Genomic DNA, 52,528 nt, shown 5'->3' on the forward strand with positions numbered 1-52,528 from the left:
CGCGTACTGGGCGTACGCGGGCGATCCCGACAACGCGGCGAGGCGCCGTGCCAGGCGTCGCGGGGCAGGCGGGACTTTCGAAACACGCCCTAGCCTGATCAGCATCAGCAGGGGCTGCCCGCCCGAGGCGCGCCTCTCTCCCTCCTCTGCACGCCATCACTCAAGGGACAGCGCGGCATGGCCAACATCGACATCCAGAACATCGTGGACGGGGTCGCCACCGCCCTCGGCAAGGGCGTATCCGTCGACGACCTCAGCGGCCGCCTGGTCACTTACAGTGCCCAGCAAGGCCGTGCCGATGAGGCCCGCATCCGCTCCCTGCTCACCCGCGCCGTCCCCGAGGACATCCGCGCCTGGCAGGACAAGCACGGCGTCGCCACCGCCACCGAGCCTGTGGAAGTGCCCCCCAACCCCGATCTGGGCATGCGAGCCCGCCTCTGTGTCCCACTCATGCACCACGGAGTGAAGACCGGCACCCTGTGGATCCTCCAGTCCGACGACACCTGGTCCGCCCCGGCCCTCCTCGACCAACTCGCCTGTCTCGGCGACCAGATCGACACCCTGGCCGCCCTCCAGTACGACAAGGCCAACCCGCAGCTGGAGGAACGCCGCAACCGCGAAGCCACCTTCCAGCACGCCTGCCAAGCCGACCCCACCGCCCTCGACAACCTCAGAACCTGGCCCGCGCTGTACGCGCTGGACACCGTGCACGTCCTGGTGTGCCTGCCCACCCCCACCCACAACCCGGCCCTCCGCAGCGACACCGAGGCCACCCAGCTGCGCGTGGCCCTGCACCAGACCCTGGCCGCCTACAGCCACGTACTGGCCACATCCGTGCAGGACACCCACACCACCGTCCTGGTCCGCTCCAGCCACGGCGCCGACACCCCGCTCCGGCTGCACCACGACCTCACCGCCGCCGTGGCGACCACCGCAGCCCGTACCGACACGCCACCTCCGGTGTTCGCTGGCGTCAGCAGCCCTCTCAAGACGATCGACCGCCTCCCCGACGCTTACCGGCAGGCCGCCACCGCCGCCCAGGCCGCCGCCGTGGACCCCGAGCTCAGCCCCCTTTCCTCGTGGGACGACATCGGCCCGTACCGCTTCCTTGCGAGAAACCTCCGACGGGACAACCTCCACCAGTCCGAGCTCTACGACCGCCTGTACTCAGCCGACGACAGCGGTGACCTCCTGCACACCCTGGAGGTCTACTACGACAGCGCCAGCGTCAATCAGGTCGCCAGGCGCCTCCACCTGCACCGCACCAGCCTTTACTACCGCCTTGGCCGTATCAAGGACGCGATCGGCACCGACCCCCTCGAGGGACCGGCACGCCTGGAACTCCACATGGCCATCAAGACCGCCCGCTGGGCGCGCCGTCCCCGCATCCAGCTGGTGTCCTGAGCCGGGAATTCGCTGCGTAAGTTGGTGTTTGCTCGGCATGATGGTCGGACGGCGAGGACGGGACGGCCGAAGGCCGAGCTGGCGCCGACCGACGATGAGCGCGAGACGCTGTCCCGCTGGGCCAGGCGGCTGGACCTCCTCACAGGCGCTGGCCCTGCGGTGCCGGATCGTGCTGGAGTGCGCAACCGGCGCCTCGAACAAGGACGTTGCCGCCAGGCTGGGTATCGAGGATGAGAAGCGGGTCGCCCGGGTGATGCGGAAGTACGCGATCACGGTATCCGTCTGCGCAGACGGCTGCGCACCACCGTCCCAGAACCGGCCGCCGTTCTGGTCCCGGACTGTTCCGCAGGAACTTCACCGCCTCCGAGTCCGGGCAGTAGTGGGAATCGGTTGCGTGCCAGAGATCCGTACGGCGCTTCGGCGTGTGCTCGTTGCAGGGGAGCGCGATAGTGAGGCCGTGGTGTTGTGGATGACGTGGGACCTGGAAGGGGTCGGTACGGCAGCACAGGCTGTGGAGAGCGTGGAAGACGCTGCTCTTTGGCTGGTCGGCTCTGTGGAGCGTTCACGGCGGGCTTTCGACTCTGAGTTGTCCTGGCGGCTGCTCATGGAATCAGCGCTTCGTGTGCGCGCACGGATGCTCGACGAGGGGCCTCGGACCGTGGAACGCGGTGTGCCATGGAGCTCGGAAGACGAGGGTGTGAAGGTACGGCTCTCCCCACGGCGTCATGCAGCCTGAGCACAGCGCCATCCGCGGACGCCTGGCCGTGCTGTCCTGCGGTTCCCTCACGACAGTCAGCTGGCGTGGACCTCTTCGTCCAGATGTCGATGCGGAGGCCTTTGCGGGTTGGGAGCCTGGTCATCAGGATGATGAACGCCCATGGGCTTCCGAGTGCTGGGGCAGGCGTTCATAGTCGCGGTCGTTGCGGCGGGCCTTCATCAGCCAGCCGATCGACCGCTCGACTCTCCAGCATTCCGGGTGCTGGGGGCGGCCCTGGCGCGTGGCCGGCACGGTTCGAGGCGACGGCGCTGGTCGTCGGCGGCTCGATCGCCGCGTCGTGGGATCTCATCGAGGGACCGCTCAAGGCCGGACTGTACGCCGGTCCGGACACCGTCGTCACGGGGAAACCGGTGCTCCGCACGCTGGGCAGGGGCCGGACGCGTCGGCGGGCCCGGCGCGCCGGACGGTGGCGCCGACATCGGTGGTCCGCTACGGCGCGTAGCACGGCCGGGCAGCGGGAAGCGGCGCCGGCACGCCATTCCCAGCCCGGTCACACGCACCGGGCGTCGGCCCAGCAGAGGAGGCGTGCCGGGAGGGAGACGGTGCCGCCTCCACACCGGGCCTCGATGGCGTCGGCGAGGCTGCTACGGGGCATACGCCACCGTGTGTGGTCTGCTCGGCCACGCACGGGATGTGCTTTGCGCGGGCGCGCTCGGTGTTGGGGAGGAGCGAGGGGCCGCTCGGTTGCGACCGTGTTTGAGGCGAGGATCTGCTGAGCGTGCCGCTGGCCGCGGAGTGGTGGCCCTTCGCTTGGGTGATTTGATCTCTCTGTCATCTTTCGGCGCTCGCCGGCACCGAGAGGCGGAATCGGGCACGGGGCAGCTCATCGGGCCCCGCCCCGGATCTGAGGAATCGGTCAGCCCTTTGTTGCCCCACCGGTGAGGCCCTTGACAAAGTGCTTCTGGAAGGCCAGATAGAAGACGAGAATGGGCAGCGTGGCCAGGAACATCAGCGCGAAGACTGTGCCGAAGTCCGCCTGGTGCTCGCCGATGGCGCGATAGATGCCGACGGTCACCGTGGTGCCGGTGGCCGGCCCCAAGATGATCAGCGGATTGAGGAAGTCGTTCCAGATCCAGACGCCGAGGAAGATGAGAACGCTTGCCGATGCCGGCCGCATCAGGGGGAAGACCACCTGCCAGAAGACGCGGAACGGGCCCGCGCCGTCGAGTTCGGCTGCTTCTTCGAGTTCCCGCGGGATCGTCTTCACGAATCCGGCGAAGACGAGGACTCCGAACGGCACGTAGTAGCCGACGTATGCCACGATCAGGCCTGGCACGGTGCTCATGAGGCCGAGGGCACGGAGCACCTCCGTAATGGGGGTGAGGATGACCGCCGGTGGGACCATGAGGCCGCACAGCAGCGTCACCATGGTGATCTTGGCTGAGAGGCCGGTCGACCGTGCGAGGTAGTGGCCGAGCATGGCTGAGACCGTGGTGACGAGGATCATGGAGATCGCAGTGACCTCCGCGCTGTTGATCAATCCGTACCAGAAGAGATGGTCTGGGCGGGACAGTACGCTGTGAATGTTGTCCCAGGTCGGTGGGATTGGGAGCCCCACCGGGTTCGATACGATCGCAGAGCCGTGCTTGAAGACGTTGACCAGCACGAGGTAGATCGGCAGGAAGAACAGGGAGCTTGCGAGGAGCGCGACCAACGGTCGCAGCCAGGCTCGGGGTCCGGTCATGATCAGGAAGACACCTCGCGTTTCTGCAGAAGCCTGAGCGCGATCACCGATATGGTCGCGACCATGGCGAGCATCACCGCGGCCATCGCGGCGGCGTATCCGATGTGGTTGCCGGTGAACGCGGTCTGAATCACCTGGAAGGCGAGGGTGGACGTGGTTCCGGGACCGGGACCGCCGTTGGTGAGCACCTGGACCTGGTCGTACGCCTTGAATCCGCCGATCAGGGACATCACGGTGTTGATCGTGACGGCAGGCGCCAGCATCGGCCAGGTGACGTGACAGAACCGCATCACTGGTCCGCAGCCGTCGATGGCCGCCGCCTCGTACAGCTCTTTGGGAATGCTTTGCAGTCCGGCCAGGTAGACCACGACGCAGAACCCGAGCCCTTGCCAGGCGACGACCCAGGAGACCGTGTAGAGGGCGAGACTCGGGTCGGAGAGCCATCCCGGCGGATTGCTCATGCCCAGCTGCCGCAACATGGAGTTGAGCAGGCCGTCGTCGACGAGGATCGTCTGCCAGATGACGCTGACCACCACCGCGCTCAGGACGACCGGGATGAAGAAGACGCTCCGCAGTGCGTTGTAAAACCAGCCGCGTCGATCGAGGAGCACGGCGAGGGCCAGACCGCCTGCGTTGGTTACGAGAGTCACGATCCCCGTGATGACGGCGGTGTTCTTCAGCGCTTGGAGGAACTCGTCGTCGGAGGGCAGGCTGGTCAGGTTGTCCAGCCCCACCCATCGGGTCGGCGGATTGAAGGGGTCCTTGTTGGTCAGGCTGTAGAGAATCGCAATGGCGATCGGCACCAGCACCAGAGCGAAGTAGACCAGGAGACCGGGCGCTGCGAATACAGCGAAGCGACTCAGCTTGTCCCGTACCCGCGCCCGCCGGGGCGGGCGCGGGTACGGTTTTGGGCCCATGACCGGCCGCCTTCCTCCTGCCGCGCCTGGACGACCAGGCGCGGCAGGAGGACGATCCGGTTGAGAGCGGGTAGCCATCCGCACTACCGGGTTGCCTTGTCCCATTGCGCGTCCATGTAGGCGCCGAATTCCGAGGCTGTCATGCGGCCGCTGAGCAGCTTCTGGACACCCGCCGCAGCCTTGTCGGCCAAGCCCGGTGGCAAGGAGCCGTCGCCGGTTTCCTGGGAGAAGGAGTTGACGACCCCGCCCGCGCTCAGCGCTTCTTGGTACGCGGCCACGGTAGCGTTGTAGACGGGACCCATATTGCTGGGGGGACGGTAGCCCTTGATGGCGATGATGAGTCCGTCAGCCTTGACGGCGGCGTCGAGGTTCTTCTGGTCCTCCATGAACGCCTGTGCCCATTTCTTGGCCAGACCCACGTCCGGCGCCTTGGAGCTGACTGTCATTCCGCCGCCCGTGACGCTCGGGAGGGCCAGCGAGCCATCATCGGTGGGCCAGGCGAACACACCTGTGTCGAAGCTCGGTTTCTTCGCGTCCGCGGAGGCGGAGAACCAACTGCCCATCGGGTACATGGCGCCCTTGCCGTCGCGGAACGCCTGCTCGGTATCGGCGTAGGAGCGCGAGAGCCCCGCCGGGTCGATGTAGCCCTTGTGGGCCACATCAGCGACCTTCTGAGAAGCGTTGACGAAAGCCGGATCGGTGAACTTGACCTTGTCGGCGCTGCGTTGCGACAGCCAGTCCGGCGACTCCTTGTAGACGTCAGTGGCCACCGCGCAGATCAAGGGGAACATGTCGGCCCAGGTGTCCTTGCCGCCGCCACCGACCACGAACGGATTGATCCCCTTCGCCTTCAGCTTGGCACTGTCCGCGAGCAGTTCGCGGTACGTACGCGGTGGCGCATCGATGCCTGCCTTGGCGAAGTCGCTCTTGTTGTAGTAGACGAGCGTCGCCTGGGTGGCATACGGCAGTTGGTAGACTTTGCCGCCGTACGGGTTGGCATGCGGATCGACATAGTTCGCCAGCTCGCGGTCCGACCAGGGAGCCAGCTTGCCCGCCTCGGCGAATCCAGCCGGGTTCAAGCCGATCACGATGTCCGGGAACTGACCGGTGCTGTCGAGCTGCTTCGCGTATCCGGTGCGGTCGGCGCTGGGTGACACGAGCTTTCTGATGGTCACGCCGGGCACCTTCGCCGAAGCACGGGCGATCGCCGCATCCCAGTACTTCGCGTCGAGGTTGGGTGTCTCGAAGGTGAGGAAGGTCAGGGTGACCTTGTCGCCCTTGGAAGCGCTCTCGCCGGTGCCGCCTGCCGTACATCCGGTCAGCACCAGAGCACCGGCGAGAGCGGCCGTTTTCAGGACCATCGGATTTCGCGTCATGCGTATCATTCCCCTACCCGTCAGCGCCGGGGCCGGTGGTGGTGTCACTGCCTAGTCGTGCCATGACGAGCTGGGAGATCCCCTGCTCCCATCTGCCCTCCGATGCCGTCATATAGTTCAGATTCTTTTGGGGAACGCGCGCACTCCGGAGAGCGACCGCTCTTCCTGAGCGTTCAGCCATCAAGAGCGCTCAGAGTATGGAGCCCCATTCTCAGCGGCGTCAAGACATTAGCCGGAGCTATTGCCCTCTGTCAGCGGGCAGATAGATGTGATACATGTTTACCTGCCGTGCGAGGTCCACACCAGCCTCCGACGTGGAACGGGACACGACGACAGGTCTTCGGTCAGGCACAAGGTGTCATCTCCCTTTGCCGGCATGCGGGCCCGAACGGAGGCCGGGTCTGCCGAGGGGCTGCTGGCGGGAACCGCAAGCCGCAGTGAGCTACATCCGACGGCCTGAGGCGCGAGATACGTATCACCGACGTGACCGTTGAACTGGTCGATCTGCCGGCCCAGCCTGTCTTCCGGTGGCGCCGGGGTCTGCCCGGCTCGGAAGGCCCGGTTGTGGGCGGCATCCTGCGCATCCACACCGATCAAGGCCTGTGCGGGGAAGCGCACACGCGGCGTGGGACCATCCTCAACGACCTGGTGGAGCGGCGCATTCGGCAGGATCTGCTGGGCCGTGATCCCTCCCATCGCGAGCTCCTGTGGCACCGTCTGTGGGAGCTGGACCGCATCGAGGAGTTCCCGATCTACGTCCTCGGGCTCGTCGACATCGCCCTGTGGGATCTCGCGGGAGGGGCGGCTGGGCTCCCCGTCCACCAGTTGCTCGGCACGTACCGCGAAGCCATCCCGGCCTATGCCAGTACGGCGACCTTTTCCAGCATTGAGGAATACCTCGATGTCGCTGACCAGTGTCTCGCGTCCGGCTTCGCCGCGATCAAGCTGCACGCCGGGAAGGGGGGACGTGCCAAGTGGGCGTCGGGCCTATGGGCTATGGACCGCTGAACTCAATCGCGACCACGTCGAACGAGTTGTCCTGGGGCGATGTGAAGCGCAGATACAGCCGATGGGTTCCTTGCAGCGCCTGCACCGCGACCGCCGCCGTGGACTGGTAGTTGTCCCAGCCTCCGGTGTTCGCACCGGTGTCGTCGCCAGCAGTGGCCCGTCAGGGGCGCCCGCGCGCAGCTCGATCGCGCCGACCCCGTACGGGGAGGACAGTGTGTAGCTGACCTGGTTCACTCCCTCGACCCACATTGGCTCCAAGGCGTTCCAGCCCCGTTGCTGATGTCCCCGGGTGGTGGCGCGGCCGCGGGCCGATCAAGAGCATCAAGAGGATGAGACCACTCTCACCTTGTAGGTGACTGCCGCGTCGGGAAGGGTGTCGCCGTTGCGGGCTGTGATCGTGAAATCGCTGGTGCCGGAGGTGGTGGGGATTCCGGTGATGGCGCCGGTGTCGTTGTTGAGGGTGAGTCCGGCCGGGAGGCTGCCGGAGATGATGTCGTAGCGGATCGTCTGGGGGGTGGTGGAGGTGACCTTGAACGCGTAGAGGTGTCCGACTCGGGGGCTCGGGGGTTCCGGATTGGTGAAGCCCGGCTCTGGAGCCTTGACCATCTGGGGCTCTCCGACGGCCTTTCCGCTGGAGTCGAGTTGCTGCAGCTCCCATTCAGTGTCGGGGGTGACGACGCTGAGGTGCCAGTTGGTGGCCGGATCGGCGAGCAGTTTCTTCTGGGCGGGGGTGAAGGCGCCACTGTTGCGCGCGGACTCCCATGTCTGGACGGCGTCCAAGATCGCGGCGGTGTTCGCTCCGGAGGCGAGATCCCGTACGCTCGTCTCGAAGTTGATGCCCGCGTCGAGGGATGCCGCACGCGCCATGGTGGCTTCGATCGTCCGAAGGCCGGAGTTCCCGGAGAGCGCCTGCTGGCCCATCATTCCGGGCAGATAGTTGGCGCGGTAGAAGGTGTTGCTCCGAATGATCTGAGCGTAGTCCGTGACTCCGATCTCGCCCCAACTGGCTCGTGACTGGGCGTCCCAGGTGTTGGAGGAGAGGTTGCTGCATTCGGTGACGAGGTCGTCCTTGGAATCGAGTTGCCGGTAGACGCCGTTGACCAGACGCGCGAAGCCGTAGCCACCCCAGCCGGTGTAGCCCGCCGACTCCAGCCCGTCGTAGGACGTGGCCCGGATGCCGGTGGTGTTGTACGCGGTGGCCAGCCGGGTCGCGATCTCGTCGATGATCGGCAGATCGCCGATCGCGCCGCCGTAGCCGTTCACGTTGATCCGGGCCGCGCTGGTTCCTGCCGGGTACGACTGCGCCACGGAGCCCCATTGCGCCCGCCCCAAGCCGCTGACCTGCCACTCGGTGTCGCCGATCTTCGTGACGGTGTTGTAGGTGATGAACTCGTCATCGACACGCAGCCGTTTTCCGTCGAGACCAGGTCCGAGTGGGCGGTCGGCGTCCACATACAGAGTGCTGTCCGACGCGCCGAGCGGACGGGTCAGCTTGACCGTTCCGCCCGTGGCGAGCCGGGGGTCAGCCGGCCGTGGCGAGACATACGGGTCCGATGGATCGATGAAGTCGGACAGCGTGTGCACGCCGACGTCGATGCCGTGCTTCGCGGCCGTGGCCACCAACTGGGCCGCGGCCTCGTCCGAGCCGCCGAACGCGCTGTTGAACTGATAATGCCCGTGCGACTTCCACGGCCCGTTTCCGGCGATCGCATAGATGTTCTTGATCCCGGCCTGCTGCGCGTACTGGCTGGCGGCGGTGACGTTGCTCGTGTTGAGATCGAAGAGCCAGAAATGGGATTGTGAGGTGCGCTGGGCCGCCTTCTGCCACTGGCCGTCCAGGGTCGGGTAGGGCAGGCCTTGGCCCTGGGCGATCTGACTGAGTACGGTAAGCGCAAGGTCTGGAGCACTGCCGAACAGCGCGATCTTCGACCCGACGATCCGGCCTTCCGGTCCCGGCAGCGGGCCGAGCGGGATCTGGTATCCGGTGGTCCGTTCCCGGAGCCGGACACGGCTGTAGTCATAGGTGGAGGCGCGCAGAATACTGCCCCACGTCGTCTTCGCCGCGACGTTACTGGCCAGCCACTCATCCTTCGGGCCGGTCTGCAGACCGTAGGGGTTCCAGGTGATGTCCGGGCCGAACCCGTAGGGAAGGTGTTCGTTCGGCCAGCCACCCACGGTTTTGTCGTTGAGTGGCCGCACCCCGATCGTGAAGGTGTCGTTGCGGACGACCCCGGCGGTCTCCCCCACGGTCTGGGTGACACTCGTGGGCAGTGGACCCCACAACAGCGTCTGGACATCCACCCCGGGAGCGGCGTTCAGACCCACGACCTCGAGGGTGATGTAGGTGGGGAACTTGACGATCTTCACATCGATCGTCACCTTCTCGCCGCTGAACACCAACACCCGTCCATCCCGCGGCGACCTCCGCACCCCGGTAGGGGCTTCCTGCCTCCCGTCGGCCACCACACTGACCAGCGGCACCGATCGACCCGCGGACAGATAGTCAGTGCCATCACGCTGATCCACCAGCCCGGTGACCAAGCCGGTTTCGCTCAGATCCACCGACAGGAAACCCGCGTTGATCCGCAAGGACTTGGACGCCTGAGCCGCGTGTGCGGGGGCGGCTGTAATGGCAGTCGTCGTGAGCGACGTCAGGGCACTGGCGATCAGGAAACTGCGTCTGTCCACAGTTCCTCCCAAGGTGAAATAAATGGACCGGGCGATGAGTGGCGACTCACATAGTTCATACTCTTCTGGCGATGAGCAGGACTGAGATCGTTGGTGGCGATGGTCTCGCGGCTGCGCCGCATCGACGAATGACTCCGGTGTGATCACAAGGGGGGCGGGGGTGCTGGGGGCGTACCCGGCCCAGCCGGCGGGTTTGGAGTGCTGAGCGGTCAGGGGCGACGGTGACGCCCCGCGCAGCACTGGAGGGGAAGGTTGTCGAGCCATGCGTCGCTGTCGTGCGCGAGCTCGCGGATTGCGCGTTTGACCGGGGGAAGCGCCGAGTGGTGGTGCTTTCGTGGTCCGATTGCTTGGGTAGGTGCGAGAAGATGTCGAACAGGCGCTTGCCGACGAAGCGCCGACAAGCAGGCCTCATCCGTCGTGTTCCTCTGATCACGTCGTCCGCTCACCACATGGAGTGCGGTCAAAAGGGTCTCGAGGTCTGTCGTCACAACCGGATCATTCAGGTCCTCGGTACTGTCATGGGACGGTGTTTGGGGCTTGCTCGTATCGACGCATGACTCAGGTCCGATTCAGCGTGCACGCCGGCGCCTGACGCGTCAAGACATAGATCCGATCTATCTGGTGGCCAGGCCTCCGTCCACGGCATGTCAGGTCGTCACACGACGCTCCATCCATGCATCGACCGGCGCACCCTGTTCCTCGCAGCAGGCGCGGGCGCACTCGCCACGGCCTTGCGCGGGCGAAGGGCCGCCGACCGCGTTGTGGGCTGCGGAGGAGACCCGGCCTGGTCTGCGATAGCTGAGGGGACGGACGCTCCGAGGATGAGTGCCGTCACGGCGGGCACGGCATACCGACACCGATCTACGACAAGCGCACCGCCGGATACACCAACGCCCCTCCGGACGCGGTCTACCGCAGAAGGGCCCAACCGAGTGGCCAGATCGCCCCGTTGACGCCTTCTCGCGCCGCGTGCTTGCATCCCGCCATGCCGCCGCTGGAGCCTCTGGCGCGCCGCCGCGCCGCCGCGCTGTGGACCTCGGCCGCCTTCCCGGCGCGCCGCCCAGTGCGCCGGCTCGCACTGTCCTCTCCCATGTCCGTCTGCTGTGTCTCGACGACAAGGAAATGTCATGCCTTCACCCGTCTCCGCCGCCCGTCACGACGAATCCGCGTACGACCGCCGCAGACTGAGCCAGTGGCTCTCCGGGGAGGCCAGGGCGGACGGGGTCACCCGCCGCCGGCTGCTGACCCTGCTCGCCGCGACCGCCGCCGGGGCCGCGCTCCCCCCGCCGTACCTCGCCCACGCCGCCGATCCCACGATTGTCAAGCCGCTGCCGCCCGAGTGGTTCATCCGGCGCGACACCAACGCCGAGACCCGCTGGGAGGCGCTGCGCGGAACCGGCCACCACACCCCCAACGAACTGTTCTTCGTGCGCAACCACACCGCCACCCCTGTCCTGGACGCCGCCGACTGGCGGCTGAGGCTGTGGGGCAGCGGGCTGCGTGGTACGCCCCGTGAGGACAGGCCGGTGGAGTTCGGGTACGACGATCTGCGCGCCTTGCCCGCCGTGACCCGTACAGCGTTCGTCGAGTGCGCCGGAAACGGCCGCAGCTACTTCACGACGCAGCAGGGCGAGACGGTCACAGGCACCCCGTGGACGCTGGGGGCGATCGGCGTCGCGCGCTGGCGCGGGGTGCGCCTGGCCGACGTCCTGCGCAAGGCCGGGCTGTCCTCGTACGCCGTGGATGTGCAGCCCCGCGGTCTGGACACCGAGTTCTTCAGCGGCGGCGAGAACCTCGGGCGGGTACGCCGTCCGCTGCCGCTGGCCAAGGCGCTGGACGATGTGCTGCTGGCGTACGAGATGAACGGCGAGCCGCTTCCGTACGACCACGGGTATCCGGTGCGGGTGCTGGTGCCGTGGTGGGTGGGGATCGCGTCGATCAAGTGGGTCGGCGACATCGAGGTGTCCACGCAGCCGCTCTACTCGCCCTGGAACACCATCTTCTACCGCCTGTTCGGCCCCGCTTACCCGGAGGAGGGCAGCGCGCCGCTGAGCCGGCAGGTGGTCAGGAGTGCCTTCGAGCTTGCGAGCGGGGCGAGGTTCACGGTGGGGGAGGGGCAGGTGCTGCACGGCCGGTCGTGGTCGGGCGCGGGGGCCATCGCGCGGGTCGATGTCAGCACGGACGGCGGGGCCAGCTGGCGGCCCGCCCGCCTCCACGACCGGCCCCGTGCCGGCACCTGGACCCGCTGGTCCCTCACCTGGAAGCCCGACACAGTTGGCGACACTCACCTCCTGGCCCGCGCCACCGACACGGCCGGCCACACCCAGCCGGACACCGCCGTGGCCAACACGCAGGGCTTTCTCTTCGACGCAGTGGTACGTCACCCGGTGACCGTGATCTGACCACCATCGCCGCGGGCAGTTCACTCCCGGCCGGGCGTAGGCCTGCGGCCGCTACACGGCCGGCTGGTAGTGGCCCCGGGCGATGACCAGCAGCCGCGAGGTCCGCGCCTCGGTCAGGCCATCGGTGAGAACGGGCTCGTCCTCACCCTGCCGATTCTCCGACAGCGGCCCGCTGAGTCCCTCTCGGAGGAGAGTCACGAACTCCAGGGTGAAGACGCTCCCCTCGGGTACAGGCAACGACTTCTGCGTCTTTGCCGCCGAGGTTGACCTCGGACTTTCGCGCGCCAGCAGACTGGAGGTCTTGATGACGTAGGTGATCTCCGGTCGTGAGCTCACGGTCGCCTGCCAGTGGAAGTCGGTTCGGGTAGCTGCCAGGAGGCCTGGTAGCAGACTGGCGGTGTCGGGGCGAAAGGCCCGGCGTCGAAGCCCAGTGTCGAAAGCCCTGCAGGGGAGCAAAAAGCAGCGGTCCGTAGCACCACGCGAAGCCTGCGGCGTCGTCAGCGGCCCGCCCCTCGGGGCATCTTGTCCCGTCTGGCGGGAGGCGCCGCGCTTCTTGCAGGACCGCGAAGGACATAACGGGGCCGACACTGACGTCCGGGCTCACCCGCGCCCTCATGTGGCCATCAGCACCACCCGGCCGCATCAATCAGGGGCTTCTCTGGTGCGCGAACCATCCGGGACATGAAGATCGCGTCCGTCGTCGCCGCTGTGCTCACCCCGGCGCTCGCATTCACTGCCTTGGCCGCACCGCTCCCGCGGCCTCCGCAGATTCCGCCCCCGCCTCCGCACCCGCCGCGCATCCCGTACACCGAAGCCACGGTCAGGGCCGGCGACGACGGCTCGTACAGGATCGCCTGGAAGGCACCTGGTGCGCATGCAGTCTCCATCCGCGCGAACGGCAGCGTGGTCGCTCGCCCAGCCCATGCCGACAGCGCAGTGGTCTACACCTCGTGGCGAACCTCGGGTATATGTTGTTCAATCCCGCTCGAAAGTAGGTTGGAGTGCGCATGAATGGACATGCACCTCGACTGATCAGAGGGTTGGCGCTCGGGATATCCGTGTTCCTCCTGGCAGTGCCGTCCTCGGTGGCCGCACCCGGACCCGGCCCCGCGAAGACCGATCTCAACCCGCGGCCCGCCGTGGTGCCCGCTCTTCAGCAGTGGAAGGGTGGAACAGGCTCGTTCGAACTGCGCAAGCACAGCCGGATCGTGCTGGCCAAGAACCAGGTCGACGAACTCGACGACCAGGGCACGCAACTCTCCACCGACGTCGCACAGGTGACGGGGCACAAGCTGGACGTGTCTCCCCGGATCCCGCAGGACGGCGACATCGTCCTGTCGATCGATCCCTCCCTCGCCGACGCGGCGGGTGGCACCCGGTACGCCGAGGAGGGCTACAACCTCACGGTCACCGATCGCAACGTGACGATCGCCGCGCCGACTGCGAAGGGTGTCTACTACGGCACCCGCAGCCTCCTGCAGATCCTGCTGCTCGACGACGGTCGCGACTCCGTCCCCGTGGGAACGGCCGTGGACTGGCCCAACTACAAAGTCCGCGGGTTCATGCTGGACGTCGGACGGCGGTTCTTCACCGCCGACTACATCCGCGACTACCTGCGGCTGATGGGCTGGTTCAAACTCAACCAGCTGCAGTTGCACCTCAACGACAACGGTTTCAAGGGCGACAAGCTCTGGAGCGAGGTCCAGGCCGGCTTCCGGCTCAAGACCGACGACCCCGAGCTGGCCGGGTTGGCGTCCAAGGACGGGGCCTATGACCGCGCCGACTGGGACTCCTTCGAGGACACCGCCGCCGCGAACGGCGTCACGATCGTCCCCGAGATCGACGCGCCCGCCCACTCGCTGGCGTTCATCCGGTTCCGCCCGTCGCTCGGGCTCAACAACGGCGAGTCCGACCACCTGGATCTGTCCAAGCCGGAGACCACCGCGTTCATGAAGTCGGTGTTCGACGAGTTCACTCCCTGGTTCCGAAGCCCCGACGTGCACTTCGGCGCCGACGAGTACACCGTGGACAAGCCCCGCTACAAGGACTACTTCAACGAGATGGCGGCCCACATCCGCGCGCTCGGCAAGCATCCGCGGGCCTGGGGCAGTCTGTCGGTCATGGCGGGCGGCGCTGACGGTTACGACCGCGACGTGACCATGAACAGCTGGAACAACGGCTGGTACGGGCCACAGGCCCTCAAGCGGGACGGCTACTCTTTCATCAACACCAATGACGCCCTGCTCTACATCGTCCCGTTCGCGGGCTACTACCACGGCCACGGGCTGGACGGGAAGTACCTCTACGACCAGTGGGAGCCGAATGTCTTCCCCAACGGGCAGAGCGTGGCCCCAGGCGACCCGCAGTTGCTCGGGGCCATGTCGGCGGTGTGGAACGACCTGACCGAGGCCACCTACTCGGAGCTGGACGTGCACAGGCTGGTCGAGCCCACGTTCGGCACGCTCGCGCAGAAGATGTGGAGCGGGGCCAAGGCCGGCGTGCCCTACAGCGCCTTCCTGGACACGGTCCGCAAGCTCGGCGTGGGCACCGGGCTGACGAAGGTTGCCACGACACTCGCCGCGTCGGCGTCGGGAGAGGTGAGCCTGGGCAAGGAAGCGACCGCTTCCGCCGGTACGGCGGCCGCGGCCTTCGACGGGGTGCGCACCACCCAATGGGCCAGCGGTCCGGGAGACGAGGCATGGCTGCGGGTCAACTTCGGCAAGCCGGTGGCGATCAGCAAGGTCGAGTTGGACTGGGCGCCGGCTTACGGGCGGGACTACGAGGTCCAGGTGTCACGGGACGGTGAGAACTGGACCACCGTCGCGAGCCGTACCGGCCACGAAGGCGCGGGAGAAGACACGCTCACGTTCGAGCCGGTCACGGCACGGCAGGTACGGCTCGTCGGCACGCATGCGGGCAATGAGCGGAACGGGTACGCCCTGTGGAGCATGCGTGTCTTCGAGGTCCCCGACCTGGCGCTGCACCGGCCGACGACGGCGTCCTCGTCCGAAGTGGCGAGTCTGGGACCGGAGAACGCCACCGACGGTGACGGCACGACCCGGTGGGCCAGCGCCTACCGCGACGGTGAATGGATCCAGGTCGACCTCGGTTCCCCGCAGACCGTCCGGCGTGTCCTGCTCGACTGGGAGACGGCCTCCGGCCGTGACTACGACATCCAGGTATCCGACGACGCCGCCAACTGGAAGACGGTGGCTTCGGTTCGGGACAAGTCGGCCGGCGCCCGCGTGGACGATCTCACCCTCGACCCGGTGACCGCCCGGTACGTGCGGATGCAGGGTATCAAGCGGGCGACCAACTACGGCTACTCGCTGTGGCGCCTGGAGGTTCGATCCATGAGCCCGGAGCCCGACCCCGCGTAGGTGCTTCCGGGTCTGGGTGCGGCGTATGGAGTGGGGCTCGGTACCGCCTCGTGAAGGGGCGGTCCCGTGTACGTGCGACGGGATCACGGGACCGCCGACGGCACCGTCCTGTCAGAGCGCCGTGCTCGCGACGGTACGGAGAGGTTCCTGCGGCTGCCTGTCGGCCTGCTCCATTCGGCGCAAGCCCTGGCGTGCAGGCGGGGGAGGGGACCCATGGACACGACGGTCCGCGACCATCCACCGGCGTCCGCACCCGCACGGACGCCACCGGCGCCCGTCGGCGCCACTGTGATGACGAGGTGTCCGCGGTCTTGACGCAAGCGGCATTACGGGGGCTCTGACCGGCGGAGCCGGCGCGGCCGACGGTAACCCCGTCCTCTCCGCCTCTGACGGGCCGTACCTGGCTCAGAACGCCAGCCTGGTCACGGCCGGCGGCAGGATCACCTGGGCCACCCAACAGCGGCAAGCGACTCCGACGGGGCGGCCCAGGGCGGCCGCCAGAATTCAAGGTCGGCACTGACGCGGTCTGGTCGCCGGCTCCCGGCAGGCCAGGCCTGCGCGACCGTTCACCGGCGGCAGGCCTTGCGGGCCGGGCGCCGACCAGGGTGGCCGCTGGGCGCAGGGATGGGGTAACCAGATGCGCAGCGGCTCCAGGTACGAAGCCCGGACGGTATTCATTTTCCACTCGGTCACCAGGTCGGTGACGACGAGGGCGACGGCGTACTTGGCGTCCTGGGCGAGAACGTCGGTGGTGATTCCCGCGCCACCGTTCGGGGTTGCTGCCCTCAGAAGCAGTTCGTCCATGGCCTGACCGGGGGTTCTACGAAGGGACAACCGGTATGACCGCCCGCTCGTGGAGGCTCGGCTCAACTCCTGACGGCGGCCGACATCGAGGAAGGGTCGCTGGCGGGCGTCGCCGACCGTTGCCTCGGCTCACGATGCCAGGACGTGGCTGGCGGCGACAGATGATGCCAGGCTGCCGCCGATGACGACGGCCCAGGCGGCGAGGATCGGGACGCGGTTGCTCCAGGTGCGTAGCGCGGGCGAGGTCGTGGCTCGGGCGAGGAATGCGCTGCGGCCGCGTAGTACCGCAAGGCCGACGCCGGTGAGGGTCAGCGCCATGCCGACGCCGAATGCCGCCACCATCGCGATCGCTGTGCCGACCCGGCCGGTCAGCAGGCCGGTGAGCAGAACGAGGAACGCCGACGGGGAGGGGAGCAGGCCTCCGGATGTGCCGAGGAGCAGGATGCCGCGCCAGGTGAGCAGGGCCTTGGCGGCCGGGATGTGGTGGCTGTGCCCGTGGTGGTGATCGTGGTCATGCCCGTGGTCGTGGCCATGCCCGTGATGGTGACCATTGCGGTGACCGTGCTTGCGGTTGGTCAGGTGGCCACGGAGCAGGCCGATGCCCACGGCGACCACGACCAGGGCCGCGATCAGTTGGAGCCAGTTTGTCACCGCGGCGACGTCCGGTGCGTGCTGGGCGGCGAGCCAGAAGCCCACGGCAAGTACGGCGACGGACGCGGTGTGCATGACGGCCACGATGGCGCCGAGCCACACCGCGTCCCGTGCCCTGCCTCCGGCGCCTACGAGGTATCCGGCGGCGAGCGATTTCCCGTGGCCGGGGGCGCAGGCGTGGAAGGCGCCCACCGCAGCCGAGATGAGGAGGACCACCGGGAGTACGACGCCCTGGTCCAGGAGTGCCGCGAGGTCTGTGGTCCACAGGGTCGTTGGTGCTGTGGACGCGGTGGTGGCGGAGTTTGGGGCGCTGCTCAGGGGGAGGGTTTGGGTGGGGTCGCTGGAGGTGTGCAGTCCGCCGCCGTTGTCCGTTACCGAGATTGTGCGATAGGCGGGGTTGACGTCGGTCAGCGCGGTAATGGTGAGGGCGACCGCGTTCACCGGTTCGGGGCAGGTGTAGGGCACCACGGCGCCCTTGCTCGCGAGCTGCTGGGTGTCCACTGTGCCCAGCCGGCACTCGTGCCCGTCCTGGTCCACGGTGATGTGTGAGCCGAGGTAGGCAGCCTCGTCTCCCTGGGCGGCCTGGTGCAGGACGTCCAGGTCGTTCTGCGGGGCTGACCAGGTGATCTCGACGGTACGGCCCTCGGCCTTGACTCGGGCGACCGGCGGTGTGCCGAAGGGGTGCGCTTCGGCCGTGCCTGCGGTGCCGAGCAGCGCCAGTGCGGCGGCCAGGCCGATCAGTAGGAGACGGGTGGCGTGGGCGCGGGTGGTGCGGAGGGTGTGCACAGTGGTGGTCCCGTCGGGAGTAGAGCGCCGCGAGTTGCCTCCCCTGGCGGGGAGGCAACTCGCGGACGGTTGATCAGTGGCCGTTACCGCGCAGGTGGCGGGCAGCCAGTGCGTGGAGCGTGCCGTCGTCGGTGAGGGCGAAGACGTAGTCACCGCTGACGGAGAGCGCCGAGGTCACCCCGGCGCCGAGGTTGTGCTCGGACAGCAGCTTGCCGGTGGCACGGTCCAGGACGACCAGGCGGCCGTCGCGGGTGCCCGCGTACACCAGGTCCTTGGTGACCAGGGCGTGCATCGTGGGCGAGTTGAGGTCCCCGCTGCACCCCACGGGGGTCCTGCCGGGCTGGTAGCCCACCTTGGTCTCCCAGATCGGCTTGGACGGGTCGTCCGCGCTGGTGTCGTAGGCGCGGATGACGCCATCGCGGCTGGCGATGTAGGCGGTGGTGCCCCAGATCGCGGGGCTGGTCAGCGGGGCGGGGCCGCTCTCGCCACAGCCGCTGCCGCCGCCCAGCGGGGACTGCCACAGCACCGCACCTGTGCTGAGGTTGTGCCCGCGGACGCCGCTGTTCGTCATCGTCACCAGCTGCGGGTCCCCGTTGGCCGGGTCGGTCAGGGCAGGGGAGGAGTGGCTGGCGATGTCCCCGTTGGTGTCCTTCGCCCACAGCTGGCGGCAGCCGACGAGGTCCATGGCGACCACCGTGTTGCTGGAACCGGTGTGCAGGTAGGCGATGTCGGAGCCGGGCCGGCGGACCGCCGTGCTGTGGAACTGGCCCCAGCTCGCCGCGCCGTTGAAGCCGCCCAGCAGGTCGCCGGTCTTGGCGTCACGACACTCGATCTTGCCCCAGTTCTGGTAGACGGCGACCGTGCGCGGCTCGGCCTTCAGGTCGAAGACGGTGACTGGGCCACCGGCCCGGCCGTACCGGCGGACGGTGTCGCCGTACTGCTTCTCGTCCTCGATCTTCTGCCAGACGACATGGCCGTCCTTGGCGTCCAGCGCGTAGATCCGGCCGACGGCGGTGGTTATGTAGACCTTGCCGTCGTGGTAGGTCGGTGCCGACTCGGCGTCACCGTCCAGATAGGTGCGCCAGATCTCGCGGCCGGACTTGATGTCGTAGGCCAGCATCATGTGGTGCGGCGAGTCGAACGCCCGGGAGGAGACGATCACCTTGCCGTCCGTCACGACCGACCCGTTGAGGTTGAACTGCTCGCCGGTGTTGGCCGCCCACTGCAGGTCGAGCTCGCTGCCCGGGTCGTCGCTGCTGCCGGAGCGGCCCGCCTCGTCGCGGCCCTGACGCAGCCAGTCCTGGCCGGTCTTCGGGGCGGCCAGCTTGTCTTCGGGCACCACCGTGAAGGTGTTGGTGACGGTGGGCCACGCCTTGCCGCGAGTGTCGACCGCGGTCATCTCGGCCGTGTAGGTGTCCGGCCGCATGCCGGGGAGACTGCTGCTGATCCGGGTCCAGGAGGTCCGGGCGGCCGGGCAGGGCTCCGGGGTGCCGCCGGGGGCCGTGTAGCAGTTCTCGATACCGGTCTTGCGGACCTCGGCGCCGAACTCCATCCGCTCCTTGTGCCAGGCGATGTGGCCGCGCGAGTCGCGGATGGTCAGCGAGGCCGTGGCCGGGGTGCGACCGGCGTCCTCGGTGTACAACTCGATCGGGATTCCGGCGCTGTTGCCGTGCACACCGCCCTGCGCGGGGCTGACCAGCGCGACCGCGTTGCGGACGTCGAACTGGCGGTGGGTGCCCATCACATAGCCGGTGTCCTCGTTGCGCTTGGTGCTCGGGTCGTCGTAGATGCCCTTGAAGTCGAGGATCTTGAAGTCCGCGCGGGCACCGTCGATGCCGTACTCGCCCTGGTTGTTGATCTCAACCGAGCGGTTGAAGGCACCACGGCGGTACTCGGCCTGCTGGTTGTGGCCCGCGGCGAACATCCGCACGTCGTACTTCGACAGCTCGTCGACGGTCGGCTGCATGCCGGCCCCCGGACCCCATACGGTGAACAGGGACCGGTGCGCGAAGACGAGCACCTGCTTGCCGACGGCGTGGCGCTTGAGGTCCTCGCGCAGCCAGTCCAGCTGCGGCTTCAGGCCGCTGGAGTCGTAGTTGTCCTCAAGGACGACGATGTGACGGCCGTCGCGGTCGAAGCTGTACCACTCGGGGCCGAGGTTGCGGCGGTAGTACTCCATGCTGCCGCCGTAGCCCTTGGAGGTGGCGGTGCCGCCGACGTCGTGGTTGCCGACTACGGGGTAGAAGGGCATGCCGAGCTTGCCCTCGGTCAGGCCCTTGCGCAGGATGTCGTAGCCGCGCTGACGCCGCGGCTCCGCCGCGTAGTCGGTCACGGTGTTGTCACCGGTCGTGATCGCCATGGTGGCGCCGTCGACCTCGGACATCGCCTCGACCTGCTTGGGCCACCACTGCGACGCGCTCTGGGCGGCGCCGTCCGTGGTGTTGCTGACCTCGATGTCGGAGTTCATCACCCACTTTTCGGTGGGATTGGCGGCGTTCTTGTCCTTGACGAGGGGGAAGTCGATGCCGGAGCCGCCGTCCTCCGGAACCTTGCGGAAGAACTGCGGGATGTAGTCGTCGCGCAGTGCGGGGGTGTAGCCGTTCGGGGAGACGATGCTGATGAGGTCGGTCTCCCGGCGGGTCGGGTCGATCTCCAGGCTGTACGAGCCGTCGGGGCCGGTCGTCGTCCAGACGGCGCCGTCGGTGACGTCGACCTCGGGCATCGGCGCCTCACCGGTGTCGCGCTTGCCGTTGCCGTTGGTGTCCTCGAAGACCGTGCCTGTGACGGTGACCGTGTTGGCGGTCGCCGCTGCCTGTTCGAGGAGCGGCGCCGCCGCGGCCACCTGGGGAGCCAGACAGGACAGCGCCACCGCGCCGACGGTGGCCAGTTTGACCCGCTTGCGGTTGGCGCCGACCTTGGCGGCCAGCTGGGCGAGCTGGAGCCGCCCGGTGCGGATCTGCCACACCACGAGCAGCAGCGCGGCGGCCAGCGCGATGCCGAGCGCCACCACTGCCCACGGGAAGGTGGGGAGCGCGTGGGCGCCCGATGCGTCGACGACGGGGGTCTGAGCGTTGGCGTTGGACGTGGTGCCGTCGAACTCGGCGAGGACCTGGGTCAGCCCGCCCTGCTTCAGCATGGCGCTCAGGTCGAGCCTGTCGACGCGGCAGTTCCACGCGAGCTCGACCACGACGCCGCCAGGGACCCCGCCGGCGTCTCCGGCGACGCCGGAGCCGGTGACGGGGCAGCTCGACGTGCTCAGCAGGCGCGAGGCCCAGGCGCCCGCGTTCTGCGGTGACACCAGGTCACGGTGGACGATCAGCCGCCCGCTGGTGACGTCGGTCTTCGTGGAGATGACGATCTCGCCGTGTTGCGGCGACACATGCGCCGCGGCGGGCTGCACACAGAGGGCCAGGATGGAATAGAGCAACGCAAGGCCAAGCCCTGCTGCTCTGCGGAGGAATCTCATGTGCAAGGAAGCTAGCTTGACTGGACAAGTTTCGGATCCCTGAGAAGGCGATCTTCATCGAACGGTCCCGGGGAGTTCATGCGGGGACGCGTGAGGTCTCGACCTCACCCCGCAGTCCGGCCCGCAAACCGCCGCACGAGCAGACCGATGGACACCGTTCGGCCCTCGACTGCCAGATCGGTCGGATGGCCCCTGTGGTACCGCCCGCGCGCGGCATCCACTACGAGATGCTGGCGGACCCGGACCCCCTCCACCGGATGTACGCCCGGCCGCTACTGCGGTACGCCGCCACCGCGCTGGCCGACAAGAAGGCCGCCGAGACCGGTCGTCGTGCGCCGCCTCCGCCACCTCGCCCTGAACTCGGCCGTGGTCCTCATCCAGGGAGGCGGCCCGGAGGCGTACGCCTGGAGAGCGCTGAAGATGCGCGTCGAACGATGAACTCCAAAGCTCAAGTTCAGCTGCACCACAGATGCTCCCAGCGCCACGAACCGGATCGGCATCTACCCGGCGGGCCGCAAACCCGGCGACGTCTACTCGCTCGCCCGGGTCTACGTCGGGAACGCCAGCGGCACCGCGACCGTGGACCCCTCGGGCCTGCCCGTCGGCTCCTACTCCGCCTGGCTGCTGGCCGACGACGGGTACCAGCCACTCGCCGCGCCGGTGAACTTCGACATCGTCCCGCGCCCCCCGCGCCATGCCACTGTCCAGGGCACCGTCTTCGACGACAAGAACGGCGACGGCATCCAGGACTCGGGGCGGGGCCCGGGCGGCCTCCCGCCGACGGGCACGACGGCGTGGGAAACGGTGGCGGAGGAGTCGGCCATGGGCTGGGTCACCCGGCCACGGCCTTGCCCCAGCCGTGGGCCACGACCTGCTTGGCCTTGTCCAGCTGGGCGTCGGTCGGGAAGGAGGGAGTGCCGTCGACCTGGGGCAGATTGGCGGCGGCCGCGCTGTCGACCGTGCCACTCCGAGTCATCGAGGGCATGAGCGCCGGGCGGGCGTAGCCCTTCAGGAAGAGGTTCTGGCCCTCGGCGCTGTAGAGGTACTCCTCCCACAGCCGGGCGGCCGCCGGGTGCGGGGCGTCCTTGTTGATGGCCTGTGAGTAGTACTGGGCGTACTGGCCGTCGGTGGGGATGACCACCTTCCAGTCCACGCCCTTGCTGCGGAACTCGTCGGCGTAGCCGGCGTTGAGGTAGTCCCAGTCGATGCTGATCGGGGTCTCGCCCTTCTCGACCGTGGCCGGGGTGGATTCCACCGGGTTGTAGTTGCCGGCCTTCTTGAGCTTCGCGAAGAAGTCCAGGCCGGGCTGGATGTCGTCGAAGGAGCCCTGGTTCGCCAGGGCTGCGGCGAAGACGCCGCCGAAGGCGGAGGCCGACTTGGTGGGATTGCCGTTCATGGCGACCTGGCCCTTGTACTGCGGCTTCAGCAGGTCGGCGAAGGACTGGGGGCACTCCTTGACGCGCTTGGCGTCGCAGCCGATCGAGACATAGCCGCCGTAGTCGTTGTACCAGCGGGCCCGGGTGTCGCGCTGCGTGGCCGGGATGTCGTCGAAGGCCGCGACCCGGTACGGGGCGAGCAGCCCCTGCTGAGCTGCGCTGAGTGCGAACGACTGGCCCAGGTCCACCACGTCAGGGGCGCGGTCCTGGCCCTTGCGCGAGGTGATGGCGTTGATCTCGTCCTGGCTGGCGCCCTCCGGGTTCTCGTCGTTGACCTTGATGCCGTACTTCTTGGTGAATCCGTCTATCACGGCGCCGTAGTTGGCCCAGTCGCGGGGCAGGGCGATCGCGTTGAGTACGCCCTCCTTCTTGGCCGCCGAGACCAGTGCGTCCATACCTCCGAGGTCCTGCGCCGAGGTGGCAGTGGCGGCGTGCGGGCCGCCCGTGCGGCCAGTCGCGACGGAGTCGGGTGCCGAACCGCAGGCGCTGAGCGCGAGCGTGGTTGCGGTCAGCACGCCGGCAAGGCCGACTGATCGCGCAGGGAGCAGGTTCACAAGGTCTCCTGAGGGTGCATGAGCTGCCCGGAAAAAGTGATCGGGTACTGCCCGGACCCAGGCAACTTGTCCAAACAAGATGTCCCAAGTACGTCGCAGCGGGATGACCTTTCGGTGAACGGATAACAGATGCTCGCGCTCGGTTTGAAGGCTCCTTGAGAGGACGCGGGCCGCGTGGGCGTGCGGTCTCCGCTGTGTGCAGGACGAGCGTGCCCGGTGCGGCCGGATCGCCTACCCTGTGTGCACAAGCCGGTGGCGCGCAGAGCGGAGCCGGTATCGCGGATGAGAGGGCTGGGTGTGGCGGCACGGCACGAGCAGATCGCCGGCGAGCTGAGGGTTGCGATCGATCGCGGCGACTACCCGGTGGGGGGCCGGCTCCCGACCGAGGGCGAACTCGCCGCGGAGTATCAGGTATCCCGCGGCACTGTCCGCCAGGCGCTCGCGGCTCTGGTGGTCGACGGACTGATCGGCTCACGACAGGGCACCCGACGGGTGGTGCTCGGTGCCCGCCGCAGCCAGAGCTTCACCGAACTGCGCAGCTTCGCCCAGTGGGCGCGGGCGGCCGGACACCAGGCCACCGGCAGCGTCGTGGAGACCGCCCGGCGCCCGGCCTCCACCGAGGACGCGCTGCGCCTCCAACTCCCCTCCAGAGCCGAGGTGTTGTATGTCCTGCGAGTGCGTGGCCTGGACGGACAGCCGGCCCTGCTGGAGCGCACCGTCTACGCCGACTGGATCGCGGACGCGGTCGAGCGCATCGAGCCCGACTGCGAGTCGGTCACCCAGCGGCTGCTCGACGAGGTGGGCTTGGTCTTCGCGAACGGCGAGCACGTCATCGACGCACTTGCGGCGGGCACCCGCGACGCGGAACTGCTCGGCATTCGCCGCGGCACCCCGCTGCTGCGTGTCCGCCGGGTGACCACCACCCACGCCGGCCGCCCCGTGGAGTGGTCCGACGACCGCTATCGGCCGGGAACGGTCACCTTCCGCATCCACAACTCCATCGGTGCCAACCCGCTCGTCCGCCAGCCCGGCGGATGACCGCGGCGTGGCCCTTCAGAGGCGCATGGGCGTTCGCCTGCCCACGTCCGGGGCGACTTTCGGGCCCGCCCGCGGTTCTGTACGGTCAGCCCTTGGACCGAACCCGGTGAACCGCGTGGGGTCACCGCTGCCCTTGCAAGAACCTCATCCGCACAGGTGGGAGGGGATGGACGGCCTTTGCGAATCCCCGGGTTCCAGGCGTGCGTTGGACGATTTCCATGTCGATGCCGAGGCGGGCGGCGTGCTCGACGAGGTGCTGGGGATAGCCGCCGTCCACCCAGACTTTGCGGATCGAGGGGTGGGCGGCGGCCACATGGTCGATCAGGTCGGTGCCGGCGGCCGAGTCCTGCATGCTGGCGGCGGTGACCAGCACCGCGAGGGGGAGTTCGAGGGTGTCGGTGAGGATGCTCCCGCTTGCGGCCCACGTTTTTTCGCCGCATCTCGTCCCATCTGTCACCCCGTATAGCGCGTCTGCCGCGTCCACCCGCCAGACACATCAAGATGACGACCTCGCTTCGAGAAAAGCAGGAGAAGGCGCACCTCAAGGGAGGAAACGACCTCTCTGGGCGTTTCGATCCCATGTTCAGGGTGACGAGTCGGGCGTTTGAAGTGGCTTAACATCGAGGGATGTTGACTTCTGGGCCTGTTGGACGCGTTGAGGGCGATTGCCGCGGCTTCATGGTGTGTGAATTGGATCTGGCCGAGGAGGCGGCGGCGGCAGCGGTGCACCAGCTCGGTCGCCGTGCTTATGCGGTCGAGTCCGACCTGATCGGCTTCGACGGCATCCCTGCTCTGCGAGAGGGCGTAGAAGAGATGCGAGCCCAGCCTTTGCGTTGGCTCGGGGCGATGACGGATGACGGACAGATTGCTGCCTTCGTCGCCTGGCAGCGGCTGGCGGGGGAGGGCGCCCTCGATATCGACCGCGTGTGCGTGGATCCCGTGTGGTTCCGCCGGGGCCTGGCATCGCGATTACTCGATCATCTCTTGACCGACCTGGTTCCAAACGGGCACGTCCTGGTGAGTACCGGTGCCGACAACCTTCCGGCAGTTGCGCTCTATGAGCGCCTCGGGTTCTCCCGTGTGGGCACCATCGAGCCCGCCCCCGGATTGCGGGTGGCCCAGTTCCGGCTCATCCGGGATTGAGCCGGAATGGCAGGGGTTCCAGAGGTGCTCCCCGCACCGGTCAGCCGTCGGCAGGCGCCGGTTTCCTCGACCAGCTCGGGGTAGCGGCCGTCACCCCCTGATCTTGGATACTCGAGACACTGGATCTTGAGGGTCTGAGAAACGTACATGTCGTGGTCATGAAGCACCGCCCGCCGGAGTTCAAGGCGGACGCGGTCCGGCGTTTCGAGGATCACCGCCGAGCTCCGCGAGGACGGCGAGTGGATCAACCACAAACGCGTTGCCGTGTCACGCGCCCCCATCGGACTCGCCGGGCTGCGGCTGAGGCACGAACACCGCGCAACGGTTGCGGACCCGGCTGCGGCGAAGGCCCCGGACCTGCTCGGCCGCGACTTCGCCGCGGACGTGGTGAACACGAAGTGCGTCGGTGACATCACCTATGTATCTGGCCACGGTCATCGACCTTGCCTCACGCCGCCTGGCCGGCTGGACGATCGCCGACCACATGCAAACCGAACTCGTCACCGATGCTCTGACCGCGGCTGAGATGGTGCTTGCTGCCGCCGAACCGGCATCGACGGTCTTTCTCGCTTCCTCCGGATCAAGCAGATCCAGTATCAGCGTGCCCACCAGACAGGGGGAGCCCCCGGTGTGTGGTCGTTGACCCGCATCCCTGACTACCTGGAGCCGTGGCTCGAACGTCCGTTGCCGCACTCCGGTCGGTAGGGAGTGGTAGCGGCGCTCACGGTCCGGACGGTCGCTCGCGTTCCCGAACCCGTGGGCGAGGCAGTCACACGACCGCCATTACGAGTTGAACCCGGTCGGCGCCGGGGCGTACCACTGCGACAACGGTGGGGATCACGGGGCCGCCGGGGCGGGAGCCCATCGGGCGGCGAACAAGCAACGCGGACCTCACTACAGTCGCCCCCAGGAATATGGGCTACCCGTTGACATCCGTGCCGACGATGCCGCAACTTGGACTGACGAACAGTCGGTTGATAAACCAACCAGATGGTCGGCCTTCGCGGAGGCTGCCCATAGTGCCGTCAGGCCCTGCCTTGCATCTGAGGCGAGTGAGCTCCTGACGCGCGTACCGCGCCCGTACTCTCCTGACGGAGGGCATTTCGTGCGAAAGCTGCGCAAAGTTCTCGTCGCAAACCGCGGTGAGATCGCCGTCCGGGTGATTCGCACCGCGAAGGAGGTTGGACTCGGCAGCGTCGCCGTGTATGCCGTCCCCGACCAGGACGCGCTGTTCGTCCGGCTCGCCGATGATGCCTTCGCCCTGGGCGGCACCACCGCCGCCGAGTCCTACCTCGACTTCGACAGGGTCATCGGCGCCGCGAAACAGGCCGGTGCTGACGCGATCCATCCGGGTTACGGCTTCCTTTCGGAGAACGCCGACTTCGCCCAGGCCGTGATCGACGCCGGAATCACCTGGATCGGTCCCACCCCGCAGGCCATGCGCAACCTCGGCGACAAAATCCGTGCGCGGCAGATCGCGATGCGTGCGGGGGTTCCACCAGTGCCCGGAACGAAGGACCCGGTCAGCAGTGCCGACGACGTCGTCGCCTTCGCTGAGGAGCACGGGCTCCCAGTGGTGATCAAGGCTGCCTTCGGGGGCGGGGGGCATGGCGTAAAGGTTGCCCGGGACCGCGAGGAGATTCCCGAGCTGTACGAGTCAGCGGTCCGTGAGGCAATTGCGGCGTTCGGCCGTGGCGAGTGCTTCGTCGAGCGGTATCTGGACAGGCCGCGCCACGTCGAGGCCCAGGTGCTTGCAGACACCCACGGCAACATGATCGTCGTCGGCACTCGCGACTGCTCGCTGCAGCGCCGGTTCCAGAAGCTCGTCGAGGAGGCGCCCGCGCCGTTCCTCTCCGACGAGCAGCGCAGAACCATTCACGACGCGGCCAGGGCGATCTGCAGGGAGGCGGGCTATCACGGTGCCGGCACGGTCGAGTTCCTCGTCGGGCAGGATGGGCTGATCTCCTTCCTCGAGGTGAACACCCGGCTGCAGGTGGAGCACTCTGTCTCGGAGGAGACCTCCGGGCTCGACCTCGTGCGCGAGCAGTTCCGTATCGCCGAGGGCGCCGAGCTCAGCCTGCTCGAGGACCCGGAGCCGCATGGGCACTCGATCGAGTTCCGGATCAACGGGGAGGACGTCGGGCGCGATTTCCTGCCCGCCCCGGGCACCATCGCATCGATCACCTTCCCGGCGGGGCCCGGAGTCCGGGTCGACACAGGTGTGGAGGACGGCTCGGTCATCGGCGGGCAGTTCGACTCGCTGCTGGCCAAGCTGATCGTCACCGGCTCGGATCGCGCGCAGGCACTGGAGCGTTCGCGGCGGGCGCTGGCCGGGTTTCGGGTCGAGGGGATGGCGACCGTGCTGCCGTTCCACCGTCTGATTGTGGACGACTCGGCGTTCGCCGCCGATCGCAAGGAGGACTTCACCGTCCACACCCGCTGGATCGACACCGAGTGGCACAACACAGTCGCGCCGTTCGGCGCCGGCACCGAGGCTGCCGAACCGGCCCTGGCAGGGGCTGAGGCCGGCAGGCTCGCCCATCCCGTCCACCTTTCGGATGGAGCAGTCCGCGGCAATGATCCCAGTCCGGGTGGTGCTGCGTCCGACGATCGGACCGGGTCGGTTACCGCCCCCATGCAGGGCACGGTTGTCCGCCTGGCGGTCCGGGACGGCGACCAGGTTCGCGCGGGAGACCTCTTGGTTGTCGTCGAGGCCATGAAGATGGAGCACCGGGTCACTGCGGATCGAGACGGCACGGTGACTGGCCTGGCGGTCGAGGCCGGCCAGCCCGTCGCGTCGGCCGCCGTCCTGCTCACGCTCACCGACCGCATCGATGCCGACCGACCGGCCGAGCATGGTCGGCCTGTCGTGCGGCCCCTCCCCGGCATTGGCGCGGTACCCGTTCACCGTGTGCCGACTCTGGAACGGCCCGATGAGCAATTGCTCACCGGCACCACAGGAGCACCAGCACTCGGCCGACCGGCCAGTCGGCCGGCGGACGAGCACGGCCGGCGAACGGAATTGGCACAGCTTCGGCAGCAGCAATCCGATGGCTTGACCGTGCGACAGATGCTGCTGAGCCGCCGGGTGGCGCACCGGGGGGCAGCGGCCACCGCGGATCGCCAGTTGTCGGCACGAGATCGCGTCGAGCGGTTGTGCGACCCGGGGTCGTTCAGTGAGCTGGCTCCGCTGCGTCGCGGTCCCGCAACCACCTACGGAGGAAGTGGTGTCGTGCGGGACGGCGACGGGGTCATCGCCGGGTTCGGAACCGTGGACAGCCGGCCGGTTGCCGTGGTGTCCCACGACTTCGCCGTCGCCGGTGGTTCGATCGGATCCGCGTTCGCCGAGGCAGTCGTGCGCGTCCAGCAGCTAGCGATGGAGATCGGGGCGCCGATCGTCTATCTGAACGACTCCGGTGGCGCACGCATCCACGAGGGGATCCAGTCGCTGCACGGCTGCGGCCGGATCTTTGCACAGAACGTGCGCGCCCGGCCGATCGTTCCGCAAGTCTCGGTGATCATGGGGCCCTGTGCGGGGGCGGCAGCGTACTCTCCGGCGCTGACCGACTGGACGATCATGGTGCGCGGACGCGGGCAGATGTTCCTGACCGGCCCGGAGGTCGTGCGCACGGCGATCGGTGAGTCGGTGACTCCGGAAGACCTGGGCGGTGCGCTGCTGCACACCCGTGACAGCGGGGTGGCTCATCTGGATGTGGCTGACGAACCGGAAGCCCTTGACACGGTCCGTCAGCTGCTCGGCTTCCTGCCGTCGCGGGCCGGCGGGCCGTTGCCGCTCATCGACCCGGCGGCACCGCAGGTGGAGCCGGCTGTGCTCGCCACGGTGGTGCCGGATTCACCGGCGAAACCGTTCAACATGCGGCGCGTGCTGGCGGGAGTGCTCGACGGCGGGGAAGAGTTGGAGTTGATGCCCCGCTTCGGGCCGAGCCTGCTGACGGGGTTCGCCCGGCTCGATGGAGTGCCGGTGGGCGTGGTTGCGTCCCAGCCGAAATGCCTCGGCGGTGTCCTGGATGCGCAGACCGCGGTCAAGTGCTCGCGCTTAGTGGCCTTTTGCGGCCGGTTCGGACTGCCCGTGCTGACCTTCCTCGACGTGCCCGGGTTCATGCCCGGGTCGGTCGAGGAGCGCAAAGCATTGATCACCCATGGCGCCGGGATGCTGGCAGCGTATGTCGAGGCCGCGGTGCCCAAGCTGACAGTGGTCGTCCGCAAGGCCTACGGCGGGTCCTACATCGCGATGGGCTCGCAGTCGTTGGGGGCGGACCGCACCTGGGCATGGGCTTCGGCTGAACTCGCGGTCATGGGGCCGGAGGCCGCCGTCGGGTTGCTGCACCGACGTGAGCTTGCCGCGGCCGCTGATCCGGCCCTCACCCGGCGGGAGTTGGCCGCGGAGTACCGCGAGACCGTCACCCGCCCGTTCCTGGCCGCCGAGGCCGGGATCATCGACGAGGTCATCCTGCCCGAGGAGTCGCGCGAGCGGATGGTCGCCGCGCTCCGCCTGCTGATGTTGAGGGAGTCGCGCTCATGAATGAGGTGTACCTGGTGGACGGCCTTCGGTCGCCGATCGGCCGCTTCGGGGGGGCACTGGCCCCGCTGCGCGCTACCGAGATCGCCACACCGGTGGTCACCGGGCTCCTCGCCCGGACCGGTCTGTCGGCGTCAGAAGTGGAACAGGTGATCGCCGGCTTGGTGCTCCAGGACATGACCGAGTCGAATCCTGCCCGGATCGTGGGGCAGCGGGTCGGGGTTCCTGATGCTGCCCCGGCGTTCACCTTGAACATGCAGTGCGCGTCGGGCATGGCGGCGCTCGTCATGGCGGCACGTCAGGTGGCGCTCGGCTCGGTGGGCTGCGTACTCGCGGTGGGGATGGAGTCGATGAGCAATGCGCCCTATACGGTGCAGGGCGCCCGATGGGGGCTACGGCTGGGACACGGCCGGTTCACCGACTCCCTCGAGGAGTGCAAGCTGGCCGGCTCGGGCATGTGGGGCGATCCCCAGACCATGATCGATGTCGCGGAGCGCCACGCCCAGGTGGACGGCGTGTCGCGGCGTGAGATGGACGAGTACGCCGTGGTCTCCCACCAGCGGGCTGTCGCGGCGATGGAAGCCGGCCGGTTCGACGACGAAACGGTGCCTGTCACGGTGCCCCACCGCGGCGGCCCGGTGGTTGTCGCTCGCGACGAGAACCCGCGTGCCGATGTCTCGGCGGAGCGGCTGGCGGCCATGACGCCGGTGCGGGCGGGCGGCACCATCACCCCGGGCAATGCCTCCGCGCACAACGACGCCGCGGCGGCAGCGCTGGTCTGCGACGCGGCGACCGTCGCCCGGCTGGGGCTGGAACCGATCGCGCGGATCGTCGTGCCTGGCACCGCCATGGTCGGATGCGATCCGCATCTGATGGGCTACAGCTGCGTGCTGGCAGCCGAGGCCGCGCTGGCGGGCGCCGAGCTGAGCCAGGACGACGTCGACCTCATCGAGTGCAACGAGGGCTTCGCGGTACAGATGGTGGCCTGCGAGCGCAAGGCCAAGTGGCCGCGCGAACGACTCAACGTCGACGGCGGCAGCGTGGGCCTCGGCCACCCGGTCGGCATGTCGGGCCTGCGGATCGTGATCCACCTTGCCAAGGCGCTGCGGCGGCGGGACCTGCGGCACGGGCTGGCCACCGTCCCGGCCGGCAGCGGGCTCGGCACCGCCGTCGTGCTCGAGCGGGCCTGAGGGAGGCGGCGATGACACCTCGACCTCAAGCTGCCGGACGCGGGCTGACCCGCGAGTCGCTCCTCGCGACGGCCGCACAGTTGTTCGCGCGCAAGGGCTATCGAGCCACCACGCTTGAGGACATCGCCCACGAGCTGGGGCTGAAGAAGGCGTCCCTGTACCACTACATCCGCTCGAAGGACGAGTTGCTCGCGGACATCTACCAGCAGATCTTCGATCGGATCGATGCTGCGGTCGCACCGCTCGCGGCCTTGGACCTGCCGGTGGACGAGCGGCTGCGCCGAATGGTGCACGCCCACATCGCGGTCGTCACGGCCGAGCTCCCGAGCCTGTCGGTGGCGTTCTCCGAGGAGTCCGAGCTGCCAACCGAGCTGCAGCGCGGGATCCGGCACCGCAAGCGGGCCCATGAGGCGCTGTTCGAAGCGGTGATCGCGGAGGGGCAGCGGCAGGGCGTGTTCCGTCCCGGCTCGGTGCGGCTGATGGTGTTGGCGCTGCTGGGGATGTGCAACTGGATCTACAAGTGGCACCGGCCGGACGCCGCCGACCCCGGCGCCGTGGAGGAGATCGCGGCGGAGTTCGCCCTGATCCTGGAATCGGGGATCCGATCTGGCGAGCGCCGCAGCGGGGCCCACCCCCGTTTCTCCAACCTCGACGAGGCGTTCGAGCCGGCTGATCAGTCGGTAAAGCGGGTGCGCGCCGAACTCGAACGGCTCGAGGCCGAGCTCAGAGAGACGCGTGAACGGTTGCGGGACGGGCTCGCCGGCGGGGTCGGACTCCGTTCCATCGAGGGCCTGGCCGACCCCGCCCCACGGAGGGAGCGAGGTCGAAGCTGATGGTCGACAACCTGACGATAGGTCACGTCATCCGGCGGGCTGCCGCGCAGTACCCGCAACGCAGGGCGGTCATCTACGAGGGCCGTACCTACACCTATGCCGAGTACAACCGGAGGGTCAACCGGGCCGCCCATGCGCTGACCGGGCTGGGAATCGGCTTCGGCGACCACGTCGCGATCCTGGGCCGCAACTCGGTGGAGTACCTGGAGTTGTGTCACGCCTCAGCGAAGATCGGAGCGGTCTTCGGAACCGTCAACTGGCGGCTGGCTCCGAAGGAGATCTCCTTCATCGTCACCGACAGCGACTCCAAGATGCTGGTGATCGAGGCCGGATTCCAGGACACGGTGGCCTCCGTCATCGATGATCTGGCCGGCGTCACACTGGTGGTCTTCGACGGAGCGGTGATCCTTCCCGGAGCCCTGTCCTACGAGGACCTGGTGGCGGTGTCCTCCGATGCCGAACCGAAGGCCGAGTTGGACAGCAGCGACGAGGCGCTGATCATGTACACCTCGGGCACGACGGGGCTGCCCAAGGGCGCCGTACTGACTCACGGCAACATCTGCTGGGACGCCATCAGCTACCTGACCTATGCCCCGCCGATGCCGTACGACTGCCTGCTCGTCGGCATGCCGATGAACCATGTCAGCGGGCTGCACATCCAGACCACGTCGTTCCTGATCCGCGGGTTGCCGCTGGTGATCATGCGGCAGTGGGACCCGGCCGAGGCCTGCCGGCTGATCGAGCAGCACCGGGTGACCGTGGCGACCATCCTGGTCACCCCGCTGCAGCAACTGCTGGAACTGCCGGAGCTGCGCAGCCACGACCTGAGCTCATTGCGCCTGGTGCTCAGTGCGGCCGCAAAGTACACCCGCGACCTGCCGATCAACGCCATGCACGCGTTGTCGCTCGAGCGGTTCCTGTTCGCCTACGGGCTCACCGAGGCCGCTCCCCTGGTCACCATCACGGAGTTCTCCGGGGAGGCGCTGGCCAGGGAGAACACCCTCGGATTTCCCCTGTGGTACAACGACGTGCGCATTGTCGACGAACTGGACCAGGACGTACCGGACGGCCGGATCGGCGAATTGATCGTCCGCGGCCCAAACGTCTTCAAAGGCTACTACAAGCGTCCGGAGGCCAACGCCGAGGTCCTGCGCAGAGGCTGGCTGCACACTGGCGACCTCGCCTACTACAGCGACAACCACCTCTTCTTCGTCGACCGCAAGAAGGACATGATCAAGAGCGGCGGGGAGAACGTTTACTCGCTCGAAGTGGAGATGGGCCTGCTCGCGGCCAACCCGCAGCTCGCCGAGGTGTCGGTGATCGGGGTGCCCGACGACCGCTGGGGCGAGGCGGTCAATGCCGTGGTCGTGCTGCGCCCCGGGAGCAGGCTGACCGCCGAACAGCTCATCGCGAACGCCCGCTCGCACCTGGCCGGCTACAAGCTGCCCAAGCGCGTCCACTTCGTCGACGAGCTGCCCAAGAACGTGTCCGGGAAGGTGCTGAAGACCCGGCTGCGGGATCTGGTCGCCACCGGGTGGGCGGAGCCGGCGGCCTCACCGGGCGCAGGCGCGCCATTGGAGGACGCCGGCCGTGGCTGACGAGGGACTGCTTCGGGAACGTCGCGGACGGGTGATGCTGCTGAGGCTGAACCGGCCGGACCGGCTGAACGCGATGAACGGGGAACTGCTCGAGGCACTGCACGCGGGCCTGGCCGAGGTCGCCGCCGACCCGGACGCGGACGCGCTGGTGGTGACCGGGGCCGGGCGGGCGTTCAGCGCCGGGGGCGATGTGGACACCTTGACCAGTTGGCAGGGCCTGGCCTCCGCGGAGCGCCGGGTCCGGTTCCAGCGGGCGGCCGATCTGGCGATGCGTCTTGCCGAGCTGCCGCTTCCGGTCGTGGCCGCGGTCAACGGCGCGGCCGCCGGCGCCGGGCTCGACCTGGCTCTGGGTGCCGACCTGTGCTTGGCCGGCCGCTCGGCGTCGTTCGGCTCGGGTTTCGTGGCGATGGGCCTGGTGCCGGACATGGGGGGCAGCTGGCTGCTGCCGCGCGTGGTGGGGCTCTCGCGAGCCCGTCGGCTTGTCCTGGGTGCCGAACGCATTGATGCCGAGACCGCCCGCGAGTGGGGGATGGTCGCCCGAGTCGTCGCGGACGACGAGCTGGAGGCAACCGCTCTCGAGGCGGCGACGGGAATGGCGGCGGCAGCGGCGCGGCCGGCCTACACCGAGGCGAAGCGGGCGCTGTTGGACGGAGCCCGCTCGTTCGCCGACGCGCTGCACCTGGGCGCCAGTACGCAGAGCTTCCTGATGGATACGGCCGAACATCGGCGCCGCACCGAGCAGTTCCGGGCACGCGCCGATGGGAGAGGGTGACATGTTCGACGAGGAGACGCTGTCCGCGTCCCAACAGGCGAAGGCGCGATGGCAGGCGGACTACGAGCGGATCGCAAAGCGCTTCGCCGACCAGGCACCGGCCCAGGCCGCGAACCCGGAATCGCACTCGGGGCTGCCGATCAAGAACTGCTACTTCCCGCACGACGTCCCGGACTCCGCGCGTCCGGAGGCACCGGGCTCGTACCCCTACACTCGGGGGAACCTGGCCACCCAGTATCAGTTCATGAACTGGGCGAACCAGCCGGTGATCGGATACGGGCTGCCCGAGGACACCCGCAGCCGCATGGATCTGCTCGCCGAACAGGGCATGGTCGGCTACTTCGGAAGCAGGTTCTACAACCTGGTCTACGACTTGGTTTCCCACGAAGGGCTGGACCCGGACCACCCCGCGGCCCGCGGGCGCATCGGCCAGTGCGGAATGGCCGTCTACTCGGCCGCGGACATGGCCCGGCTGTTCGATGGCCTCGACCTCCGCAAGATCAACGTCGTGCACATCACCTACTACCAGGTGATCGCCGCACTGGCCCAGTACATCGCCTACGCCGAACGGCAGGGTGTCGCGCCCGGAGAGCTCCGCGGCAACACGATGAACTGGTATCACCAGTCGGCCTACGTCGGCATGAGCGCCTTCCCGCCGGAGCAAGGGCTCAAGCTCGCAGTCGAGCTCATCTCGTACTGCAGCAAGCACATGCCGAAGTGGAACACCACCAACTTCTTCGGTTACGGCGTTGAGGAGGCCGGCGGCACCGCCGTGCAGGAGATCGGCCTGATGCTGGCGTTCGGCATCGAGCTGGTCCGCGCCTGCCAGCAGGCGGGGTTGCGGCCCGACGACGTGCTGCCCCGCTTCGGCTTCCAGTTCGCGCAGGCCAACGACTTCTTCGAAGAAGTGTGCAAGATCCGCGCGATGCGCCGGATCTGGGCCACCACCATGAAGGACCGGTTCGGCGTCACCGACCCGCGTTCGATGCACGTGCGGATCCACACCCACACCTCGGGCGCGGTGCTCACCGCCCAGCAACCCCTGGTCAATCTGATCCGTACCACGCTGCACGCGTTCGGCGCCTCCATGGCCGGCACCCAGGCCATGGAGGTCTCGGCGTACGACGAGGCCCTGGCCATTCCCACTGAGGACGCCGCGACCCTGGCCCTGCGGGTGCAGCAGGTCATCCAGGAGGAGACCAACGTCACGGCTGTGAGTGACCCGCTCGCCGGCTCCTACTACGTGGAGGCGCTCACCGACCAGCTCGCTGATGCCGCTCTCAACCTGGTCGCCGACATCGAGGCCCAGGGCGGCTATGTGCGGGCCCAGCGCAACGGCTGGATCCGATCGGTCGTCGAAGAGTCCTCCGAGCGCTGGCGAGAACTGGTCGATTCCGGGGAGCGGCGCATCGTCGGGCTCAACTGCTACACGGCAGGAGAGGAGCCGGAACGGCAGCTGTTCAAGGTCGACTCCGAGGTCGAGCGGATCGCCGTGGAACGGGTGCGCCGGCTGCGGGACGAGCGCGACGCGGCTGCCTTCGACCGCGCCATGGAGTCCCTCGAGCTGGCCGCCAAGGAATTCACCGCCAGCAGGATGGACCAGCTCGGCGACGACAAGCTCCTGCTGGCCGCGATCGGCGCGGCCCGAGCCGACGCGACCACCGGCGAGATCATGGGGGTACTCAAACGCCACCTCGGCTGGGGTCCCCCGCACGAGTCCTGACGAGAGGCGACGCGAATGGCGCACAGAATCAAGGTCCTGCTCACCAAGCCCACCCATGACGCGCACGATCGAGGAGCCCGCTACCTCGCGCGCAAGTTCCGCGACGCCGGGTTCGAGGTGGTGTTCACCAACTTCCTTGTCGCCGAGGAGATCATCGCGACCGCGTTGCAGGAGGACGTGGACGTGATCGGCGTGTCCAGCTCCGCCGGCGGACACATGCCGGTCTTCGAAGAGCTGATGTCCGGACTGGCCGCCGCTTCGGTCGATGATGTGCTGGTCATCGGGGGTGGCATCATCCCCGACGTCGACGCCCGAGTGCTCGCCGGACTGGGGGTACCCGCAGTGTTCGGTCCGGGAGCGTCGGCCGAGTCGGCGGTTGAGTTCATCAAGGAGCACGTTCGGCAACGCAGCGCGGTGTGAGCCGGTCCGGCCCGGCGGAGAGGATTCCCCTGTGAAGAGAGTGGCGATCCTGGGCGGCGGTGGCCTCATGGGCCATGGCATGGCACTGGCCTGTCTGCGCAGTCCGGGAACCGAGGTTGTGCTGCTGTCCCGACGTCAGGAGTCGCTGGACCACGGTGCCCGGCTGGTGCGCAGCGGCCCGTTCGGCATCGAGCGCGGCGTGGAGCGCGGCAAGTTCACCCCCGAGCAGGCCGACGACATGCTGTCCCGGCTGCGGCTCACCCTGGACTACGAAGAGGGCCTGGCCGACGTGGATCTGGTCTTCGAAACCGTCCCCGAGGTCCTGGCCGCCAAGCAGAAGGTGCTCGCCCAAGCCGAGCAGGCGGCCCCGCCTGCCGCTGTCTTCGCCAGCGGCACCTCATCGATCATGATCTCCGAACTGGCCGGCACGCTGAACGATCCCGGCCGACTGGTCGGCACGCACTGGTTCTACCCCGCCAATGTGATGCCGCTGATCGAGCTGGCCCGCGGCGAGCTCAGCCGCGACGATGCCGTCCGACGAGTAACCAGGTTCCTGCGCACGATCGGCAAGAAGCCGGTAGTGGTCGGCGACGCGCCGGGCTTCTTCATGACCCGGTTCATCAACCTCTACATCGCCGAAGCCATCCGGCTCGTGGAGCTCGGGGTGGCGGGTCCCGCTGAGATCGACGAGATGGTGAAGACCGGTCTCGGCTGGCCGATGGGGGTCTTCGAGCTCTTGGACGACACGGCCAGCTTCGACTCCTGGTACCACGCCCAGGAGTATCTGCACGAGACGTGCGGGGACCGGTACGCCGTGCCGCCACTGGCCCGGAAGGTGTTCCGGGCCGGATACCGGGGTGCACCGGCACTCAAACCCGGCAGCCGCGGCGGCTGGTACGAGTTCCTCGGCGTGCGCCGACCGGGCGGGGAGAGCTGACGGTGTGCGGCGTCAGCCCGGCCCGCGGCCGGGGAGGCCGATGGCAGGGGCGGTTCGGTGCCGAGTGGCTCGGCGCGGATCTGGTGCTGCTGCGGGCCGACAGCAGCAGGTGGCCTTCCCCGGGGAACGTCCTGGTGGTACTTGACCGCGACGGCGCAGCGCTGGTCGACTGCGGATTCGGCACCGCGAACGGCATGGAGGCGCTGGAAGCCGGCCTACGGTCGGTCGGGCGGAGCCTGGCGGCGGTCCACACCGTGCTGTGCACCCACCCGCACACCGACCATGCCGGAGCCGCGGCGAGCCTGGCCGCTGGACGTCGCGTACTGGTTCCGGCCGGTGCCCGCGCGATCCTTGACGACCCCACGCTGGTGGCCGAGGCGATCCTGCCCCCGGTGGTGCGGGAGTTCGCCCCTTGGCTCGCCGATCTCGATATCGACAGGCACTTTCAGGACGAGTGCGGCGCGGTCGCGCTGCCACCGGACCACGCCGTGGAGGAGGTGCAGCCCGGAGCGATGATCCGCTTGGGTGGATACGCATGGACCGCAGTGCCGACGCCCGGGCACGACGCGCACCTGATGTGCTACTGGGAGCAGCGCACCGGGATGCTCGTCTACTCGGACCTACTGGTCACCCGGGGTACCGCGATCCCCTGGTACGCACCAGGGGGCGGGGGCACGGGCGCTTACCGGGAGAGCCTGCGGCGGGTCGCGGCGCTGGAGCCCCGGCTCGGCATCTCCGGACACGGTGGGCTCCTGGCGGGACCCACTGCGGTGGCGACCAGTATCGAGGCCACCGAGCGGCAGATCACCGCGCGCACCGAACGGATCGCGGCTGCCCTCGCCCGCGGGCCGGCGACCTTCGCGGAACTGGAGCGATGCGTGTACCCACCGGTGGTGCACGACGTCATCCCATGGGCGTCCAGCGTGACTGCGGTACATGTGACAGAGGCACTGGAGTCTGGGATTGCCAAGCCGGGCGACGGAGTCTTCGTGGCAACAGGAGGGCTTGGATGACCGAGGACGACGACTTGGTGAGCCGGATACTCGCCCGTGACCAGCGAGCCGGCGCCCGAATGATCACACTGGTCGAAAACGACGACCCAGGAGCGGCATTCCGGTTGGCAGAGCTGTTCCCGCACACCGGCCGAGCCGCCGTCATCGGTGTCACCGGCCCGCCCGGCGCCGGCAAGTCCACGCTGGTGGACGGCATGGTGCGGGCCTGGCGCGCCCGTGGCCGAACGGTGGGCGTGCTGGCGGTCGACCCGTCCAGTCCTTTCACCGGAGGCGCGATACTCGGCGACCGGATTCGGATGGCGTCGCTGACCGGCGATCCCGGCGTCTACGTCCGGTCGATGGCGAGCCGGGCCCACCTCGGCGGGCTCGCCGAGGCCACGCCTGCTGCCGTCCGGGTGCTGGACGCCATGGGTATGGACGTCATCGTGGTGGAGACCGTCGGGGTGGGCCAGAGCGAGATCGCCATCGCCGGCACCGCCGACTGCACCGTGCTCGTCACCATGCCCGGGGCTGGTGACGGGATCCAGGCGATGAAGGCAGGCGTTTTGGAGATCGGTGATGTCTTCGTGGTGAACAAGGCCGATCGAGAGGGAGCGCTGCGCACCCGGCGCGAACTGAAAGCCATGCTCCGCATGCAGGAGCGGACTCCCCGCCCCGTCGTCCTGCTCACCAAAGCCGACGTGGGCGATGGTGTGGAGGAGGTGGTCCGGCAAGTCGAGGACTTCATCGTCGCCCGGCGCGGCAGCGGACGGTTGGAGAAGCGCAGGCTGCGGCACCTGGAGCGAGAGGCGCTTGAGTTGATCGGTGCGCAGGCGCGGCGGCGCACACTGGCCGCACTCGACCAAGCGACGATCACCGAGCTCTCCGAAGCGCTGCGGGAGCGTCGCCAGGATCCGGCCACGGTCGCAGCGCGGGCACTGGCCGCGCTGCAACTGGCGTACACCGATTCCTGAATTCGTACTGCGACCGCGACAACTCCAGGTAGGCGTCACGGAGAGTGGCTCAGCCCCGCCGCTCGGCCGGGGTGTCCAGCCGAGCGTCTGGGCTTGGTCAGCCGTGGAGTTCGACGGCGGTGGCGTGTACGCCGTTCCGGCATCGACGAGCGAGCTGCGAACCGCCGTGATCAGCGCGCCATGGACGGCGCTGCTCCGACCACGTGCACGGTCCCCGCATACCGCTGGGCGAAGCCCGTGCCGTCGTCGGTCGTGACGGTCACGTCATATCGTCCACCGTCCGTGAGCCAGGGCAGGACGGCCTTCTCGCCCGGCCCGACCAGCTGGGTGCGCGCCGCGCCGCCGAATTCGTTCGGAGTGACCGTGAAGGACACGGCCGTCCCGCCGTCGTTGGCCAGCAGCAACTCGACCGACGAGGTCTCCGGCTCGCTGCCCCGTAGGACCGCTGTCACCCGGGGGACGGCGATGTCGTCCTGATCGACTGTCGCCACCGTCCCGGCGAAGCGGCAGACGAAACCGTCGGCACCGTGGACCGTGAAGTCATAGCGTCCGGCGGTACTCACCGTGTCCCACACAAAGGTGTCGGTGCTGTGCGGCGCGACGGTGAACGGCGTTCCCGCGAACGGCCGGTGGATATTCGGGAACACCGTGAAATGGAAGGCCTCCGGTCCCTCGTTGGCGAGCACGCAGGTGACCTTGCCGGTGGCGCGGTCCACCTCGATGTCGGCCCAGGGGCGGTACGGCAGTGGCCGGTGCGGGCGTGCGCAGCCGGTTTCCTGCGTCGGCACGATCTGTGCGCCCGGTGCCGGGAGCTGCACCGGCGGCAGTTCCATCGCGGCGTCAGCCTGCTCCACCAGTGCGCGGGTGTCCGGCAGTACGGGGATCGAGAAGTCGGGCCGGGTGAAGTCGAAGCAACTCGTGAGGTCGCCGCACACGGCGCGGCGCCACTCCGAGATGTTGGGCTCCCGCACGCCGGTGACGAGCTCGAGGAAGCGCAGGACGGAGGTGTGGTCGAAGACCTGAGAGTTGACCCAGCCGCCCCGCGACCACGGCGATATCACCCACAGCGGCACGCGGTTGCCCAGCCCGATCGGCTGCCCGTCCACGAACTCGTCGGGGGTTCCCATGGGCGGGAACGGCGGCACCACGTGGTCAAAGTAGCCGTCGTTCTCGTCGTACATGACGAGGAACACGGTGTGCCGCCACACCTCCGGGTTCGCGAACACCGACTGGAGGGCGGTGTTGACCCAGTGCGCGCCGTAGGCGGGACTGGCGGTCGGATGCTCGCAGAACAGGTACGGCGAGACCAGCCAGGACACCGTCGGCAGGGTGCCGTCCTTGCAGTGCGCGTCGAAGGCCGACAGGTCCCACTTCGTCATCGCGTCGATGTAGCGGGGGTCGTCCTTGTCGAAGTGGTGGAACTGGCCGAAGTACTCGAGGGCGTTGTCCTCATAGTTGCCGTCACGCTCGTCCAGGCCGGGGGTGTGATAGACGCGCCAGCTGACGTCGGCGGCCGACAGGCGCTCCGCGTAGGTGGTCCAGTCGCAGACCGGGCTTTCGGGCAGCGGGGTGTTGTCGATCCACGGGCCAGTCGTGCCGTCGTGGCCCGGGCCGGCCGTGCCGGTCCACAGGTAGAGGCGGTTGGGGCTGGTGGGTCCGGCCATTGAGCAGAAGTACCCGTCGCACAGCGTGAATGCGTCGGCCAGCGCGTACTGGTAGGGGATGTCCTCACGGGTGAGGTAGCCCATGCTCTGGTCGCCCTTGGCGGACGTCCAGCGGTTCATCGCGCCGTTGTTGATGGCCTCGTGACCGCTCTCCCAGTCGTGCGGCAGGCCGTCCGCGTTCTGCGCGTTGAATGCGGTGGAGTCCATCCGGTAAGGCAGCAGGAACCCGCCGTCGGGTCGGGACAGTGCGGGCTGACGGAACACGCTGTCGCCGTTCGGGAACGTCAGGGCCTGGCGATCGTCGAAGCCGCGTACGCCGTTCAACGTGCCGAAGTAGTGGTCGAAACTGCGGTTCTCCTGCATCAGGATCACGACGTGGCGGATGTCGTCCACGGTGTCACTTCCTTTCCGCTGACGTGATGAGGGAGCCGAGCAGGGCCAGGTCGGCCCGCTCCAGGGAGTCGAGGACTGTCCGGTTGGCCGCGGGCCGGATCGGTACGGTGGAGGGCACGGCGAGCACCGCGCACCCGGCAGCCTCGGCCGAGGCGACACCCGTGGGCGTGTCCTCGACGACCACGCACGCGTGCGGATCGACGCCCAGAGCGGCGGCTGCGGCCAGGTACGGGTCAGGCGCCGGCTTGGTGCGGACGGTGTCCTCGACTGCGAAAGTCAGCGTGAACCGGTCCTCCCCCAGAGCCGTTCGCACGAGGTCGACGACATGGCGCGGCGAGGCGGAGACGATCGCTGCGGGCACGCCGGCCGTGGCCAACTCGTCCAGCAGGCGCAGTACGCCCGGACGCGGGACGAGATCGCGGGCGACCCGGGCGGCGAACTCGGCATCCAGCTCGGTGGCGAGCGCGCCGGGGTCGCAGGCCGCCGGAGCACCAGTGCGGTGCAGGTGAGCAGCAGTGTAGGCAGCTGGGCGACCCAGTACATGAGGAGTGTCCGCGTCGGTCAGTGGCCGCCCGATCCGGTTGGCGACCTGTTCCACCGCAGCCCTCCACAGCCGCTCGGTGTCGACGAGCGTGCCATCCATGTCGAACAGGACGGCAGCGGGAATGACGGGCGCGGTGATGCGGTGCTCCAAGGTGCTTTTCTCCATCAGAGGGTCAAGAGCGGAAGCAGAAGGCGTTCCGCGTCCGACAAGGGGGTCGTCAGCCCGGTCGATGACCACTGACGGCGTCTTCTGGTGGGGCATCGGTCTCGGCCGTCAGCTCCCCCCGCCGTCGCTTGCGCGGCGGCGGTCCACCAGCACGGGCCGTTCCGGCAGCGTCAGCGTCACCGCCGCACCGACCGGAAGCGTGGTCATGGCGTGTGTGGGCACGTCGGCCGACACCTCGGCGCCGTTGGCCAGCCGTACGGTCAACCGCGAGGTCGCGCCCAGGAACGCCGCGCCCATGATCCGCGACGTACCGTTCTTGTCCGCCGTGACCTCGACTGCCTCCGGCCGTACCAGTACGTCCACTTCACCGGTGCCACCGACGGCTTCGGTGCCCAGCAGCCTCCCGTTGACCGGCAGCCTGCGGCCGAGCACGTGCACGGTCCCGTCGTCCGCCCCGGTCCGGGCGGGGATCCGGCTCATCACCCCCACGAACTCGGCAACGAACGCGGTCGCGGGGCGTTCGTACAGCTCCGCCGGAGGCGCGCACTGCTCCAGTCGCCCGGCACGCATCACTGCGACCCGGTCGGCCATGGAGAGGGCTTCCTCCTGGTCGTGTGTCACGAAAAGGGTTGTGATGCCCAGCTTCTGCTGGAGGCGGCGGATCTCCTCGCGCAGCGTCAGCCGTACCTGTGCGTCGAGTGCCGACAGCGGCTCGTCGAGCAGTAGCACACGTGGCTGCAGTGCCAGAGCCCGCGCCAGCGCGATCCGCTGCTGCTGGCCTCCGGACAGTTGATGCGGATAGCGGCCGGCGTGCTGCGACAGTCCGACCAGCTCGAGGAGTTCGGCGGCGCGAGCCCGCCGCTCGGCTTTGCGGATGCCGCTCATCCGCAGCCCGAAGGCGATGTTGTCGAGGGCGGTCAGATGCGGAAAGAGGCTGTAGGACTGGAACACCATGCCCGCGTCGCGTCGGTGCGCGGGAACGCCCGTGATGTCTTCGCCGTCCACGAGGACCTCGCCCGAGTCGGGCCGCTCGAATCCGGCGAGGGTCCGCAGTGCGGTGGTCTTGCCGCATCCGGATGGGCCGAGCAGCGCCACGAGTTCACCCGGCTCGACCGTCAGGTCCAGGCCGTCCAGCGCGGTCGTGGCGCCGAAGGTGCGGCGCAGCCCGCGGAACTCGACGGTGGCACCGGTCCGTGTCGGGCTGATGGTTTTGGGATCGCTTACCAGGTCGGTCATGAGGTCTCCTTGGGATGGCGAGCGCGTCCGGCGGTGGCGACGATCAACAGCAGCGTCCAGGTGACGAGCAGGCCCATCACCGACACGGCCACCGACATCTGCGCCTGCGAGCCGCTGATGGCGAGGATCCACACGGCGAACGGCTGGTAGCCGAGGATGGCGGCGACGGTGTACTCACCGAGCACCAGCGCCAGGGTCAGGAACGCCGTGTTGAGCAGCGCCCCGCGCAGGTTGGGCAGCACCACCTGCAGGAGGGTGCGCGGCCATGGCGCCCTGCAGGCCCGGGCGGCCTCGACAAGCATCCGCAGGTCGATGGCTGCGATCCCGGCGTCGAGTGTGCGGTACGCCAGCGGCAGCGCCATCAGGGTGTAGGCGAGCACCAGGACGAAGGGGAAGTTCTGATCCTGGATGGCTACCAGGGCCTGGAAGACCGGGGTGCCGGCGAAGTGGTCCGGTCCCCAGCGCAGCACCGCGCTGATTCCGGCGACAAGGGCAACAGCAGGTACGACCAACGGCAGCATGCACACGATCTCGACGAGTGTGCGCAGGCGCGGTGCGGCCAGCCGTACGGTGACCAGGGCAGGCACGAGCAGCCCCAGCAGGAGCACGATCGTGGCGGCGGCCAGTTTCAGAGTCAGCGTCAGACTGTCGGTGAAGCCGCTGGCGCCCAAGATGCCGGTGTAGGCCCCGAAGTCGATGTTCTGACCCGGGGCGCCGGAGCCGATGCTGAAGGCGACGGCGCAGGCGAGCGGAACAAGGAAGTACGCACCGGTGAGCAGCAATATGAAGGCGCGCCCATACCGGAGTTTACTCAGGCAAGCCATCGCGCGCTCCTCCGCTGCAGCGGCAGCTGAACGGCCATGACGAGGCCCGCCACCAGCACCATGTCGACTCCGAGCGCGAGGGCGACATTGCCCTGGCCGACCAGGACGTTGCCGGACAGCGCGTCGGCGATCTGCATGGTGACCAGCGGGACCGAACTGCCGACCATTGCGGCGGCAGTCGCATAAGCGCTGAACGCACTGCCGAACAGCAATACGTAGCCGCCGAGGAGCGATGGCGTGAGGATGGGCAGCGCGACATGCGTCCAGTACTGGAAGGTGTTCGCACCGTTGTTGCGGGCGGCCTCGTACCACTGCCGCCGCAGCCCCTCCAGAGCTGGGGTGAGCGTGAGCACCATGAGCGGAATCAGGAAGTAGAGGTAGACCAAGGTCAGGCCCCAGAAGCCGTACAGGCTCCAGCCCTGGCTGAGCAGGTGGAAGCGGCGCGTCAGCACGCCGGCGTTGCCGAGCGTCGCCACGAAGGCGAACGCGAGCGGCACACCGCCGAAGTTCGCCAGCACGCCCGACGCTGCCAGCACCGCCTTGCGCAGGGCGCGGAATCGCGAGGTCACGATCACGTGGGCGATCGGCAGGCCGACGACGGTGGCGATCAACGCGGAGACGGCGGAGAGCTTGACGCTGCCGATCAGCGCGGTCAGGTAGGCGCCGTGCAGCGAGGCGCTTATGTTCGCGCCGGTGAGGTGGACCCCGCCCGGCGCGGTCTCGGGCGTGGTGAACGCGCCGAACAGCATCGTCCCGAAAGCCAGGCCGAACACCACGACAGCGAATACGAGCAGCGGAACGACACCGAGCCAACCCGTTAGGCGCGGAGGGCGTCGCCGCTGGGCGGCCCCGAGGCCGGCACTGCGGCCGGTGAAACGGGTCCGGCTGTCGCCGTCGGCCGCCGTATGGATGGCACTCATCCGGCGACCGCCTGGGCCCAGCCCTGGGCGACGTCCTGCTTGGCCTTGCTGATCTGGCCCTCGGTCGGGAAGGTGCCCACACCGTTGTTGGGTACTCGCGGGAGTTTGGCGGCAGAGGCCGTGTCGAGTGTCCCAGCCTGCTTCATCGAGGGCATCAGCACCGGGCGGGAGTAGCCCTTGAGCCACAGGTTCTGACCCTCGGGGCTGTACAGGAACTCCTGCCACAGGCGGGCCGCGGCCGGGTGCGGTGCCCACTTCACGATCGCCTGCGAGTAGTAATTGGCGTACACGCCGTCCACCGGGATGCTGACCTTCCAGTTGACGCCCTTGCTGCGGAGCTGGTCCGCGTAGCCGGCGTTGAGGTAGTCCCAGGTGATGCTGATCGGCGTCTCGCCCTTCTGAATGGTCGCAGGGCTCGACTCGACAGGGTTGAAGTTGCCGGAGTTCTTCAGGCGGGCGAAGTAGTCCAGGCCGGGCTTGACGTTGTCGTAGGAGCCCTTGTTGGCTAGTGCCGAGGCGTACACGGCGCCGAAGGCCGAGGCGGACTTCGTCGGGTTTCCGGTCAGCGCGACCTGGCCCTTGTACTGGGGTTCGAGCAGCTCGGCGAAGGTCTTCGGACATTTCTTGACGCGGGCCGCGTCACAACCGATGGAGACGTAGCCGCCAAAGTCGTTGTACCAGCGGGCCTGGGGGTCTTTCTGCGTCTTCGGGATCTGGTCGAACGCGCTGACCTGGTACGGGGCCAGGAGGTTCTGCTCGGCCGCGCTGATGGCGAAGGCGCTGCCCACGTCGATGACGTCCGGAGACCGGTCCTGGCCCTTGCGGGAGGTGACCGCGCTGATCTCGTCCTGGCTGGAACCGTCGGGGTTCTCGACCTCGACCTTGATCCCGTACTTCTTCTCGAAGGTGTCGATGATCTCGCCGTAGTTCGCCCAGTCGCGAGGAAGGGCGATGGCGTTCAACTTGCCCTCCTTCTTCGCGGCTGCGACAAGGGCGTCCATGCCGCCGAAGTCTTCTGCCGAGGTCGCGGTCGCGGCCTTGCCGCTGCCATCAACCCCGGCGCTGCTGGACGAGCTGCAGGCACTGAGCCCAACAACTGCCATGACCGCGGAGCAGGCGAGGCTCACCGTGCGAACGTGCAGTTTCACAAGGTTCTCCAGGTGGGGTGAAGTTGGCTGTACAACTTGGGCCATTACCGCGAAGGGTGGTGTCCAGAAGGTGAACACCAACACGCGAAGAGGCGAGCTTCACGGGAAGAGGCCGTACGTCGACCGGGCGGTTGGAACCCGGCTGGTAGACAGCTGCGACCAGCGGATAAGGTCATCCGAAGCAGCGGGAGGTGGTTGATGGCGAAGGAGAGCGGCATGGCAGGCACAGGCGGCCGCGCAGCCGGGGCCCGGTATCGGCAGTTGGCAGCCGACTTGCGCGAGGCCATAGCCTCGGGGGCCTACGGGTCCGGCGGGCGTCTGCCCAGTGAGGAGGAACTCGCCCAGCAGCACGGCGTGTCCCGCGGCACCGTTCGCCAGGCGCTGGCCGTACTGCGCGCCAACGGCCTGGTCACGTCCCGACGTGGCACGCGGCGCGTCGTACTCGGCACCGCACGCACACAGAGCTTCTTCGAGTTGCTGAGTTTCACCCGCTGGGCACGATCGATCGGAGAGGAACCGGGCGGCCGCACGATCGATGTCGAATGCCGTCCCGCCGACCCGTCGGAGTGTGAACAACTCGCTCTCGAACCCGGGTCGCACATATACCGGGTGCTACGGCTGCGGACGCTGTCGCGTGTGCCGATCATGATCGAACGCACCATCTACCCCGAGCACGTCGGCGCCATGATCGCCGGCCTCGAACCCGATGCCATCTCGCACACCGAGCCACTGGCGGACCTCGGAGTGGCGTTCGCCGACGCCGAACACACCATTGACCTCGTCCACGCTGACGCGGAGGACGCACGCCTGCTCGGCTGTGCGGCCGGCGGCCCGCTGATACGGGAGCGGCGGCGCGTGACGGATCCGGCGGGCACGCCATTGGCGTGGTCCGAGGACCGCTTTCTGCCGGGCACGGTGACATTCACGGTGCACAACTCGGTGGCGACGACCTCGCTTTCGCGCCGCCGTGGCTGACTACCGATCTGGAGGGTCGATGAGCCACGACGACACGCTGTTCACCGGAGCGCGGGAGATGCCCGAACTCCGGCTCAACCTGCGCGCGCTGGAACACAATGTCCGGCTCATGGCGGACTGGTGTCGCGATCAGGGCGTCGAGCTGTGCCCACACATCAAAACCACCATGACGCGCCCCGTTGTCGAGCGGCAGTTGGCCGCCGGGGCGTGGGGCGTCACGGTCGCGACCGTGCGGCAGGGCGGCACAGCACTGGGCTGGGGAGCACGGCGCATCCTCATCGCCAACCAGGTGATCCACCGCCCCGACCTCGCCCTCATGCGGCGATGGCTCGAGGAAACACCTGAACTCGAGCTCTATTGCTTCGTGGACTCGATGGCAGGGCTGAGCCTCGCGCGGTCGGCCATGGAGGGGGTGCACAGTCCCCTGCGAGTTCTTGTCGACGTCGGTGCGGAAGGAGGCCGGACGGGCGTACGGGAGGCCGCCACGGCGCAGGAACTCGCCATGGCCGCCCAGGAATCCCAAGGAATCCTCCTGGCCGGTGTCGCGGGCTATGAGGGCTTCCGGCCCAACCGCCGGGATGCCACCACGATTGCGGAGGTCGACGCCCACTGCCGGAAGGCGGTCGATCTTTTCCGCAGCCTGACACCGCTGTTCCAAACCGCGCAGCCCATATTGAGCATGGGCGGCTCCGCCTTCCCCGACCGGGTCGTCCACGCCTTTTCGGAACTTGCCGAGCGGCCTGGGCCGGTGCCGATGGTGCCGGTCCTGCGGGCGGGCTGCTACGTCACCCACGACCACGGCACATACGAGCATGTCTCGCCACTGCCGGGGCTGAGGGCAGCACTGACCGTACGGGCGGTCGTGCTCTCCGCGCCGGAACCGGGACGGATCGTCGTCGGCGCCGGGAAACGTGAACTGCCCTACGACGCCGGGCTGCCGATCCTGATCGGCTCCCGCGACGCACAGGGAGCGCCGCAGCCGGCCGCGCAGGCCACCGCGGACCACATCTACGATCACCACCTGGTCCTCATGGGCGCCCATGGTCTCAAGGTGGGCGACGAGGTCGACCTCGGAATCTCCCACCCGTGCTCCGCCTTCGACCGGTGGCCCGACATCACCGTGGTCGACGACGAGGGCCACACCCAGGATGTGTGGCACCCCCAGTTCCGTTAGCGGAGCCGGGGACCGGCAGGTGGCATGGCGTGGTCAACACCATCAACCGCGCCGGCTCGAGCAACATGAACCCGCGTCCAGCGCAGGGGTGAAGGCGGCCTGGACGCGTCGGCCACCGGTCCCGGTGGGCGGGGACGCGATCAGGTCAAGCTCGCCGCACGGACGGCGATGGCCGCGATGTCGTCGTCGAGACGGCCGCGGCTGTAGTGGACCAGGTCCATGTGCAACTGTTCGAGCAGCCGGATCGGGGAGTCCGCGTCCCACTGGACCGCGTGCTGCACCAGCGGGAAGAATGCGCCGGTGTGGTCGCGGGTCTCGGTGACGCCGTCGGTGTAGAGCAGCAGCTGGTCCTCGGCGGCGAAGGGGACGGTGTCGATGCGGTAGTCCTCCCCGAGCAGTGCACCCATGTTGATGGGCGGTGAGGGCGCCGTGGGGGTGACCTCGCGGACCGCTCCCGCGCGGAAGAGCAGTGGGGGAGGGTGCCCGCAGTTGACGATCTCCACGGTTGATCCGTCATCGGGGATCTCGGCGAGCAGGGCCGTGGCGAAGTACTCCGTATGGTCGCCGGGCAGTAGCGCAGTGTAGCGGCTCATGCTCACGTCCAGTCGGCGTGCCAGCCGCGCCAGGTCCGGCTCGTCGTACGCGGCTTCCCGGAAGCAGCCGACGATCGCTGAAGCCGTGCCGACCGCCGGGAGGCCCTTGCCGCGTACGTCTCCGATGATCAGGCGGAGGCCGTGGGCTGTCTCCAGTGCTTCGTAGAAGTCGCCGCCGACCCGGGCCTGGGCCGCGGCGGCCAGGTACAGGGCTTCGATGTCCAACCGGCCGAGACGGTGCGGCATGGGGCGCAGCAGAACTTTCTGGGTCATTTCGGCGACGGCTCGGACGTCGGCGAGGGTTTGCTCCCGTTGCTGGCGCTCATGGCTGAGGTAGGCAGCCGCGGCGGTGGCGCCGGCGATCACCGCGAGGGTGAACGGATGTGTGTGCGGGATATCGCCCACATGGCCGCTGGCCACTGCGATCGCTACATCGATGGCCGCGGCGAGCACCCCTATGGCCACAGTTCCGACTACCGGCCACACCGAGGCGGCGAGAACGGGGGTGAGTGAGAGAAAGCGGCTGAAGTAGAGATGGCTCGGAGTCACAAAGGACAGGGCGGCGATGATGGCGGTCAGCGCCAGGGGTGCCAGGAACGCCAGTCTCTCCCGGAGGCTGCCCGCACGACGCCAGAATCGACCCAAATTGTTCACATGAACAGCGTATGTGAGCGATTGCGTCAGACCGGCCAGGCGCAACGCCCCAGCACCACGAACCTACCGCCGCTCCGGCCCGGGACACTCCTCAACCGTAGGGAGTTGGGCTGCCGCCTGGTTGCCCGGCCTCATCGTCCTGGCGGTCCTCGGCCTGGTCAACCTCACCGCGGTGCGCGGCCCTCCAACGCCTGCGGCGCCCGAGGACCGGCTGACCGCTGCGCGATGCCGAGCTGCGCGCCGAGGCCCAGGCGAACCTGGAACTGGAGTGAAGCCCGGAGCAGATAGCCGCGTATTTGCGCCATGCTTGGCGCCCTACCTGCGTGAGGGTGTCTTCCTCGCCCACCCGGCCAGCCCCTGGCAGCGCGGGACGAACGAAAACACCAACGGGCTGCTGCGGCAATACTTCCCCAAGCGCACCGACCTGTCCCTCCACACCCGGCGACCCTCGGGCCGTGGAAGACCGACTCAACCGGCCCCGGAAAGCCTTGGGTTGGCAGACCCCCACCCCGGTCTTCACCGCCGCTCTGACATGCCGTGCACGAGCACGACGAAGTCGTCGGCGTAACGTACCAGCCGGTAGTTCGGCAGCCCCTTGCGCCGCCGGTTCTGCCGACATGCTCCAGGGCTCATCTCGGTGTCCCAGGAACTGTACTTCGACACACTCCCGCCGGCCGCGGACCAAGAGAAGACTGATGCGCTCTTCCAGAGCGCTGGCCCAGCCCTAGCCATAGGCTAGCTAAGATAAGCGCATGTCAGACCCACCGGCGCGCCCGCGCATCATGAAAGGTGCCGGGGGCCGGATGCTGGCCGCGGTCGAGCTCGACCGCGGTAGCGCCCTGCCGCTGCACCTGCAGCTGTATCGGCAGCTGCGGGGACTCATCCTCGACGGCACCCTGCCGCCGGAAACCCGATTGCCCTCCACGCGGACGCTCGTCGCCGAGCTCGGGGTCTCGCGGCTGACCGTGGTCAACGCGTTCGAGCAGCTCACGGCCGAGGGGTTCCTGCGTGCACGCCAGGGGGACGGCACGTATGTGGACGCACTGTGGACGGCCACGATGGCACCGGCGCCTGTTGCGCGCCCGCAGCTGTCCGAGCGCGGCGCGGCGACGTCGGCACGCGGTGCCAGCCTGTTCAGCGAGGCGCCGCACTCGTGGGATCCGAAAGACACCGAGTCGTTCGTCCCCAGCCAGGTCGCGGCATCCGCGTTCCCTGCCGGCGTGTGGCGGCGGCTGCTGGCGCGGCACGCAACGCGCACCGACGCAGCCGCCGTCGGGTACGGCGACCCGTACGGGTACGAGCCACTGCGCCAGGCGATCGCCGACTACCTCAACGACGTGCGGGGCCTCAGCTGCGGCGCCGAGCAGGTCGTGGTGACCTCCGGTGCCCAACAGGCCTTCAATGTCCTCGCGGTGCTTCTGCTAGACCCCGCCGACACAGTGCTCGTCGAAGACCCCGGCCACATCTCCGGAAGGCTCGCGTTCCAATCGCAGGGATGCCGCGTCCAGGGCGTGCCGGTCGACGACGCGGGCGCGGTGGCGGCAGGGGGCGACCCATCGGCACGCCTCGCCTACCTCACGCCGTCCCGGCAGCATCCCCTGGGCACGGTCATGAGTCCGGCGCGGCGCGGGGAGTGGATCGCGTGGGCGCAGGCGCACGGGAGTTGGATCGTCGAGGACGACTGCGACAGCGAGCTTCGCTATCACGGCAAGCTGCTGCCCCCGCTGTTCGGACTCGACCAAGCGCGACACGTCATCTACGTCGGCACATTCAGCAAAGTGCTGGCGCCGTCGCTGCGACTGGGCTACGCCGTGCTGCCCCACGACCTCGTCGAGCCGTTCACGTCGGCCTGCTCGGTGATCGGTACACCCCCGCGACCGTGATGCAGGCGGCGCTCGCCGACTTCCTCGCCGAAGGGCACCTGCACACCCACCTCCGGCGCACGCGCCGACTGTACGCCGCCCGCCAGGACGCCCTGCTCGAACAGCTCGACGCGCAGCTTGCGCACCGGCTGACGGCGAGGCCGGTCGCCGCCGGGCTCCACGTGATGGGGTGGCTCGAGGCATCCGTCAACGACATCGACTGCGCACGTGGCCTCGCCCGGCAGGGCGTCTTCACGTATCCCCTGGGGGAGTATCGCGTGCAGCGCCGGCTGCCGCCCGCACTGCTGATCGGGTTCGCCGGCACCGCAGCCGAGCACATGGCGCGTGCCGTAGCGCGGATGGCAGAGGCGTTCGAACAGCTCGAACCCGGCGGAGCTGTTGAGGCGTAGCCCCAGAGGTGGGCCTGCCGAATTGGTCCACAGAACTGGGCTGTCAATGGCTCTAACGCACCATCCATTGCGTTGATTAGGAAGAAGGTGTGGCGGCGACGCACGTTCGCAACCCGCTTTCTAAGGAGACAACGATGCCCCACCTCGATGCGCAGTTCCGAGCGCTCCTGAGTCCGAACCTCGCCGCAGCCGAGATCGAACAGATCCCGGACCTGACGACCGAGCGCGCGCGGGTGCTGATCGACCGGATCGACCGGGTCCGGCTCTTCGGTCACGCTTACGCACTGCTCACCAACCTCACCTACGGCGCCTACAGCCCCGACGATGTCCTCGACTTCGCCCGAGAGCACGATCTGGCCGGCGTCTGCATCCACGTCCTAGTGCAGCGCCGCATTGATCTTGCGGGGGTATGTGCCCCGCCGTCAGCGGCGACGCGGGCTGCTGACGGCGGAGGGTGATGCGTCAGTTCTTG

At 68.4% G+C, this 52,528-nt stretch carries 39 protein-coding genes and 4 pseudogenes; 25 read left to right on the forward strand and 18 right to left on the reverse strand.

The window, feature by feature from the left end:
- The first annotated feature begins 177 nt into the window (after window positions 1-177).
- Window positions 178-1,404 (forward strand): PucR family transcriptional regulator, encoded by a 1,227-nt coding sequence (locus ACFY4A_RS36330; RefSeq protein WP_390833585.1) that lies wholly within the window; start codon window positions 178-180, stop codon window positions 1,402-1,404.
- A gap of 1,634 nt (window positions 1,405-3,038) precedes the next feature.
- Here ACFY4A_RS36330 and ACFY4A_RS36335 read toward each other — a convergent pair.
- The 3 genes from ACFY4A_RS36335 to ACFY4A_RS36345 all read right to left on the reverse strand — a co-directional run bounded on the left by ACFY4A_RS36335 (window position 3,039) and on the right by ACFY4A_RS36345 (window position 6,159).
- Window positions 3,039-3,866, reverse strand: a complete 828-nt coding sequence (locus ACFY4A_RS36335; protein WP_390833586.1) for a carbohydrate ABC transporter permease — start codon at window positions 3,864-3,866, stop codon at window positions 3,039-3,041.
- Between the two features lie 2 nt (window positions 3,867-3,868).
- Complete coding sequence (locus tag ACFY4A_RS36340; protein ID WP_390833587.1) at window positions 3,869-4,783, reverse strand: carbohydrate ABC transporter permease; 915 nt, start codon at window positions 4,781-4,783, stop codon at window positions 3,869-3,871.
- Between the two features lie 83 nt (window positions 4,784-4,866).
- Window positions 4,867-6,159 carry an ABC transporter substrate-binding protein gene (locus tag ACFY4A_RS36345; protein ID WP_390833588.1) on the reverse strand — a complete coding sequence of 431 codons (1,293 nt, stop codon included), beginning with the start codon at window positions 6,157-6,159 and terminating at the stop codon, window positions 4,867-4,869.
- Between the two features lie 483 nt (window positions 6,160-6,642).
- Here ACFY4A_RS36345 and ACFY4A_RS36350 point away from each other — a divergent pair, with 483 nt between their 5' ends.
- Window positions 6,643-7,167, forward strand: coding sequence for a hypothetical protein (locus ACFY4A_RS36350; RefSeq protein ID WP_390833589.1), 525 nt, complete (start codon window positions 6,643-6,645; stop codon window positions 7,165-7,167).
- Here ACFY4A_RS36350 and ACFY4A_RS36355 read toward each other — a convergent pair.
- Together ACFY4A_RS36355 and ACFY4A_RS36360 are read right to left on the reverse strand one after the other, a co-directional pair.
- Window positions 7,154-7,252 (reverse strand): hypothetical protein, encoded by a 99-nt coding sequence (locus tag ACFY4A_RS36355; protein WP_390833590.1) that lies wholly within the window; start codon window positions 7,250-7,252, stop codon window positions 7,154-7,156. The genes ACFY4A_RS36350 and ACFY4A_RS36355 overlap by 14 nt on opposite strands.
- A 236-nt stretch (window positions 7,253-7,488) precedes the next feature.
- Window positions 7,489-10,002 (reverse strand): Ig domain-containing protein, encoded by a 2,514-nt coding sequence (locus ACFY4A_RS36360; protein WP_390833591.1) that lies wholly within the window; start codon window positions 10,000-10,002, stop codon window positions 7,489-7,491.
- Window positions 10,003-10,982: 980 nt separating this feature from the next.
- On the opposite strand from ACFY4A_RS36360, the gene ACFY4A_RS36365 reads away from it, so the two are divergent.
- Window positions 10,983-12,257 carry a sulfite oxidase gene (locus ACFY4A_RS36365; RefSeq protein WP_390833592.1) on the forward strand — a complete coding sequence of 425 codons (1,275 nt, stop codon included), beginning with the start codon at window positions 10,983-10,985 and terminating at the stop codon, window positions 12,255-12,257.
- A gap of 51 nt (window positions 12,258-12,308) precedes the next feature.
- Here ACFY4A_RS36365 and ACFY4A_RS36370 read toward each other — a convergent pair whose 3' ends face one another.
- Window positions 12,309-12,455, reverse strand: coding sequence for a hypothetical protein (locus tag ACFY4A_RS36370; protein ID WP_390833593.1), 147 nt, complete (start codon window positions 12,453-12,455; stop codon window positions 12,309-12,311).
- An 860-nt stretch (window positions 12,456-13,315) separates the two neighbouring features.
- On the opposite strand from ACFY4A_RS36370, the gene ACFY4A_RS36375 reads away from it, so the two are divergent.
- Entirely contained in the window at window positions 13,316-15,637 is a 2,322-nt protein-coding gene (locus tag ACFY4A_RS36375) for a discoidin domain-containing protein (RefSeq protein WP_390833594.1), read from the forward strand.
- A 504-nt stretch (window positions 15,638-16,141) separates the two neighbouring features.
- Here ACFY4A_RS36375 and ACFY4A_RS36380 read toward each other — a convergent pair.
- The 4 genes from ACFY4A_RS36380 to ACFY4A_RS36395 all read right to left on the reverse strand — a co-directional run bounded on the left by ACFY4A_RS36380 (window position 16,142) and on the right by ACFY4A_RS36395 (window position 23,334).
- On the reverse strand, window positions 16,142-16,441 hold the full coding sequence (locus ACFY4A_RS36380) for a hypothetical protein (RefSeq protein ID WP_390833595.1): 300 nt from the start codon (window positions 16,439-16,441) through the stop codon (window positions 16,142-16,144).
- Window positions 16,442-16,570: 129 nt separating this feature from the next.
- A complete protein-coding gene (locus ACFY4A_RS36385) occupies window positions 16,571-17,878 on the reverse strand; it encodes a hypothetical protein (RefSeq protein ID WP_390833596.1) in 1,308 nt (435 codons plus the stop codon).
- A 73-nt stretch (window positions 17,879-17,951) separates the two neighbouring features.
- Window positions 17,952-21,305, reverse strand: a complete 3,354-nt coding sequence (locus ACFY4A_RS36390; RefSeq protein ID WP_390833597.1) for a PQQ-binding-like beta-propeller repeat protein — start codon at window positions 21,303-21,305, stop codon at window positions 17,952-17,954.
- Between the two features lie 871 nt (window positions 21,306-22,176).
- Entirely contained in the window at window positions 22,177-23,334 is a 1,158-nt protein-coding gene (locus ACFY4A_RS36395; protein WP_390833598.1) for an ABC transporter substrate-binding protein, read from the reverse strand.
- Window positions 23,335-23,631: 297 nt separating this feature from the next.
- Here ACFY4A_RS36395 and ACFY4A_RS36400 point away from each other — a divergent pair, with 297 nt between their 5' ends.
- Window positions 23,632-24,372 (forward strand): GntR family transcriptional regulator, encoded by a 741-nt coding sequence (locus ACFY4A_RS36400; protein WP_390833623.1) that lies wholly within the window; start codon window positions 23,632-23,634, stop codon window positions 24,370-24,372.
- Between the two features lie 157 nt (window positions 24,373-24,529).
- Here ACFY4A_RS36400 and ACFY4A_RS36405 read toward each other — a convergent pair.
- Window positions 24,530-24,820, reverse strand: a pseudogene (locus ACFY4A_RS36405) (transposase); the annotation flags it as partial.
- A gap of 233 nt (window positions 24,821-25,053) precedes the next feature.
- On the opposite strand from ACFY4A_RS36405, the gene ACFY4A_RS36410 reads away from it, so the two are divergent.
- The 13 genes and pseudogenes from ACFY4A_RS36410 to meaB all read left to right on the forward strand — a co-directional run bounded on the left by ACFY4A_RS36410 (window position 25,054) and on the right by meaB (window position 39,494).
- Entirely contained in the window at window positions 25,054-25,515 is a 462-nt protein-coding gene (locus tag ACFY4A_RS36410) for a GNAT family N-acetyltransferase (protein WP_390833624.1), read from the forward strand.
- A gap of 418 nt (window positions 25,516-25,933) precedes the next feature.
- Window positions 25,934-26,158: a hypothetical protein gene (locus ACFY4A_RS36415; protein WP_390833599.1), complete on the forward strand. Its 225-nt coding sequence runs from the start codon at window positions 25,934-25,936 to the stop codon at window positions 26,156-26,158.
- Between the two features lie 471 nt (window positions 26,159-26,629).
- Window positions 26,630-28,342 (forward strand): annotated as a pseudogene (locus ACFY4A_RS36420) (acetyl/propionyl/methylcrotonyl-CoA carboxylase subunit alpha); the annotation flags it as partial.
- Between the two features lie 312 nt (window positions 28,343-28,654).
- A pseudogene (locus tag ACFY4A_RS36425) lies at window positions 28,655-30,058 on the forward strand (acyl-CoA carboxylase subunit beta); the annotation flags it as partial.
- A gap of 5 nt (window positions 30,059-30,063) precedes the next feature.
- A complete protein-coding gene (locus tag ACFY4A_RS36430) occupies window positions 30,064-31,245 on the forward strand; it encodes a thiolase family protein (RefSeq protein WP_390833600.1) in 1,182 nt (393 codons plus the stop codon).
- 11 nt (window positions 31,246-31,256) lie between these two features.
- Window positions 31,257-32,078 (forward strand): TetR/AcrR family transcriptional regulator, encoded by an 822-nt coding sequence (locus ACFY4A_RS36435; protein ID WP_390833601.1) that lies wholly within the window; start codon window positions 31,257-31,259, stop codon window positions 32,076-32,078.
- Entirely contained in the window at window positions 32,078-33,676 is a 1,599-nt protein-coding gene (locus tag ACFY4A_RS36440; protein WP_390833602.1) for a long-chain-fatty-acid--CoA ligase, read from the forward strand. The genes ACFY4A_RS36435 and ACFY4A_RS36440 overlap by 1 nt, the downstream gene beginning before the upstream one ends.
- Window positions 33,669-34,448 (forward strand): enoyl-CoA hydratase/isomerase family protein, encoded by a 780-nt coding sequence (locus ACFY4A_RS36445; protein ID WP_390833603.1) that lies wholly within the window; start codon window positions 33,669-33,671, stop codon window positions 34,446-34,448. The genes ACFY4A_RS36440 and ACFY4A_RS36445 overlap by 8 nt, the downstream gene beginning before the upstream one ends.
- 1 nt (window position 34,449) lies before the next feature.
- On the forward strand, window positions 34,450-36,171 hold the full coding sequence (locus ACFY4A_RS36450; protein ID WP_390833604.1) for an acyl-CoA mutase large subunit family protein: 1,722 nt from the start codon (window positions 34,450-34,452) through the stop codon (window positions 36,169-36,171).
- Window positions 36,172-36,186: 15 nt separating this feature from the next.
- Window positions 36,187-36,591, forward strand: coding sequence for a cobalamin B12-binding domain-containing protein (locus ACFY4A_RS36455; protein WP_390833605.1), 405 nt, complete (start codon window positions 36,187-36,189; stop codon window positions 36,589-36,591).
- A 31-nt stretch (window positions 36,592-36,622) separates the two neighbouring features.
- Window positions 36,623-37,528 carry a 3-hydroxyacyl-CoA dehydrogenase family protein gene (locus ACFY4A_RS36460; protein WP_390833606.1) on the forward strand — a complete coding sequence of 302 codons (906 nt, stop codon included), beginning with the start codon at window positions 36,623-36,625 and terminating at the stop codon, window positions 37,526-37,528.
- Between the two features lie 2 nt (window positions 37,529-37,530).
- Complete coding sequence (locus tag ACFY4A_RS36465; protein ID WP_390833607.1) at window positions 37,531-38,541, forward strand: MBL fold metallo-hydrolase; 1,011 nt, start codon at window positions 37,531-37,533, stop codon at window positions 38,539-38,541.
- Complete coding sequence (meaB, locus tag ACFY4A_RS36470) at window positions 38,538-39,494, forward strand: methylmalonyl Co-A mutase-associated GTPase MeaB (protein WP_390833608.1); 957 nt, start codon at window positions 38,538-38,540, stop codon at window positions 39,492-39,494. The genes ACFY4A_RS36465 and meaB overlap by 4 nt, the downstream gene beginning before the upstream one ends.
- Window positions 39,495-39,664: 170 nt before the next feature.
- Here the strand turns inward: meaB and ACFY4A_RS36475 are convergent, their stop codons facing one another.
- From ACFY4A_RS36475 to ACFY4A_RS36500, 6 genes are all read right to left on the reverse strand, one after another.
- Window positions 39,665-41,551: a phosphocholine-specific phospholipase C gene (locus ACFY4A_RS36475; protein ID WP_390833610.1), complete on the reverse strand. Its 1,887-nt coding sequence runs from the start codon at window positions 41,549-41,551 to the stop codon at window positions 39,665-39,667.
- Window positions 41,552-41,555: 4 nt separating this feature from the next.
- Window positions 41,556-42,260: an HAD family hydrolase gene (locus tag ACFY4A_RS36480; protein ID WP_390833611.1), complete on the reverse strand. Its 705-nt coding sequence runs from the start codon at window positions 42,258-42,260 to the stop codon at window positions 41,556-41,558.
- A 108-nt stretch (window positions 42,261-42,368) separates the two neighbouring features.
- The gene (locus ACFY4A_RS36485) at window positions 42,369-43,496 is read right to left on the reverse strand and encodes an ABC transporter ATP-binding protein (RefSeq protein WP_390833612.1); all 1,128 of its coding nucleotides are present in this window, start codon (window positions 43,494-43,496) and stop codon (window positions 42,369-42,371) included.
- Entirely contained in the window at window positions 43,493-44,320 is an 828-nt protein-coding gene (locus ACFY4A_RS36490) for an ABC transporter permease subunit (RefSeq protein ID WP_390833613.1), read from the reverse strand. Before ACFY4A_RS36490 ends, ACFY4A_RS36485 begins: the two co-directional genes overlap by 4 nt.
- The gene (locus ACFY4A_RS36495) at window positions 44,308-45,240 is read right to left on the reverse strand and encodes an ABC transporter permease (RefSeq protein WP_390833614.1); all 933 of its coding nucleotides are present in this window, start codon (window positions 45,238-45,240) and stop codon (window positions 44,308-44,310) included. The genes ACFY4A_RS36490 and ACFY4A_RS36495 overlap by 13 nt, the downstream gene beginning before the upstream one ends.
- Complete coding sequence (locus tag ACFY4A_RS36500; protein WP_390833615.1) at window positions 45,237-46,202, reverse strand: ABC transporter substrate-binding protein; 966 nt, start codon at window positions 46,200-46,202, stop codon at window positions 45,237-45,239. The genes ACFY4A_RS36495 and ACFY4A_RS36500 overlap by 4 nt, the downstream gene beginning before the upstream one ends.
- Here ACFY4A_RS36500 and ACFY4A_RS36505 point away from each other — a divergent pair.
- The 3 genes from ACFY4A_RS36505 to ACFY4A_RS36515 are packed head-to-tail and all read left to right on the forward strand — an operon-like array spanning window position 46,192 to window position 48,537.
- The gene (locus tag ACFY4A_RS36505) at window positions 46,192-46,587 is read left to right on the forward strand and encodes a hypothetical protein (protein ID WP_390833616.1); all 396 of its coding nucleotides are present in this window, start codon (window positions 46,192-46,194) and stop codon (window positions 46,585-46,587) included. The two genes, ACFY4A_RS36500 and ACFY4A_RS36505, sit on opposite strands and share 11 nt — an antisense overlap.
- A gap of 17 nt (window positions 46,588-46,604) precedes the next feature.
- Window positions 46,605-47,363, forward strand: coding sequence for a GntR family transcriptional regulator (locus ACFY4A_RS36510; RefSeq protein ID WP_390833617.1), 759 nt, complete (start codon window positions 46,605-46,607; stop codon window positions 47,361-47,363).
- Between the two features lie 19 nt (window positions 47,364-47,382).
- Window positions 47,383-48,537 (forward strand): alanine racemase, encoded by a 1,155-nt coding sequence (locus tag ACFY4A_RS36515; RefSeq protein ID WP_390833618.1) that lies wholly within the window; start codon window positions 47,383-47,385, stop codon window positions 48,535-48,537.
- Window positions 48,538-48,677: 140 nt separating this feature from the next.
- On the opposite strand, the gene ACFY4A_RS36520 is transcribed toward ACFY4A_RS36515, so the two are convergent.
- The gene (locus tag ACFY4A_RS36520) at window positions 48,678-49,784 is read right to left on the reverse strand and encodes a PP2C family protein-serine/threonine phosphatase (protein ID WP_390833619.1); all 1,107 of its coding nucleotides are present in this window, start codon (window positions 49,782-49,784) and stop codon (window positions 48,678-48,680) included.
- Between the two features lie 331 nt (window positions 49,785-50,115).
- On the opposite strand from ACFY4A_RS36520, the pseudogene ACFY4A_RS36525 reads away from it, so the two are divergent.
- From ACFY4A_RS36525 to ACFY4A_RS36540, 4 genes and pseudogenes are all read left to right on the forward strand, one after another.
- Window positions 50,116-50,314 (forward strand): annotated as a pseudogene (locus ACFY4A_RS36525) (transposase); the annotation flags it as partial.
- 222 nt (window positions 50,315-50,536) lie between these two features.
- Window positions 50,537-51,667: a PLP-dependent aminotransferase family protein gene (locus ACFY4A_RS36530; RefSeq protein ID WP_390833620.1), complete on the forward strand. Its 1,131-nt coding sequence runs from the start codon at window positions 50,537-50,539 to the stop codon at window positions 51,665-51,667.
- Entirely contained in the window at window positions 51,664-52,056 is a 393-nt protein-coding gene (locus tag ACFY4A_RS36535) for a hypothetical protein (RefSeq protein WP_390833621.1), read from the forward strand. The genes ACFY4A_RS36530 and ACFY4A_RS36535 overlap by 4 nt, the downstream gene beginning before the upstream one ends.
- A gap of 134 nt (window positions 52,057-52,190) precedes the next feature.
- Entirely contained in the window at window positions 52,191-52,514 is a 324-nt protein-coding gene (locus ACFY4A_RS36540; protein ID WP_390833622.1) for a hypothetical protein, read from the forward strand.
- The last annotated feature ends 14 nt before the right edge of the window (window positions 52,515-52,528 follow it).

This window comes from Streptomyces sp. NPDC001292 (assembly GCF_042896465.1).
Taxonomy (GTDB): domain Bacteria; phylum Actinomycetota; class Actinomycetes; order Streptomycetales; family Streptomycetaceae; genus Streptomyces.

Excerpts from the sequence above, each read along its gene's own strand:
- ACFY4A_RS36510 (WP_390833617.1), top strand. The coding sequence starts at position 46,605 with ATGGCAGGCACAGGCGGCCGCGCAGCCGGGGCCCGGTATCGGCAGTTG.
- ACFY4A_RS36540 (WP_390833622.1), top strand. The coding sequence starts at position 52,191 with ATGCCCCACCTCGATGCGCAGTTCCGAGCGCTCCTGAGTCCGAACCTC.
- ACFY4A_RS36490 (WP_390833613.1), bottom strand. The coding sequence starts at position 44,320 with ATGGCTTGCCTGAGTAAACTCCGGTATGGGCGCGCCTTCATATTGCTG.
- ACFY4A_RS36480 (WP_390833611.1), bottom strand. The coding sequence starts at position 42,260 with ATGGAGAAAAGCACCTTGGAGCACCGCATCACCGCGCCCGTCATTCCC.
- ACFY4A_RS36505 (WP_390833616.1), top strand. The coding sequence starts at position 46,192 with ATGGCGTTCAACTTGCCCTCCTTCTTCGCGGCTGCGACAAGGGCGTCC.
- ACFY4A_RS36335 (WP_390833586.1), bottom strand. The coding sequence starts at position 3,866 with ATGACCGGACCCCGAGCCTGGCTGCGACCGTTGGTCGCGCTCCTCGCA.
- meaB (WP_390833608.1), top strand. The coding sequence starts at position 38,538 with ATGACCGAGGACGACGACTTGGTGAGCCGGATACTCGCCCGTGACCAG.
- ACFY4A_RS36530 (WP_390833620.1), top strand. The coding sequence starts at position 50,537 with ATGTCAGACCCACCGGCGCGCCCGCGCATCATGAAAGGTGCCGGGGGC.
- ACFY4A_RS36485 (WP_390833612.1), bottom strand. The coding sequence starts at position 43,496 with ATGACCGACCTGGTAAGCGATCCCAAAACCATCAGCCCGACACGGACC.
- ACFY4A_RS36345 (WP_390833588.1), bottom strand. The coding sequence starts at position 6,159 with ATGACGCGAAATCCGATGGTCCTGAAAACGGCCGCTCTCGCCGGTGCT.
- ACFY4A_RS36440 (WP_390833602.1), top strand. The coding sequence starts at position 32,078 with ATGGTCGACAACCTGACGATAGGTCACGTCATCCGGCGGGCTGCCGCG.
- ACFY4A_RS36455 (WP_390833605.1), top strand. The coding sequence starts at position 36,187 with ATGGCGCACAGAATCAAGGTCCTGCTCACCAAGCCCACCCATGACGCG.
- ACFY4A_RS36450 (WP_390833604.1), top strand. The coding sequence starts at position 34,450 with ATGTTCGACGAGGAGACGCTGTCCGCGTCCCAACAGGCGAAGGCGCGA.
- ACFY4A_RS36435 (WP_390833601.1), top strand. The coding sequence starts at position 31,257 with ATGACACCTCGACCTCAAGCTGCCGGACGCGGGCTGACCCGCGAGTCG.
- ACFY4A_RS36365 (WP_390833592.1), top strand. The coding sequence starts at position 10,983 with ATGCCTTCACCCGTCTCCGCCGCCCGTCACGACGAATCCGCGTACGAC.
- ACFY4A_RS36330 (WP_390833585.1), top strand. The coding sequence starts at position 178 with ATGGCCAACATCGACATCCAGAACATCGTGGACGGGGTCGCCACCGCC.
- ACFY4A_RS36495 (WP_390833614.1), bottom strand. The coding sequence starts at position 45,240 with ATGAGTGCCATCCATACGGCGGCCGACGGCGACAGCCGGACCCGTTTC.
- ACFY4A_RS36380 (WP_390833595.1), bottom strand. The coding sequence starts at position 16,441 with ATGGACGAACTGCTTCTGAGGGCAGCAACCCCGAACGGTGGCGCGGGA.
- ACFY4A_RS36515 (WP_390833618.1), top strand. The coding sequence starts at position 47,383 with ATGAGCCACGACGACACGCTGTTCACCGGAGCGCGGGAGATGCCCGAA.
- ACFY4A_RS36415 (WP_390833599.1), top strand. The coding sequence starts at position 25,934 with ATGTATCTGGCCACGGTCATCGACCTTGCCTCACGCCGCCTGGCCGGC.
- ACFY4A_RS36340 (WP_390833587.1), bottom strand. The coding sequence starts at position 4,783 with ATGGGCCCAAAACCGTACCCGCGCCCGCCCCGGCGGGCGCGGGTACGG.